Source organism: Thermovenabulum gondwanense (genome assembly GCF_001601575.1).
Taxonomy (GTDB): domain Bacteria; phylum Bacillota; class Thermosediminibacteria; order Thermosediminibacterales; family Thermosediminibacteraceae; genus Thermovenabulum; species Thermovenabulum gondwanense.
Genome location: NZ_LOHZ01000028.1, coordinates 1 through 57671, shown reverse-complemented (window position 1 = coordinate 57671; position 57671 = coordinate 1). Strand labels below are relative to the sequence as shown.

The 57671-nt window shown below is 37.9% G+C and carries 57 protein-coding genes and 1 riboswitch (1 of these 58 running past the window's edge); of the genes, 16 read left to right on the top strand and 41 right to left on the bottom strand.

Translation table 11 applies throughout. The features are described from left to right. The 3 genes from ATZ99_RS06305 to ATZ99_RS06295 form a co-directional block, all read right to left on the bottom strand. A protein-coding gene (locus ATZ99_RS06305) for an aspartate-alanine antiporter-like transporter (protein ID WP_068748393.1) crosses the window boundary here: on the bottom strand, positions 1-55 show its 5' portion. 1115 nt of this gene lie to the left of the window's left edge; 55 of the gene's 1170 nt are visible here — the first part of the coding sequence; its start codon is at positions 53-55; the stop codon falls past the left edge of the window. A 64-nt stretch (positions 56-119) separates the two neighbouring features. Next, on the bottom strand, positions 120-1619 hold the full coding sequence (scpC, locus tag ATZ99_RS06300) for a succinyl-CoA:acetate CoA-transferase ScpC (protein ID WP_068748392.1): 1500 nt from the start codon (positions 1617-1619) through the stop codon (positions 120-122). A 152-nt stretch (positions 1620-1771) separates the two neighbouring features. After that, entirely contained in the window at positions 1772-2113 is a 342-nt protein-coding gene (locus ATZ99_RS06295; RefSeq protein WP_068748391.1) for a DUF3870 domain-containing protein, read from the bottom strand. 233 nt (positions 2114-2346) lie between these two features. On the opposite strand from ATZ99_RS06295, the gene ATZ99_RS06290 reads away from it, so the two are divergent. Then, the gene (locus ATZ99_RS06290; protein WP_245641326.1) at positions 2347-3132 is read left to right on the top strand and encodes an NAD-dependent protein deacylase; all 786 of its coding nucleotides are present in this window, start codon (positions 2347-2349) and stop codon (positions 3130-3132) included. A 64-nt stretch (positions 3133-3196) separates the two neighbouring features. Here ATZ99_RS06290 and sfsA read toward each other — a convergent pair whose 3' ends face one another. The 8 genes from sfsA to ATZ99_RS06250 form a co-directional block, all read right to left on the bottom strand. Beyond that, complete coding sequence (gene sfsA / locus ATZ99_RS06285) at positions 3197-3892, bottom strand: DNA/RNA nuclease SfsA (protein WP_068748389.1); 696 nt, start codon at positions 3890-3892, stop codon at positions 3197-3199. 10 nt (positions 3893-3902) lie between these two features. After that, complete coding sequence (locus ATZ99_RS06280; RefSeq protein WP_068748388.1) at positions 3903-4598, bottom strand: DUF6391 domain-containing protein; 696 nt, start codon at positions 4596-4598, stop codon at positions 3903-3905. A 128-nt stretch (positions 4599-4726) separates the two neighbouring features. Further along, positions 4727-5602 carry a CoA-transferase subunit beta gene (locus ATZ99_RS06275; protein ID WP_068748387.1) on the bottom strand — a complete coding sequence of 292 codons (876 nt, stop codon included), beginning with the start codon at positions 5600-5602 and terminating at the stop codon, positions 4727-4729. 15 nt (positions 5603-5617) lie between these two features. Then, positions 5618-6739 (bottom strand): CoA transferase subunit A, encoded by a 1122-nt coding sequence (locus tag ATZ99_RS06270; RefSeq protein ID WP_068748386.1) that lies wholly within the window; start codon positions 6737-6739, stop codon positions 5618-5620. 4 nt (positions 6740-6743) lie between these two features. Continuing rightward, on the bottom strand, positions 6744-7001 hold the full coding sequence (locus ATZ99_RS06265) for a hypothetical protein (protein WP_068748385.1): 258 nt from the start codon (positions 6999-7001) through the stop codon (positions 6744-6746). Between the two features lie 25 nt (positions 7002-7026). Then, positions 7027-8433: a sodium:solute symporter family protein gene (locus tag ATZ99_RS06260; protein ID WP_068748384.1), complete on the bottom strand. Its 1407-nt coding sequence runs from the start codon at positions 8431-8433 to the stop codon at positions 7027-7029. A gap of 170 nt (positions 8434-8603) precedes the next feature. After that, on the bottom strand, positions 8604-8987 hold the full coding sequence (locus ATZ99_RS06255) for a DUF1284 domain-containing protein (protein ID WP_068748383.1): 384 nt from the start codon (positions 8985-8987) through the stop codon (positions 8604-8606). A gap of 9 nt (positions 8988-8996) precedes the next feature. After that, positions 8997-9509, bottom strand: coding sequence for a thioredoxin family protein (locus ATZ99_RS06250; RefSeq protein WP_245641325.1), 513 nt, complete (start codon positions 9507-9509; stop codon positions 8997-8999). Between the two features lie 254 nt (positions 9510-9763). Here ATZ99_RS06250 and ATZ99_RS06245 point away from each other — a divergent pair, with 254 nt between their 5' ends. After that, entirely contained in the window at positions 9764-11125 is a 1362-nt protein-coding gene (locus ATZ99_RS06245; protein ID WP_068748382.1) for a CCA tRNA nucleotidyltransferase, read from the top strand. After that, entirely contained in the window at positions 11103-11651 is a 549-nt protein-coding gene (yfcE, locus tag ATZ99_RS06240) for a phosphodiesterase (protein WP_068748381.1), read from the top strand. Before ATZ99_RS06245 ends, yfcE begins: the two co-directional genes overlap by 23 nt. On the opposite strand, the gene purD is transcribed toward yfcE, so the two are convergent. From purD to purS, 8 genes are read right to left on the bottom strand one after another with little or no spacing between them, the layout of a single operon-like run. Beyond that, positions 11643-12899: a phosphoribosylamine--glycine ligase gene (gene purD / locus ATZ99_RS06235; protein WP_068748380.1), complete on the bottom strand. Its 1257-nt coding sequence runs from the start codon at positions 12897-12899 to the stop codon at positions 11643-11645. The genes yfcE and purD overlap by 9 nt on opposite strands. Positions 12900-12922: 23 nt before the next feature. Next, the gene (purH, locus tag ATZ99_RS06230; protein WP_068748379.1) at positions 12923-14488 is read right to left on the bottom strand and encodes a bifunctional phosphoribosylaminoimidazolecarboxamide formyltransferase/IMP cyclohydrolase; all 1566 of its coding nucleotides are present in this window, start codon (positions 14486-14488) and stop codon (positions 12923-12925) included. Further along, positions 14454-15125: a phosphoribosylglycinamide formyltransferase gene (gene purN / locus ATZ99_RS06225; RefSeq protein ID WP_157074725.1), complete on the bottom strand. Its 672-nt coding sequence runs from the start codon at positions 15123-15125 to the stop codon at positions 14454-14456. The genes purH and purN overlap by 35 nt, the downstream gene beginning before the upstream one ends. Continuing rightward, positions 15113-16138: a phosphoribosylformylglycinamidine cyclo-ligase gene (gene purM / locus ATZ99_RS06220; RefSeq protein WP_068748401.1), complete on the bottom strand. Its 1026-nt coding sequence runs from the start codon at positions 16136-16138 to the stop codon at positions 15113-15115. The genes purN and purM overlap by 13 nt, the downstream gene beginning before the upstream one ends. A 24-nt stretch (positions 16139-16162) precedes the next feature. Then, entirely contained in the window at positions 16163-17563 is a 1401-nt protein-coding gene (purF, locus tag ATZ99_RS06215; RefSeq protein ID WP_068748399.1) for an amidophosphoribosyltransferase, read from the bottom strand. After that, positions 17563-19758, bottom strand: a complete 2196-nt coding sequence (purL, locus tag ATZ99_RS06210; protein WP_068748400.1) for a phosphoribosylformylglycinamidine synthase subunit PurL — start codon at positions 19756-19758, stop codon at positions 17563-17565. The genes purF and purL overlap by 1 nt, the downstream gene beginning before the upstream one ends. A 2-nt stretch (positions 19759-19760) precedes the next feature. Further along, positions 19761-20465 (bottom strand): phosphoribosylformylglycinamidine synthase subunit PurQ, encoded by a 705-nt coding sequence (gene purQ, locus ATZ99_RS06205; RefSeq protein WP_068748377.1) that lies wholly within the window; start codon positions 20463-20465, stop codon positions 19761-19763. Continuing rightward, positions 20462-20716, bottom strand: a complete 255-nt coding sequence (gene purS / locus ATZ99_RS06200) for a phosphoribosylformylglycinamidine synthase subunit PurS (RefSeq protein ID WP_068748376.1) — start codon at positions 20714-20716, stop codon at positions 20462-20464. The genes purQ and purS overlap by 4 nt, the downstream gene beginning before the upstream one ends. A gap of 348 nt (positions 20717-21064) precedes the next feature. On the opposite strand from purS, the gene ATZ99_RS06195 reads away from it, so the two are divergent. After that, on the top strand, positions 21065-22300 hold the full coding sequence (locus ATZ99_RS06195) for an IS110 family RNA-guided transposase (RefSeq protein ID WP_068748375.1): 1236 nt from the start codon (positions 21065-21067) through the stop codon (positions 22298-22300). 135 nt (positions 22301-22435) lie between these two features. On the opposite strand, the gene purC is transcribed toward ATZ99_RS06195, so the two are convergent. The 8 genes from purC to ATZ99_RS06155 form a co-directional block, all read right to left on the bottom strand. Further along, positions 22436-23140, bottom strand: coding sequence for a phosphoribosylaminoimidazolesuccinocarboxamide synthase (gene purC / locus ATZ99_RS06190; protein WP_068748398.1), 705 nt, complete (start codon positions 23138-23140; stop codon positions 22436-22438). A gap of 33 nt (positions 23141-23173) precedes the next feature. Then, positions 23174-23689 carry a 5-(carboxyamino)imidazole ribonucleotide mutase gene (gene purE, locus ATZ99_RS06185; RefSeq protein WP_068748374.1) on the bottom strand — a complete coding sequence of 172 codons (516 nt, stop codon included), beginning with the start codon at positions 23687-23689 and terminating at the stop codon, positions 23174-23176. Next, positions 23686-24843: a 5-(carboxyamino)imidazole ribonucleotide synthase gene (locus ATZ99_RS06180; protein WP_068748373.1), complete on the bottom strand. Its 1158-nt coding sequence runs from the start codon at positions 24841-24843 to the stop codon at positions 23686-23688. The genes purE and ATZ99_RS06180 overlap by 4 nt, the downstream gene beginning before the upstream one ends. Before the next feature lie 227 nt (positions 24844-25070). Next, positions 25071-25703 (bottom strand): HAD family hydrolase, encoded by a 633-nt coding sequence (locus tag ATZ99_RS06175; protein ID WP_068748372.1) that lies wholly within the window; start codon positions 25701-25703, stop codon positions 25071-25073. A gap of 9 nt (positions 25704-25712) precedes the next feature. Further along, positions 25713-26879 carry a pyridoxal phosphate-dependent aminotransferase gene (locus ATZ99_RS06170; protein ID WP_068748371.1) on the bottom strand — a complete coding sequence of 389 codons (1167 nt, stop codon included), beginning with the start codon at positions 26877-26879 and terminating at the stop codon, positions 25713-25715. A gap of 16 nt (positions 26880-26895) precedes the next feature. Next, positions 26896-27525, bottom strand: coding sequence for an endonuclease III (nth, locus tag ATZ99_RS06165; RefSeq protein WP_068748370.1), 630 nt, complete (start codon positions 27523-27525; stop codon positions 26896-26898). Positions 27526-27535: 10 nt separating this feature from the next. Beyond that, positions 27536-28384: a deoxyribonuclease IV gene (locus ATZ99_RS06160; protein ID WP_245641323.1), complete on the bottom strand. Its 849-nt coding sequence runs from the start codon at positions 28382-28384 to the stop codon at positions 27536-27538. Then, positions 28381-29361 carry a dipeptidase gene (locus ATZ99_RS06155; RefSeq protein ID WP_068748369.1) on the bottom strand — a complete coding sequence of 327 codons (981 nt, stop codon included), beginning with the start codon at positions 29359-29361 and terminating at the stop codon, positions 28381-28383. The genes ATZ99_RS06160 and ATZ99_RS06155 overlap by 4 nt, the downstream gene beginning before the upstream one ends. A gap of 148 nt (positions 29362-29509) precedes the next feature. Here ATZ99_RS06155 and ATZ99_RS06150 point away from each other — a divergent pair, with 148 nt between their 5' ends. Then, the gene (locus ATZ99_RS06150) at positions 29510-29878 is read left to right on the top strand and encodes a hypothetical protein (RefSeq protein ID WP_068748368.1); all 369 of its coding nucleotides are present in this window, start codon (positions 29510-29512) and stop codon (positions 29876-29878) included. Positions 29879-29883: 5 nt separating this feature from the next. On the opposite strand, the gene ATZ99_RS06145 is transcribed toward ATZ99_RS06150, so the two are convergent. Continuing rightward, positions 29884-30618 carry a ZIP family metal transporter gene (locus tag ATZ99_RS06145; protein WP_068748367.1) on the bottom strand — a complete coding sequence of 245 codons (735 nt, stop codon included), beginning with the start codon at positions 30616-30618 and terminating at the stop codon, positions 29884-29886. A gap of 132 nt (positions 30619-30750) precedes the next feature. On the opposite strand from ATZ99_RS06145, the gene ATZ99_RS06140 reads away from it, so the two are divergent. Further along, positions 30751-32949, top strand: coding sequence for a hypothetical protein (locus ATZ99_RS06140; RefSeq protein ID WP_068748366.1), 2199 nt, complete (start codon positions 30751-30753; stop codon positions 32947-32949). 4 nt (positions 32950-32953) lie between these two features. Then, positions 32954-34039: a glycosyltransferase family 4 protein gene (locus tag ATZ99_RS06135; protein ID WP_068748365.1), complete on the top strand. Its 1086-nt coding sequence runs from the start codon at positions 32954-32956 to the stop codon at positions 34037-34039. Here the strand turns inward: ATZ99_RS06135 and ATZ99_RS06130 are convergent. The 5 genes from ATZ99_RS06130 to ATZ99_RS06110 all read right to left on the bottom strand — a co-directional run bounded on the left by ATZ99_RS06130 (position 34036) and on the right by ATZ99_RS06110 (position 41225). Then, the gene (locus ATZ99_RS06130) at positions 34036-35445 is read right to left on the bottom strand and encodes a S41 family peptidase (protein WP_068748364.1); all 1410 of its coding nucleotides are present in this window, start codon (positions 35443-35445) and stop codon (positions 34036-34038) included. The two genes, ATZ99_RS06135 and ATZ99_RS06130, sit on opposite strands and share 4 nt — an antisense overlap. A gap of 75 nt (positions 35446-35520) precedes the next feature. After that, positions 35521-37173: a 2-polyprenylphenol 6-hydroxylase gene (gene ubiB, locus ATZ99_RS06125; RefSeq protein ID WP_083947388.1), complete on the bottom strand. Its 1653-nt coding sequence runs from the start codon at positions 37171-37173 to the stop codon at positions 35521-35523. A gap of 63 nt (positions 37174-37236) precedes the next feature. Continuing rightward, the gene (locus tag ATZ99_RS06120) at positions 37237-38628 is read right to left on the bottom strand and encodes a flagellar assembly protein A (RefSeq protein ID WP_068748363.1); all 1392 of its coding nucleotides are present in this window, start codon (positions 38626-38628) and stop codon (positions 37237-37239) included. Between the two features lie 96 nt (positions 38629-38724). Next, positions 38725-40836: a heavy metal translocating P-type ATPase gene (locus ATZ99_RS06115; protein WP_068748395.1), complete on the bottom strand. Its 2112-nt coding sequence runs from the start codon at positions 40834-40836 to the stop codon at positions 38725-38727. Between the two features lie 14 nt (positions 40837-40850). After that, a complete protein-coding gene (locus ATZ99_RS06110) occupies positions 40851-41225 on the bottom strand; it encodes an ArsR/SmtB family transcription factor (RefSeq protein ID WP_068748362.1) in 375 nt (124 codons plus the stop codon). 163 nt (positions 41226-41388) lie between these two features. Then, a riboswitch (SAM riboswitch) is annotated at positions 41389-41502 on the top strand. 90 nt (positions 41503-41592) lie between these two features. On the opposite strand from ATZ99_RS06110, the gene ATZ99_RS06105 reads away from it, so the two are divergent. The 4 genes from ATZ99_RS06105 to ATZ99_RS06090 are packed head-to-tail and all read left to right on the top strand — an operon-like array spanning position 41593 to position 46382. After that, positions 41593-42786, top strand: a complete 1194-nt coding sequence (locus ATZ99_RS06105) for a homocysteine biosynthesis protein (protein WP_068748361.1) — start codon at positions 41593-41595, stop codon at positions 42784-42786. 11 nt (positions 42787-42797) lie between these two features. Next, entirely contained in the window at positions 42798-43199 is a 402-nt protein-coding gene (locus ATZ99_RS06100) for an NIL domain-containing protein (protein ID WP_068748360.1), read from the top strand. After that, positions 43200-43940, top strand: coding sequence for a UPF0280 family protein (locus ATZ99_RS06095; protein ID WP_068748359.1), 741 nt, complete (start codon positions 43200-43202; stop codon positions 43938-43940). Between the two features lie 24 nt (positions 43941-43964). After that, positions 43965-46382, top strand: coding sequence for a homocysteine S-methyltransferase family protein (locus ATZ99_RS06090; RefSeq protein WP_068748358.1), 2418 nt, complete (start codon positions 43965-43967; stop codon positions 46380-46382). Here ATZ99_RS06090 and ATZ99_RS06085 read toward each other — a convergent pair whose 3' ends face one another. From ATZ99_RS06085 to ATZ99_RS06070, 4 genes are all read right to left on the bottom strand, one after another. Next, positions 46383-46868 carry a hypothetical protein gene (locus tag ATZ99_RS06085; RefSeq protein WP_068748357.1) on the bottom strand — a complete coding sequence of 162 codons (486 nt, stop codon included), beginning with the start codon at positions 46866-46868 and terminating at the stop codon, positions 46383-46385. Between the two features lie 22 nt (positions 46869-46890). After that, a complete protein-coding gene (locus ATZ99_RS06080) occupies positions 46891-48165 on the bottom strand; it encodes an ArsB/NhaD family transporter (protein ID WP_068748356.1) in 1275 nt (424 codons plus the stop codon). A 150-nt stretch (positions 48166-48315) separates the two neighbouring features. After that, positions 48316-49935 (bottom strand): glycoside hydrolase family 26 protein, encoded by a 1620-nt coding sequence (locus ATZ99_RS06075; protein ID WP_068748355.1) that lies wholly within the window; start codon positions 49933-49935, stop codon positions 48316-48318. 30 nt (positions 49936-49965) lie between these two features. Continuing rightward, positions 49966-50307: a LapA family protein gene (locus ATZ99_RS06070; RefSeq protein ID WP_068748354.1), complete on the bottom strand. Its 342-nt coding sequence runs from the start codon at positions 50305-50307 to the stop codon at positions 49966-49968. A gap of 214 nt (positions 50308-50521) precedes the next feature. Between ATZ99_RS06070 and glpX the strand changes: the two genes are divergently transcribed. The 3 genes from glpX (at position 50522) to ATZ99_RS06055 (ending at position 52700) form a co-directional block, all read left to right on the top strand. Then, the gene (gene glpX / locus ATZ99_RS06065) at positions 50522-51499 is read left to right on the top strand and encodes a class II fructose-bisphosphatase (protein ID WP_068748394.1); all 978 of its coding nucleotides are present in this window, start codon (positions 50522-50524) and stop codon (positions 51497-51499) included. A gap of 150 nt (positions 51500-51649) precedes the next feature. Next, positions 51650-52015, top strand: a complete 366-nt coding sequence (locus ATZ99_RS06060; protein ID WP_068748353.1) for a CidA/LrgA family protein — start codon at positions 51650-51652, stop codon at positions 52013-52015. Then, complete coding sequence (locus tag ATZ99_RS06055; RefSeq protein ID WP_068748352.1) at positions 52008-52700, top strand: LrgB family protein; 693 nt, start codon at positions 52008-52010, stop codon at positions 52698-52700. Before ATZ99_RS06060 ends, ATZ99_RS06055 begins: the two co-directional genes overlap by 8 nt. Here the strand turns inward: ATZ99_RS06055 and ATZ99_RS06050 are convergent. Beyond that, positions 52681-53901 (bottom strand): EAL and HDOD domain-containing protein, encoded by a 1221-nt coding sequence (locus ATZ99_RS06050; protein ID WP_068748351.1) that lies wholly within the window; start codon positions 53899-53901, stop codon positions 52681-52683. The genes ATZ99_RS06055 and ATZ99_RS06050 overlap by 20 nt on opposite strands. A gap of 168 nt (positions 53902-54069) precedes the next feature. Here ATZ99_RS06050 and ATZ99_RS06045 point away from each other — a divergent pair, with 168 nt between their 5' ends. Further along, positions 54070-54573, top strand: coding sequence for a flavin reductase family protein (locus tag ATZ99_RS06045; RefSeq protein WP_068748350.1), 504 nt, complete (start codon positions 54070-54072; stop codon positions 54571-54573). Between the two features lie 56 nt (positions 54574-54629). Here the strand turns inward: ATZ99_RS06045 and ATZ99_RS06040 are convergent, their stop codons facing one another. Both ATZ99_RS06040 and ATZ99_RS06035 read right to left on the bottom strand, forming a co-directional pair. Next, the gene (locus tag ATZ99_RS06040) at positions 54630-54929 is read right to left on the bottom strand and encodes a carboxymuconolactone decarboxylase family protein (RefSeq protein ID WP_068748349.1); all 300 of its coding nucleotides are present in this window, start codon (positions 54927-54929) and stop codon (positions 54630-54632) included. 33 nt (positions 54930-54962) lie between these two features. After that, a complete protein-coding gene (locus ATZ99_RS06035; RefSeq protein WP_281178167.1) occupies positions 54963-55265 on the bottom strand; it encodes a GNAT family N-acetyltransferase in 303 nt (100 codons plus the stop codon). Positions 55266-55343: 78 nt separating this feature from the next. Between ATZ99_RS06035 and ATZ99_RS06030 the strand changes: the two genes are divergently transcribed. Further along, complete coding sequence (locus ATZ99_RS06030; protein WP_068748347.1) at positions 55344-56009, top strand: YczE/YyaS/YitT family protein; 666 nt, start codon at positions 55344-55346, stop codon at positions 56007-56009. Positions 56010-56293: 284 nt separating this feature from the next. Here ATZ99_RS06030 and ATZ99_RS06025 read toward each other — a convergent pair whose 3' ends face one another. Beyond that, positions 56294-57577: a dicarboxylate/amino acid:cation symporter gene (locus tag ATZ99_RS06025; RefSeq protein ID WP_068748346.1), complete on the bottom strand. Its 1284-nt coding sequence runs from the start codon at positions 57575-57577 to the stop codon at positions 56294-56296. Positions 57578-57671 lie beyond the last annotated feature (94 nt).

Here is a 57671-nt window from a genome sequence, read left to right as displayed (position 1 = left end):
CAACAAATAGGATGAAAAATTTATTGCCAATTACACTCTTAATAAACGCATCCACAGTTTTCCCTCCTTTAAAATTTTTGAGTAAAAGAATTACTTAGAATATTAGCCTTACAATGTTTTTAAATCATCCTCCCTTCTTTTAAAAATTTTGTATGCCAAGAAAAAGCTTCTTCAAGAATATGCGGAGTATGGGTTAAGCCTGCTTTTTCTATTGCTTTATTGAAGTATTCCATTAAGGCATCTTTAAAATCGGGATGTGCACATTTTTTAATAATCTCCTTAGCCCTTTCCTTAGGACTTAATCCCCTTAAATCAGCAAGGCCTTGTTCTGTAACGACAACCATTACATCGTGCTCAGTGTGGTCTACATGAGAAACCATCGGCACTATGCATGAAATCAATCCGTTTTTTGCAGTAGAAGGAGTAGCAAATATGGATATATAAGCATTTCTCGTAAAATCTCCTGAACCTCCGATGCCATTCATCATCTTTGTCCCCATGATATGAGTTGAATTGACATGTCCGTAAATATCTACCTCAATAGCTGTATTCATTGCTATAACACCAAGACGCCTTATTATTTCAGGATTATTACTTATTTCCTGCGGCCGGAGTATTATTCTTTCTCTGTAAAAATCAATATTTTGGTAAAATCTTTCAAGTCCCTCTTCCGAAGGGGTAACAGAGGTACCGGAGGCAATTACCATTTTCCCGCTGTCCAAAAGGTCAAAAACTGCGTCCTGAATTACTTCAGAATAGAATTCAAGTCCTTCAAAAGGTGAATCCAATAGACCTTTCAAAACCGCATTAGCTATATTTCCTACGCCTGACTGGAGAGGAAGTAGGTTTTTCGGGAGCCTTCCCTTTTTAACCTCATTTTCTAAAAACTCTATAAGATGTTCGGATATTTTTTTAGACGTCTCGTCAACAGGTGCAAGAGGTCTTACACTGTCCTTTCTATTGGTAAGAACAATAGCTGCAATTTTATCAGGATTGCACGGTATATAATTTCCCCCAATTCTTTGATCTACCTTGGTTAAAGGAATAGGTTTTCTATTAGGAGGATTCTTCGGTGTATAAATATCGTGCATACCTTCAAGTTCTAAAGGATGACTTTCATTTAATTCAATTATCACCTTTTCCGCCATTTCTACAAAAACAGGACTATTACCCACAGAAGTAGCTGGAACTACCCCCCCATCCTCCCTAATGGCAACGGCTTCTATAATTGCTACATCAATCTTTCCAAGAAAACCATATCTTATCATCTGCGGCATATGGCTAAGATGAAGATCAACAAATTCTATTTTTCCTGAATTAATGGCATTTCTTATACTTTCATTGGTCTGATAGGGTATTCTCTTTATCAGTGCATTGGCTCTTGAAAGGGTACCATCCAGCTCGTCGCCTACAGAAGCCCCAGTATAAAGGGTAATCTTTAGATTTTCCTTTTCCGCTCTTTTTGAAATCGCTATTGGTACTTCTTTCGGATAGCCAGAAGGTGTAAAACCGCTGGTAGCAACAATCATACCGTCTTTAATTAAATTGGCTGCTTCTTCAGCTGTCATAATTTTGTCTTTTAAGCTCTGTAGGCGTAATCTTTCCTTAGATATATTCATAAATAATCACCTCTCAAAATTTTTTATAAAATAAAAGCGGCCTAAGACAGCATAATAAAGCTATCTTAGGCCGCACATTATCTGCTTTTATGACAAAAGGTCTTTTTGTCACTGCAGATAAATGGCCTTACAAAAATTTTAATTATTTTTTACTATTCATCATCGCTCTCAATATTTCTTAAATAATCTCTATATTTCATGTGGCATATTTTTAAAGCAGTAATTATAGATTTTTTAGCGGTACCTAAATATTGTCTTTCAAATATGTTAATTATTTCATCTATCTTTTTCATACTTTTACCTACAACAACGTCTTTAAAAAATTGTTTAGCTACAGAAGTTGCAAGAGTTATATCTGCATCAATAATTTCTGAAGTTTCAATATTAACACGTAAACTAATCCCTACAACACTGTAAAGTTTATATGCTGTTGTTTCTTCAGGTAATTTTGCATAACCCGTTATTAAAATTTCGTTTTTATTAATGTTTTGCATTAGCAACACCTTATTATATATTATTTGTGATAATAATTACTTTTTCTTATTCTATTTCTACAAAATTTAATAAATTCCTTCTATAACACTATATGTATACAGTATTTTTTGTTCCATATCACTGAAAAGCGTAATATCCTTAACGGATGGGTCTCTGATACTATAAGTTTTTGAAGTATTTATAAGAACGTTTTTTTATATATAATATATCTTAAATAAAGATGATAATATTTATGAAAGGAAGGAGAGTCATGATACAAAACCTTCAATGTTTTAATGAAAAAATAGAGGCCTTAAAAGAGCTCTTAACAGAGAACAAAAAAAATAATGTATTGACGGGGGCAGGAATTAGCACCGAAAGTGGTATCCCCGATTACCGGAGCAAGGGCACGGGGCTATGGGAAAGATTTGACCCTATGAAATACGTCAGTGTAACAGCGCTTATGACGGATCCAAAAAAGTTCTTTGATTTTAATATACCCACCTGGACAAAATACGTTAATGCACAACCAAATATTGCTCATAAGGTAATAGCAAAGCTTGAAGAAATGGGATACATACAAACAGTAATCACTCAAAATATCGATGGTTTGCATATTAAAGCTGGGTCGAAAAGGGTAAGAGAGGTGCACGGGCATTTAAGGACCTGTCATTGTATTGAATGCAAGAAAACCTTTCCCTTTGAAGAGATGTCTGGCCAGTACTTTTCCGGCATAAATCCTCCCAAATGCAGCAACTGTGGCGGCATGCTCAGGCCTGACGTGGTTTTGTTTGAAGACCCCATGGGAAAGGATTATTTAAAAGCCCTTGAAGATATGGAGGGATGTGAGCTCTTAGTGGTGGTGGGAAGCAGCCTTCAGGTTTACCCCGTAGCGGATCTCCCTTCCTTTTCCAAAAAATTGGTCATCATCAACAAAGAAGAAACCCCCTGGGACAGGTATGCAGACCTTGTAATTCACGAATCCATAGGAGAGGTGTTTAGACATCTTGCAGAAATCATGTACATAAATGTAAATTAGTTTTTAAAAATGTACATAACAATAAAAATTTTGTTGCTAAGCATCTTTCAAATTTTTTGTAGCTCTATAACAAAACCTTAATTTTTCCCTTTATCTTTATATCATCCACTCCTACTTCACAGTTAAAAGCAAATATATCAACACCGGCATTCCGAGCTCTGGTTAGTTCTTCAGAAAAAGCCTTATCCGTTTCCCAGTTAGGACAAAAAATTACTGCGTCTTCCCTTTGCACAATAAAAAGGACACCGGCAGCGTAACCTTCTTTTTTGGCTTCAATCAAATGTTTTAAATGTTTTGTTCCCCTTACTGTCGGTGCATCCGGGAAAAAAGCTACCGCATTCTTTACAAGGGTTACCCCTTTAACTTCCAAATAATAATCTATGCGTTCGGAATTACCCAGCCCTATATCAAAACGGCTATCTTTAAATTTGACTTCTGTTTTTAAATTTTTATATTCTTTAAAAAAGGGAGCAAGAGCTCCCCGTTTTATTTCTTCAACGGCAAGTTTTGATGGAATTGAGGAATCAACGGAAATTAAATATAAATCCTTTTTGACAAATACTAAATCATATTTATGCTTCCTATTTTTATTTTTTGATTCAAGCAGTATTACTTCCGCTCCGGGTATTAACAGCTCTTTTAGCCTCCCGCTATTTGGAACGTGAGCGGTAATCTCTTTTTGGTTTAATAAAACTTGCGCCTCAAATCGATTCAGCCTTTTTACAAAAATAGCTTCAATTTTTTCGCCCTCTATTTTCATATTCTTCTCCTTATAAAAATAATCTAAAGCCCCTTTTTACATCGGCGGTTTTTATAAAATAAGTCCTGTTAGGGTTTAAAAAGAATTCAAAAGGATAGCCAAGCCCTTGTCCGTATATATCAAGAATTTCCACATCCTCTACATCGGGATGAGTGGTGAAAAACTTTTGGAGCATGATTCCAAAAGGTTTTGCCAGAATATTTGCTAAAAGAAAAGCTACTAATATATTTAATAAATTAAAGTGTTTATAAAAGATTAATACAATAACAAAAGCAAGAGAAAATAAAAAATTGGCTGCAGCAATGGAAGTTCCGCATCGCGGGTGTAGAGCTAAATTTATTTCTCCCCGTCTCATCCTTAAAAGCCCTTCCCGGGCTGCATCTAAAATTTCGTAAGGAGGAGGAAGGTCAGGCCCCGATAGGGTAAAACCATTAGAATAAGCAAGTCCGCCTATTCTTAAATTTCGTCCATATCTTTCCTCCAGCACATTTACGGTGGCATGCTCTAAGCTGTGATTTTTTCTTACCCTTTTATCCGCGGCAATTTTTATTATCTGCCAGGGGATTGTTATAACATTATAAAAAGAGTTGAAAATTAAGACATAAGGCAGTAAAAATAATGAACCTATTATAAAAAATATTAGAAAGGGGAGTATCAAATACGGGAAGAAAAAAAATATTAATAAAAGCATTAATATAAAGGGCATGTTATTACCTTCCTTTTGCTAAATTTAAATTTAATTTTTATACCTTATAATCATTTTATAAAATTTGCTTTGTTTTTGCTATACCTGTAAATTAAACTTAAAAAAAAATGGGTGCGTTTTTTGCACCCTTATTCTTTTCTTTTTGGCTTTCTTCCCAGATAAATCCTTTCCGGATCAACCTTCATCCTTAAAATCATCAACTCTTCTTCCGTAGGTGGCTCCATAACTCTGCACCTCGAAATATCAAGCTTAAATCCCGTATTCTCTTTTACAAATTCCGGATCGATCCCCGGATAAATTTCGTCAAGGAAAAGTATACCCGTTTCGGGATCGGGCTTCATTTTGCAAAGGTCGGTAACCACCACCAGTTCTCCACCTCTGTAAAGGCCGTAATCGAATCTCGTCTCTCCTTTGGGCCCCCTCATTCCCGCCGGTGTGGTTAAATATTGGACCTTATCGGGGAGGCGCCTTTTCTCGTGGACCATCATGGCGATTATCTTATCCGCTAAGCTGGCTATACTGTTTGCCCCTCCACTCCCTGTAAACCTAACATCCGGTCCTCTTCCCGTTTCGGAAACCCCTTTCGGCCAGTAGCTACCTATTGCTGTTGAATTAAGGTTGCCGTATTTATCGCATTCTGCTGCTCCGAGAACTCCGAGGGTACAGTACCCCCTGGCCGCTAAGGTTCCAAATGCATCTACAAGAGTAGAAAGGGTAGATGCCTGATAGCACGCTCTGGGGTCCGCAACGGAAACGGGTATATGTTCAATTTTAGGACCTACCGTGCCCGCTTCCAGGATTATCGTCATGTTGGGAGCATGGGTATGCTGGGCAAGCATAGCGGCAAGAAGGGGTAATCCCGTCCCTACAAACGCAAAGGCCTCGTCGGGCATCTCCCTTGCCGTTGCCACAGCCAAAAGTTCCATATAAGTGTATTTATCTTTTTCCAGACCCATTTTTATTAAGTATTCTTCATATTCCTTAACATTTATATCTAAAGGCATTTTTTCACCCTTCCCTCAATTGAATCTGTCCAGGTTCGGATTATAGTGGTATTTAGGATCGGTTCTCAATGAAAAAAGTTTCTTTATTCCTACCCTATTGTACAAATAATCCCAATCATCCCTGGTTTCCTTTACATGCTTTTCCCAGAATTCCTTTACTTTTTCTTTGGGCTGATGATTTACCTCTTTTACGTAATTCTTAAACCATGAATAATCGTAATCGTAGTAATTTGGAACGGCACTGGGGTAAGCTCCGAAGGGTTGTTCCACAATAGCATGTACAAAATGAGCAGCTATCTGGTTATGTTCCGGAACGGCTCTTAACTCTTCCGGTGGACATATCCTTTCACATTCTACTATAAGTATCCTACCGCAAAGGGATTGATCCAGGTCCGGACCTATAAGGCCTTCTATTCTTACGGTGCCGTCGAGAGCAACTCTTTGAGCCCTCACTACACATACTTCGGGCATTAAAGGAGGTACAAGGGCAACCTTAACTCCTTCTTTTCCGGTATACTTTTTCGAATTTATCTTACCCTCTCTGTATGCATTAGTTTTATTTACGCAGGAATCTTCCCCGCTTAAAAATCTTCTGGGTCTTAACCCAAATCCCTCAAAGGGGTCATCTATAATTTCATATTTTTTGGGAGGTATTCCGGGGTGAATAAAATCTCCGTTTTCCTTCTTGCCTCTTAGCCCGGCCTTTTTGAATGTATCGTATTCAATAAGATCGCTGCCAATATCGCCAAGACAGGGCATAAAAGGAAGACCCAATCTTCCTGCCAAAGTCCTCTGAGCAAAGCTCCAGTTACTGTAATCTTCTATAAGTTCGATTTCTCCCGATTCAATGGCCTGCCTTATAGCATAAGCAACGGGCATGCCACCTTCCAGGCCTAAGTAAGTAGTTTCGAGCCACTTGATTAATCCCGCTCCAGCAAGCATTTCTTCAACCAGTGTTCCACCGTTCATGGTAACAAAAAGGTCTTTTATCCCTTGCCTTACAATCTCCCTGGCAATTGTCATCGGTCTCCTTAATATCGTAAATCCGCCAAAGGCTATGTGGGTTCCCGGTTTAATAAACCTTTCAACGGCCTCTTTTGCGGTCATAACCTTGTTTTTAAGTTCGGAGCTAATCATAATCTTACTCCTCCTTTAGTAAAGGAATAACTTCCTTTAGTTTCTCCGATAAAAGTTGTAAGAATTTTACTTTTTCATCAATGTATAAAATAGAATTTTCCAGTTCTTTTTTCAAACAATCTCTTTCTTCTCCTTTTATACCTTCGATTTCTTTAAAAAATTCATCATACCTTTCAAGAGCCTGTTTTGAAAGGATTTCCGCTTCCAGCAGGCTGTTATTGCAGGCATTTAAAAGCCATATATAGTTCATTAGATTTTTCATTATAATTCCCCCTGACAAGTTTAATTTAAGCCATCTGAGTTTTGTTTTTGGGAGTTCTTTTATTAAAAAGGGCTCCTGCAAAAATTAATAGCATACCTATTAATATCCCCGGAATAAGAGGGTCTATATTCTCGGGTAGAATAAATTTACCGACTAGCACCGTTAACGGGCTTATGACCATTGACAGGATTGCAAATCTCCTGTCAACCCTTCCTCTCATAAATATTGCCGCACATAAGGGAGCGAAAACCGTAGCCCCCCTAAGTCCCATAGACATAAAGCTCCACTTTAAAATCAGGGATTTCAGGTTTCCGGTGATGAATAAGAGCGTGATGCTCAAAACCGCTATTATACTTAATCTCGTTACCCTCAGCAAAACACCGTCATTTGCCTTTGGATTAATGAATTTTGCATAAATATCTTTGGCAAAGATGGTGCTGATCCCCAGCGTAAGCCCGGAACCCGTTCCTGCAACGGCTATGAGTAAGGTGGCGAGTATCACTCCGCCCAGCCAGGGGTTTAAATGGTTTATAACGAACAAAGGTAGAGCCGAGGCTGGATTTATGTTGGGGAAATTTGCTTTCATATAAAGTCCTATTAAAATCCCCGCTATACCGATTGGAGGAATGATTATCGCACTAATTAATGCACCTTTTTTGGCTTCTTTTACACTTTTCCCTGACACCACCGCCTGAAAATAGGTCTGGGTGGAAATAACGCCTATAACCAGCGAAAAACCTGCAGCAAAATCTACCCAGAATCCTCTCCCGAATAAGTTAAAGTATGGGTTTGCCGGAAAGGTACTAAATATTCCCGATAATCCTCCCAGGCCTTTATACGAAATAATACCTCCTACCAGCATTGCAAGATATAAGAGCAAAAGTTTTGCCACGCCGACAATTCCCGCACCCCAAACCCCACCGAAAATAACGTAGGTAGCCATAATTAATATCGCAATTACTGCAGCCGAAAAAGGCAGCATTTTAAACATTGATGTAATCAGGGCTACGGCAGAAAGAACCTGAGCTACAATATTTAAAAACATGCCAATAGAAACAAAAATACTGGAAATAGGCCCTGCAATTTGACCGTATTCGTCGCAGAGAATTTGAGGTATTGTTCCTTTATTCATTTTATAGAATGGTTCGGCAAAAAAAAGCGCCAGAACCAGACATCCTATACCGGCTCCTAAGGTGAACCACCAGGCAGAAAGCCCGGAAACAAAAGCGAGCTGAGCCGTTCCGATGGTAGACGCGCCTCCTACCAGCGTTCCCGTTATTGCTCCGACAATTACGGATGAATCCGCTCTTCTTCCTCCCGTAGAAAAATCGGAAGAACTTTTAATATTCCTACCCGAAAAATATCCGAGAAAGGTGATAAAAAGCAGTGTAATCACTAATCCGAAAGTGTGTTCAAAGGAAAGGTTGTACAATTTAGAATCCTCCTTATAATCAATTTTTTGTCTATTTTTATTATTTTTTGTAAATTGCTAAACTTTTAACTAACTTGTCTGATTAAATGATACAATATATTAAAAAAATAATCAATAATTATAAATTATAAAAAAATACCACCCCGGAGGGTGGATATAATAAAACTTTTTCAGTTTTTTAAAGGATTTTTACAATATCCTTCAAAATTACATCCGCTGCAGAACTCTTTATAAAACTCTAATGGTATAAAAGAAAGGATTTTTTTCAAATCAGAAAAACGAATCGAATCCCCTGCAGCAAATTTCAAGTGCTTTAAAGCCAAATTATCCAAGCTTTTTACCTCATCTTCTGAGCTCAAAGAATAATGACAAGTAAAATCTTTTAGATATTTACATCCTTCACATACATCATCAGGACCCTCTACAACCTTTACCGCATCTCCCTCGGCCATTTTTTTCTTTATAAGTTGCACATTTTCTTTAAACCTTTCATCAATACCATCCCCATCGTAATAATTCAAGCAAATTAAATGATGCCCTCTAAGTTTAATCATAGGCTGTTCTCATCTTCCCTCAATAATATTTAAAAATTCTTCCGCAATCATATCCGAATATAGACCATTTCTGTAATTTCTGCGGGCTACAATGTAATCCGCCTGCATACCCTTTTCGTAAATTTCTTTTATTTTAGCAGGTATTTCTACGTAATTTCCTAACTCTCTGTAATTTTCATCAAGGAAAATAAAAGTGGGAATTCGGGGTTTTCCATCGTATTTATAATTTTCCAGTAATTCCTCATTTCCTTCTTTTGGCAGTATTGCATAATCTATAACACCCGAGGTTTTTGCCATTTTTATGAGGACGGGAACGGCAGCAATGCAATCGGGACACCAGCTTTCAGCAAAAACCAGGACCTTTACTTTTTTATTAATCTCATTAATTCTTTCTACCAATTTATCGTTAAAGTTTATTTTGCCGTAAATATCCTCAATCTTTTTCCTCGAGTTTTCGTCAGCTTGTTCTAAAAAATCTTCAAAATCTATCCCCTTTAAAAAAAGCTTTTTAAAATCCATCATCCTCCTTTTGCTCAAGCTGAAAATGTCTTGCTTGAGGCTGGGCTATTTATATTCCGCCCTTTTTAATGCATCCGGTCCCAGCAGGCGGTTCTTCGGATACATTATACTCATCTAAATATAAAGTATAGCATAAAAATTTTTTTTAAACATCTCTTCAAAAACTTATAATCTTTTATTAAACGTAAAATTATGATATATTTTGATTTAACAACATAAATCTTCAAATTTATTCTTTTATTATACCGGAGGTAAATATGTTACCCCAAATAAAAATACCCCAGGATGTTATGGAAGTTATAAAACGTTTTAAAAATAACGGTTATCAAGCCTATATAGTAGGAGGGACAGTAAGGGATGCACTTTTGGGAAAAGAAAATTTTGACTATGACGTATCTACCAGCGCCCGACCCTATGAAATTCAAAAAGTAATACCAAAAGCAATTCCTTACGGGGATTTTGGAACTTTTTTGTACGTTCTAAAGGACAAAAGAATAGAGATAACCCCCTTTAGAAATGACGCTCCGGGAAGAAAGCCCCATTATAGTATTGTTGACTCTATTGAAAATGACCTTTCAAGAAGGGATTTTACAATAAATTCCATTGCTTACGATCCGATAGAAAATAAAATTATTGACCCCTTTGGAGGAATAGAAGATATTAAAAACAAAATAATAAGATGCACCGGTTCTTCAAAAAGAATTTGGGAAGACCCTCTCAGGGCATTAAGAGCGGTAAGGTTTATGGCACAGCTCAATTTTACCATCGAACCTTCCACATTATACGCCATAAAAGCAAAATCCCCGCTATTAGAAACTATTTCCAGGGAAAGGATCAGGGATGAGTTTTCAAAAATACTCCTGTCCGATTATTCTTACGAGGGCCTTAACATGCTTTTTTTGACAAATCTTTTGAATTTTATTATACCCGAACTTTTAGAAGGAATGGGAGTTGAACATTACAATAAACCCTATGATGTATTGGAACATAATCTTATAATGAGTAAATACCTTTCAAAGAAGTTACACCTTAAGCTTGTCGGAGTCCTGCATGATGTAGGGAAGCCCTTTTGTGCGGAAAAAAAGGAATATGGTTTAGAATTTCCCAACCACCATGAGATATCTGCCAAAATAGCTGAAGAAGTTTTAAGAAGGTTAAAATACGACTCAAAAACCATTAAAAAGGTGATCCATTTAATAAAACATCATATGTTCATTTTTTACCCTGAGGATGACCTTTATAAAGCAAGAAAGCTTGTTTTTACCGTGGGGTGGGAGAATATTTACGACCTCATTGAAATTAGAAAAGCCGATAGGCTTGCCAGCGGTTTTCCCCAGGCAATAGGCCCGGGATTATCAAATCTCATAAACAAATTAGAAATTCTACAGAAAGAAAATTTACATTACAACCTGAAGGACTTAGCCGTAAAAGGCGATGATTTAATTAAAGCCTTTAATTTAAAGCCGGGTCCTCTAATAGGTCAAATATTAAGCTATCTTTTGGATGAAATTTTAAAAGATCCATCTTTAAATGAAAAAAATATTCTTCTTGAAATGGCAAAAAATAAATTTTTACCCCAAGAAGGAGGAAATTTAAATGAAAATCGGTTTAATAAGTGATACCCATGGAAGTGCAGAAGCCTTTTTGAAAGCCTTCGATATTATTAAAGACTGCGACCTCATAGTGCACACGGGGGATGTTTTATACCATGGCCCGAGAAACCCGCTGCCTGCAGGTTATGACCCGCAAAGATTAGCCCGTTTATTAAACGAATGTAAACAACCTATTGTTGCAGCCTGCGGTAATTGCGATGCCGCTATAGACCAGATGCTGTTGAGGTTTCCCATTCAAAACAGCTATGCTTTAATATATACTTATGCAAAAAAAATAGTGGCCATTCACGGCCACGATAAACCCCTTGAGGAATGGTTGAACTTATGTAATGATTGGGGTGTGGATTTTTTAATTGCAGGACATACACATGTTAAAACTATTGAAAAAATAGGCAATGTAATACTTATAAATCCCGGCTCACCCTCTTTGCCGAAGGACGGTATTCCTTCCTGCGGAATAATCCTCGAGGATGTGGTAAAACTTTATAATATTGAGTCAAAAGAAGTGATATTAGAATATAAATTAGTATAGTCCAATATCTTTTCTAAAATGCATTCCCTCAAAATATATTTCCTTTAAAGCATCATACGCCTTTTCCCTTGCCTCGCTTAGTTTTGCTCCCATCGCTGTAACCGAAAGAACCCTGCCGCCGGATGTGTAATATTCATTACCGGATTTTAAGGTGCCTGAATGAAAGACAAAAACTCCTTTTTGCCTGGCCTTTTCAAGGCCTATTATTTTTTTGCCTTTTTCGTACTTGCCGGGATACCCGCCCGATGCGGCAACCACATTAACTGCAAATAGTCCTTCCCATTCGATGGTTTGTTTATCAAGATTTTCGTTAATTATACTTTCGAAAATTTCTACAACATCGCTTTTTAAAAGCGGCAATACCGCCTGAGCTTCAGGGTCACCAAAACGGCAGTTGAATTCAAGTACCTTGGGGCCTTCTTTTGTGAGCATTAAACCCGCGTAAAGAATACCTTTATAGATTATACCTTCTTTCTTTAAACCCTCCAAAGTTCTTATCAGTATTTTCTTATAGATATCCTCCATTAAATTACCATCCACATCCGGGCAGGGACAAATCGCCCCCATTCCACCCGTGTTTGGCCCTTCATTATTATCAAAAAGTCTTTTATGGTCTCTGCTTGGAAGCATTGGGATTATAGAATTACCATCACAAAAAGCAAGTACCGTGACTTCCCGTCCTTCCAGGAATTCTTCAATAACTACCCTTTCTCCCGAACTACCGAAAACTTTTTTCACCATTATATCTTCTAAAGCTTCCCGGGCTTCCCTTTTATCCCGGGCAATAACCACTCCCTTTCCCTGGGCTAAACCTTCCGCCTTTATAACAACCGGAAATTTTTGCACCTCAATAAATTCTAAAGCTTTCCTGTAATCGTCAAACACTTCGTAAAATGCGGTGGGAACGGAATATTTTCTCATAAGATTTTTTGCGAAAACTTTGCTGCTTTCAAGCAGCGCACCTTCTTTTACAGGTCCAATAACATTCAATCCCCTTTTATTAAATTCATCGGAAATACCCAGGGCTAAAGGTGTTTCAGGTCCTACCACCGTAATATCTATATTTTTATTCAAAGCGAAATCTGCAAGGCCTGCAATATTTTCCGCATTTATATCGACTCTCCGGGCTATTTCATCCATCCCCGGATTGCCCGGTGACACGAAAATTTCCTTTACCTTTTTGCTTTTAGCAATGGCATAACAAAGAGCATGCTCCCTTCCACCCTGGCCAACCACCAATATCCTCATTATTTCCCCTCCAAGGTTTTAATTTAATGCTTAAAATGCCTTATCCCGGTAAAAACCATCGCAATGCCTTTTTCATCACATGCTTTTATTGATTCCTCATCCCTTATTGATCCTCCCGGCTGGATGATGGCTTTAATTCCAGCCTTAGCCGCCTCTTCTACCACATCCGGGAAAGGGAAAAATGCATCCGAAGCAAGAACGGCATTTTGAGCCTTTTCCTTTGCCCAGGAAATTGCCTGCTGGGTAGGCCAGAGCCTGTTTACCTGACCCATGCCTATACCCACCGTACATAGATCCTTTGCAATAACTATGGCGTTGGATTTAACATGTTTTACTACCTTCCAGGCAAAGATCAAATCCTTTAATTCTCTTTCAGCAGGTTTTAACTTTGTGACGTATTTTAGTTCATTTAAATCAAAATCCATTGAATCAAAATCCTGGACAAGAATTCCCCCGCCAATTTTTTTAATATCAAAACCATCCTCATGTATGTTTTTATATTCGCTTATTTCCATTTTTAATATTCTTAAATTCTTTTTTTGCTTAAGCAAATTTAAAGCTTCTTCGTCATAATCGGGAGCAATTACTATTTCTAAAAATATGCTATTCAAGGCTTTTGCCGTTTCAATATCTACTTTGCGGTTTAGTGCAACTATACCACCGAAAATAGACACAGGATCGGCATTGTAGGCCCGGGTGAACGCATCGTAAATACTTTCTCCCAGAGCAACCCCGCAGGGGTTAGTGTGTTTAATAGCAACAGCACAGGGTTCTTTAAACTCCGCAGCAATGGTAACGGCTGCTTCTATATCGTTAATATTATTAAATGAAAGCTCTTTACCGTTTAAAATTTCGGCTGAAAAAAGGGTCCCTTTTTTTGTTTTTACTTCTTTATAAAGAGCCGCCTCTTGATGAGGATTTTCTCCATAGCGAAGCTTCTCTACCTTTTCAAAGGTCAAGGTAAGGGTTTCGGGGAATTTTTCAATTTGTACTCCCTTTTTCTTCAAGGTTTTTCTGAAATAATCCGCAATAACCGCATCGTAATGGGAGGTATGTTCAAAAACTTTTAAAGCGAGTTCAAACCTTTTATCAAAACTTAAGTCTCCCTTTACCCTTAATTCATCAATAATGTCAAAATAATCTTCCGGATCGCAAATAACAATTACATCTTCAAAATTTTTTGCTGCTGCTCTGAGAAGGGTAGGCCCACCTATGTCTATATTTTCTATTACTTCCTCAAAATCCACCTTTTCTTTTAAAACGGTGTTTTTAAAAGGGTATAAATTGACTACTACCATATCTATGGTAGAAATACCCTGTTGTTTTAACTCCCACATATGTTCTTCATTTTTTCTCCTGGCAAGAATCCCTCCGTGCACCTTTGGGTGCAGGGTTTTAACCCTGCCTTCGAGCATTTCCGGAAACCCGGTATAATCGGAAATGTTAATCGTGATAATACCTTCCTTGCTCAGTATATCCGCAGTTTTACCCGTGGAAATTATTTCATATCCCATCTCCACAAGTCTTTTTGCAAATTCCACCACATTTTTCTTGTCATATACCGATATTATTGCTCTCTTTTTCTCCATCACCGCCAAGCCCTCCCATAATTTTCACCCTTCTATTTTCTATTACGAGCCTTTTCTCCGCAAAAAGCTTAACTGCAAGGGGAAGTATTTCATGTTCCACCTTTTTTACCCTTTCCGCAAGGGATTCGGGTGTATCTTCGTCCAGTACCGGTACCGCCTTTTGCAAAATAATAGGTCCCGTATCGGTACCTTCATCAACAAAATGCACCGTAGCACCCGTCACCTTTACTCCGTATTTTATTACCTCTTCATGCACTCTCCTGCCGTAAAAACCCTTACCGCAAAAGGAAGGTATCAAAGATGGATGAACATTTATAATTTTATTATGAAATTCTCTTACAAAATACGGGGATAATACCTTTAAATAACCTGCAAGCACCACCAGCTTAACTCTATATTCCTTTAAAATTTCTACTATCTTTTTTTCGTAATCCGTTTTTTCCCTAAAATCCTTTTCATCTATGAAATAACCCGGAATTCCTTCTTTCTCAGCTCTTTTTAGGGCAAAGGCTTCTTTTTTATTGGATATTACTACCGAGATCTCACAGGGTAAAAACCCCCGCTTCACTCCATCGATTAAAGCCTGCAGGTTTGTCCCTGTGCCCGAAACGAGAACTCCCACCTTTACTTTTTGCAAAATGTGACGCCCCTTTCTCCCCTTACTACATCTCCTATGACAAAAGCTTTTTCTCCTTTTTCTTTTAGTACACTTAAAATTTTATCCACTTCTTCTTCAGAAACCACCAGGATTAGTCCTATACCCATATTAAATACTCTGAACATCTCGGCTTCTTCGATTTCCCCTGAGTTTTTAATAATGTTAAATATAGGAGGAACTTCCCAGCTATTGGTAAAAATCCGAAAACCGAAATCCTCTTTTAAAACCCTGGGCGGGTTTTCGACCAGGCCACCCCCTGTAATATGAGCAATCCCCTTTATTCTGAAATCCTTTAAAACTTCTAAATCCTCTTTATAAATCTTTGTGGGAGTTAAAAGTTCTTCTCCAAGGGTTTTACCCAGTTCGTCCATATAAGTATTGTAGGAAAGCTTTGCTTTTTCAAAAAGCACTTTTCTTACTAAGGAAAATCCGTTGCTGTGAAGTCCGGAAGATGAAATGCCGATTACCATATCCTTCTCGGAAATACCCGATCCATCAATTATTCCATCTTCATCCACCGCTCCCACCGCAAATCCTGCCAGGTCGTACTCTTCTTCCGCATAAAAGCCCGGCATTTCCGCCGTCTCTCCACCTATGAGAGAACAACCAGCTTTTTTGCATCCTTCAGAAATCCCTTTGACAATTTTTTCTATCTTCTCGGGAATGAGTTTTCCGCAGGCAATGTAATCCAGGAAAAAAAGAGGCTCAGCACCCGTTACCAGAATATCATTTACGCACATGGCCACCAGGTCAATCCCAATAGTATCGTGTACGTCAATTTCCTGTGCAATCTTTATTTTTGTTCCTACCCCATCGGTGCCGGAAACGAGAACCGGATTTTTATATTTTTTAAGGTCCAGTTTAAAAAATCCTGCAAATCCTCCCAGATCGCCAATAACCTCGTTCCTGTAAGTAGAACGCACATGTTTTTTTATTAACTCTACTGCCTTATTGCCCGCATCTATATCCACACCCGAAGATTTATAGGTCATTTTTTCCATAGCCTTCTCTCCCGTTCAGCATTTTTCAAAAAGGTACTTTCTTCCCTCTCTCGGTACTTCCACGGGGTATTCTCCTGTAAAACACCCAAGGCAAAATCCCTTTTCCTTTCCCGTAGATTTTATTAGCCCTTCGGTGCTTAAATATCCTAAGCTATCCGCCCCTATGCTTTTCATAATTTCCTCTATGCTTAAACTTGAGGCAATTAATTCTTTCTTTGTAGGTGTATCTATGCCAAAATAGCAGGAATATTTGACGGGTGGGGAGGTAATTCTAACGTGTACCTCTTTGGCTCCCGCTTCTTTCAGCATTTTTACTATCTGCCCGCTGGTTGTGCCGCGAACTATGGAATCGTCTATCATGACAAGCCTCTTCCCCTTTATTTCTTCTTTTAAAGGATTCAGTTTTAACCTAACTCCGAGGCTTCTCAACTTCTGCCCCGGTTGGATAAAGGTCCTGCCTATATACCTGTTTTTAATAAGGCCAACCCCATAGGGAATTCCCGATTCGTAAGCAAAACCCATTGCGGCAGCCGTCCCCGAATCGGGAACACCTATAACCAGATCTGCATCGCACGGGCATTCACTGGCGAGTATCCTTCCCGCATTGAACCTGGCCCGGTGTACATTTATACCGTCTATCGTGCTGTCGGGGCGGGCAAAGTAAACAAATTCAAATATGCACAGGGATTTTTTTGCATTAAAAGGCTTAATGCTGTTTACTCCCTTTTCATTAATTACTAATATCTCACCGGGTTCCACGTCTCTTATAAATTCCGCTCCAAGAGTATTAAAAGCACAGCTTTCGGAAGAAATTAAATAGCCTCCATTTAATTTTCCGAGGCAAAGAGGCCTCAAGCCATAGGGGTCCCTTATGGCTATTAAAGAATCCAGTGTCATCAGCGCAAGGGCATAAGAACCTTTAATGTATTCCATTGTTTTTATAATTGCATCGATAAGGTCGCTTTTAGTTTCTCTTGCAATAAGATGGGCAATTACCTCGCTGTCAACGGTTGTCTGAAAAAAGGCTCCCTTCTCCTCCAGGTCCCTTCTTAAAATATCTGCATTTACCAGATTTCCATTGTGTGCTACCGCTAAAAAGCCATTTTTATATTTTACTACGAAGGGCTGAGCATTCACTGCAGTATTAGATCCCGTAGTAGAATACCTGACATGCCCAATGGAAATTTTACCCTGAAGGGAATCCAAAACTTTTTCATCAAAAACCTCGTTAACAAGCCCAAGGTTTTTATGGTATAGAATCTCCTCTCCATTGCTTACAGCAATTCCCGCACTTTCCTGACCCCGGTGCTGCAGGGCAATTAGAGCATAAAACACCGTTCTCGCTATGGTGGGATCGGTTTCCTTCAAATAAACTCCGAAAACCCCGCATTCTTCTTTTAATTTGTCATTTCCCATTATTTCTCCAAAGCCCATTTTAAGGAATTCCTCCAAATATATGAAATTTCATCTAATCCCAGTGAAATTTTCCTCATCCTGTTATTTTTTACCGTAATCTCAAAGCTATCCTTATCTACGAAGCCAAGGACCTGATAAATAATCCCTTCTTCTTCGGCCAGTCTTTTAAATGTAGAAAACTCTTTTTCATCTATGCTTACTATTATCCTTGACTGAGCTTCACCGAAAAGCACGGCATCCTCGCGCAGGGAGGTATAAATATCTCCTTTAAATCCAAAACCTCCGGTTATGGCACATTCAGCCAGAGCTACAGCGAGCCCTCCTTCGGATACATCATGAGCTGACCGTAGTAGCCCAAGCTCTATTGCTTTCAAGCAAAAATCCTGTACCAATTTTTCTTTTTTTAGGTCTACCTTTGGAGGCTTTCCATATCTGATTTTATGAACATTCTTTAAATACTCACTACCGCCCAGTTCTTCGGTATTTTCGCCAATTAAAATAACCAGGTCTCCCTGTTTTTTGAAAGATTGAGTGGTATGTTTTAATATATCCTCCATCAACCCTACCATTCCTACCACCGGGGTTGGAAGAACCGCCTTATTCTTCGATTCATTGTAGAAGCTTACATTTCCGCTTACCACCGGTATTTTAAAATATTCTGCAGCTTCGGCCATGCCCTCGATGCACTTTGCAAACTGGTAAATAACCTCATTTTTTTCGGGATTCCCAAAATTAAGGCAATCGGTTATGGCTAAAGGAGCTGCTCCGCTCACAACTATGTTTCTTGCTGCTTCAGCAACCGCCTGTTTCCCGCCTTCATAGGGGTCCAAATAACAATAAAAAGCATTGCAGTCACAGGTCAAAGCAAGCCCTTTTTTGGTGCCTTTTACCCTCAAAACTGCCGCATCCGAACCCGGAGCTACCACCGTATCCGTCCTTACCATGTAGTCATACTGATGATAAACGAGAGATTTATCGGCAATATTCGGCAAAGATAAAAGAATTTTAAAAACCTCATTTAATTCTTCAGGGACTTTTACATTTACAATATCCTTTTCTTCCTGCACTATAGGTTCCCTTATCTCGTGAATTACTTGAGGCGCCCCTTCTGCCAGGGATTTTGCCGGTACTTCAGCAATTTTTTGACCTTTTTCCAGGACCCTTAGCATCCCGTCATCGGTAACTTTTCCGATCTTGACGGCATTCAGATCCCATTTTTTAAAAGCCTTGATGACTTCCTCTTCGTACCCTTCTTTTACTATCAATAGCATTCTTTCCTGGGATTCCGATAGCATCACTTCATAGGGGGTCATCCCCTCTTCCCTTTTGGGCACCAGATCCACATCTATTTCTATTCCCGTTCCCGCTCTTGCGGCAGTTTCCGAACAGGCTGAAGTTAAACCGGCAGCACCTAAATCCTGTATTCCCACCACAAAATCGAATTTCAGCACTTCCAGGCATGCCTCAATCAAAAGTTTTTCCATAAAGGGGTCTCCCACCTGAACGGAAGGCCTTTTTTCCTTGGAATCTTCCGAAAGTTCTTCCGAAGCAAAACTGGCACCATGTATGCCATCCCTTCCCGTCAAAGCCCCAACCAGCATTACGGAGTTGCCCACACCCCTTGCGGTTCCCCTTTTTATTTCGTCCTTTTTAATAATTCCAACGCACATAGCATTAACCAGGGGATTTTCATCATATTCATCGCTGAAATAAGTTTCACCACCCACAGTAGGGATGCCTACCGAATTACCGTAATCACCTATGCCCGCTACAACATTGCTGAAAAGATATTTGACCCTGGGGTTTTTCAGATTTCCAAATCTCAGAGAATCGAGCAAAGCAATTGGTCTTGCTCCCATTGCCACAATATCGCGAATTATGCCACCCACTCCCGTTGCTGCTCCTTGGTAAGGCTCAACCGCAGAAGGGTGATTATGACTTTCGATTTTCAAAACTACCGCTAAGCCATCCCCGATATCCACTATTCCGGCATTTTCACCAGGGCCTACCAGAACCCTTTCTCCCTTCGTAGGAAATCTTTTCAGGTATTTTTTTGAATTTTTATAGCTGCAGTGTTCCGACCACATTACCGAATACATTCCAAGTTCCACATGATTGGGCTCTCTTTTCAGGGTATTTACAATTTCGCTGTATTCGTTTTCATTTAAACCTAATTTTAGTGCTTCTTTCAGCATGGTCATAGAGCCCTCCCTTTTATAAATTCCAGTACAGATTCAAAGAGCCTTTTCCCATCGGTATTTTTTAGAATTTCCTCCGCACACCTTTCCGGATGGGGCATTAGCCCGAGAACGTTTTTATTCTCATTGCAAATGCCGGCAATATTCATGATGGAACCGTTTGGGTTGGATTCCTCCGTAACATTTCCATTCTTATCACAATAGGTAAAAATTATTTGCCCGTTATTTTTTAATTTTTCTAAGGTATTTTCAGGGGCATAAAAATTACCGAATCCGTGTGCTACCGGCATTTTTATAATTTCACCCTTTTTATAAAGATGAGTAAAAGGCGTTTCGTTGTTTTCCACCCTTAAATAGACCTCATGGCAGTGAAACTTCAGATCCCTGTTTTTCATCATTGCTCCTTCTAAAAGGCCTGCTTCAAGTAAAATCTGAAACCCATTACAAATCCCAAGAATTAGCTTTCCTTTTTCAGAAGCCTTGACAACACTTTCCATAGCCTTTGAAAAACGGGCAATAGCTCCCGCCCTTAAGTAATCGCCGTAGGAAAATCCCCCCGGGAGAACTATTAAATCAAAATCCCCGGGAGAAAATTTCTCCTTGTGAAAAACATATTCCGTATTTTGCCCCATAACATCTTTTAAAACATGATAACAATCAAGATCGCAATTGGAACCGGGAAAAACAATAACCGCACACCTCATTTTTCTTCCTCCATAATTGTATAGGTAAAATCTTCAATTACGGGATTTGCAAGAAGGCTTTCGCACATTTCCCTTACAGTCTTTTGGGCTTCTTCCTTGGATTGGGCTTCCAATTTCAGAAAAATTACCCTCCCTATGCTCACATCATTAACCTTAGAAAATCCTAAGTGATGCAAGGCTCCCTTAACGGCTTGTCCCTGAGGGTCTAAAACGCCCTTTTTGTACATGACCCTTATTTCCGCATAGTACATAATATTTCCCCCTCGTATAATATGTCTTAGAAATTATCAAGAAGTTTTTATAGCTTCTTGATAATAAGGTGTGCCTTTGCGAAAATTAATTTGGGTTGGTCTGGGGTCACTCTTAATCCCCCCTGTAGCCCGGTAAACCTGGACTACTCAGTAAAGAGTGAGACCTCTGCGGTGCAGTACTAGTTTCTTACTCGTGAGCCGAGCCAGCAGGCCTTCCGGCCCCTGGGGACAGCAGGCCAGGGGTGCACCCCCGGTTGTCCTGTCAAGCTCTTATCGCCCGCGAGGCTGTCAGGTACTGCACCCGCAGGGCACGCCCCTACTCCTGGCCAACTCAAGGAGGGATATCCGTTGGCTCAGGTCATCTTTGCAGGCATCGATGTCAGCGCCTCTAAGCTGGATATCGTTTGCATCGATGAAAATGGCAACCAGCTTTCTCCCGCTAGGTCTTTCCCTAATAACGCCGAGGGCGCAAATGAGTTGATAAATGCTTTAGTTTCATTAGCAGCTAAGTCCAATGTCTCCCGGCTTAACCTTGGATTAGAAGCTACTTCTATCTTCAGTATCCCACTCCGAGATTTCCTTATGGATGCCCCTCAGTTAAAGCCTTTTTCGGTCCAGGTGTATGAAATTAACCCTTCTCTTGTGGCTGGCTTTAAAAAGGCTTTCGGCTCCAGACTTCCTAAAACCGATGCTATTGACGCTTATATAATCGCTGAAAGGCTGCGCTTTGGACATCTTACTCCATACAGCCATGAAGCTTCTGTTACAGCACCTTTGCGCCAGCTTACAAGGCTCAGATTACACCTTGTCGACCTCCTCGTGGAGGAGAAAAATCGGGCTTTGAATCTCCTCTTTTTGAGGTTTTCTAATTACAAACAGGACAACCCTTTCAGCAATGCCTTCGGCAAGGCTTCTGTTGAGGTCCTAAAAGAATTTACTCCTGATGAGATAGCTCAAATATCCGTAGAAGAACTGGCGGAGTTTATTCAGTCCCACGGAAAAAATAGGTTCGCTAATTCCGAGGAAATCGCCAGTGCCTTAAAGCAAGCCGCAAGGCGTGCTTACCGCCTAAACTCTAAAATGCAGCAGGCCTGCGAGATAGCTCTTTCTTTAACTCTTCAAAACATTGAGCATCTCAAAAGGCAGATTAAAAGCCTTGATAAGGTGATTTCTAGAGAGCTTAAGGCTATTCCTCAAACTCTCACTACGGTCAAGGGTTTAGGCGAGGTGTCGGCTGCAGGAATAATCGCTGAAATAGGCGATATCAAGCGTTTCAAGAACGAAGCCTCTCTTGCTCAGTATGCTGGCCTCACCTGGACCCGGTATCAGTCGGGCGATTTTGACGCTGAAGAGCGTCGTTTGACAAAGAGCGGGAACAAATACCTCCGCTATTACTTGGTCATGGCCGCAAACTCGTTGCGGGTGCACAACGAGGAATACAAGGCTTATTACAAGACCAAGTATCAGGAGGTGCAAAAGCACCAGCATAAGAGGGCGCTGGTATTGACTGCCCGCAAACTGGTTAGGCTGGTCTTTGCGCTGCTGAGCAAAGGCCAAATCTACAAGGGGACGGTGAGGAGTTAATTTTGTTTTTAAAACTTATTTGACCTCTTCTGTGCCAATTTTTTCCATACTAATTGGCTAGGGATATTATTGTCTTTTTTTGCCCTGATAATTTTATTTTCCAGTTTTAGGGTATTGACATATTACCGTGAGTCTTTAATTTTTTAACCTGCTGTAAACTTCCCTGTAGGCTTCTATAATATTACCCAGGTCCCTTCTGAACCTATCTTTATCCAATTTTTCTTTTGTATTAATGTCCCAGAAACGGCAGGTATCGGGAGAAATTTCGTCAGCCAGAAGTATATTCCCGTCCTTTTCCCCGAATTCGAGTTTAAAGTCCACCAGGAGGATACCTTTAGCCATTAAATATTCTTTTAAAATATTGTTTACATTGAAGGCCATCTCTTCTATCTTTTTTAATTGTTCTTCTCTGGCTATCCCCAGGGCTATAAGGTGGTAATTGTTAATCATGGGGTCACCCAATCTGTCATCCTTTAAACAGAATTCAAGAACCGGCCTTTTCAATTCAAATCCTTCCTCAATACCGTATCTTTTGGCCATACTTCCTGCGGCTATGTTTCTCACTATCACTTCTATGGGGAGGATTTTAACTGATTTTACAAGCATCTCCCTGTCATTTAGCCTTTTTACAAAATGAGTATCAATTCCTTTTTCCCCCAGAAGCTCAAAAAATATGGTAGAAATTCTGCAGTTTAAAATTCCTTTGTCTTCTATTACCCCTTTTTTCTTTCCATCAAAAGCTGTGGCATCATCTTTAAATTCCATTATCAATAAGGATGGATCGGAAGTTTTATAAACCTTTTTGGCTTTACCTTCGTAAAGGAGCTCTAATTTTTCCATTTTTATTTCACCTTCCCCCATTTTTTTTACAATTTACACATTTAAATACTCCCTGTACCCTTTTTCTTCCAAATTCCTTGCTTTTTCTTCCACTTCCCGCCTCATCTTTTCCTTATATTCTTTTATTTTATTTCTAACTTCGGGGATTTTTATTCCTATTATCTCCGCTGCCAGCAAACCAGCATTTTTTGCATTGTTAATGGCAACGGTAGCCACCGGTACCCCTGCCGGCATTTGAACAATCGAAAGAAGGGAATCCAAACCCTGTAATGCAGAAGTTTTTACGGGAACTCCGATTACCGGAAGGCATGTTATTGAAGCCACCATACCCGGCAGGTGAGCCGCTCCACCGGCTCCAGCTATTATAACCTCCAATCCCCTATCGGCACAGCTTCTCGCGTAATCAAACATTCTTTCCGGCGTTCTATGAGCTGATACAATGGTCATTTCGTATTCAATTTCGAAGTATTCAAGGACCTCCGCCGCTTCTTTCATTACAGGCAAATCGGAATCACTGCCCATTATGATACCTACTAAAGGCTTTTTCATTTTCTTACCTCCGATGTTATTTTTAGTAATTTTTTTGCCTTTACAGCCTTTTCTATAGCTTTTTCTATATTTTCATCGAGAATTGTAATATGCCCCATCTTTCTAAAGGGTTTGGTCATGCTTTTCCCGTAAAAATGAAAGGATAAACCTTCTATCGAAAGGGCTTCTTTTAGACCCTCAATTAATGGAGGACCTTCATATCCCTTTTCTCCCAGTAAATTTGCCATCACAGCCGGCATAAGTAATTTTGTGCTTCCAAGGGGCAAACCCGTTATTGCTCTAATATGTTGTTCAAACTGGCTTGTAATACATGCTTCAATGGTATAATGTCCGGAATTGTGAGGTCTCGGCGCCACCTCATTTACCAGTATTTTTTTATCCTTAGTCAGAAACAATTCTATGCCAAAAACGCCTATTCCATTTAATATTTCCACCGTTTTTACCGCAACTGCTTTAGCCTCTTCCTTTACATCCTCAGAAATTCTCGCGGGTGCAATAACCATATCGCATATATTCGCTTGTTCATCAAAAATCATCTCCACCACCGGGTAACATTTTACTTCTCCCTTACTGCTTCTTGCCACAATTACTGCAAGTTCTTTTTCAATATCCACATACTCTTCTAAATATGATTCCACTTTTAAAATGTTTTTAAGGTCCTCATAACCTCTAATTACCTGGACTCCCCTGCCGTCGTATCCACCTTTTCTTGCTTTTTGAACACAGGGAAAGCCAAAACTTTTAAAACTGCCTGGTTCCAAAGATTCAAGCAATTTAAACTTTGGGACCGGAATTCCCGCAGCATATAAGACCTGTTTTTGTAAAAATTTATCCTGGATTATTTCCAGCAACGCCGGCGAAGGAAAAATTTTATATCCTTCATCCATAAGTATTTTTAAGATGCGAGTAGCTATATGTTCAATATCATAAGTGATTACTTCACTTGCCTCCGCAATTTCTCTTATTTTGTTGTCATCGTAGAAATCCCCCACCAAAACCCTGTCACAAACTGAAGATGCCGGGCAATCAGGTGCCGGATCCAGTACCAAAACAAAAAAGCCCATCCTTTTTGCGCTCTGCGCCATCATTTTAGCTAATTGTCCCCCACCTATGATTCCTATCTTTGTTAAAGGAAATCCATATTTATCTTTCATATAATTACCTCCGCCTTGTTAACCGGTGTAAATTATTTTGCGGCTGATTTATCTATATTAGAACTATGTAAAAATTCAATTGTTCGTTTATATACGAATATTATTATGATGAATTTATGTTTTGTTTGTTTATATAAATATATCATATGTCGTCCTTATTATCAATAATTAACTGAAAATTTATTAACAAAAAATATATAAAAAAGCGAAGCTTTGAGCTTCGCTTTTTACTTTAAATAATTCCATAATTCCTGTGGCTTCCTGCATATTTTAACAGGTTTTTCTTCAAAATATTTTAACTTATCCCTTTCCCCCCAATTGGCAAGGATAAAATCCACCCCGGCATTTTTAGCACATTCATAATCCACCATGGTATCCCCCACATATACCGCTTCGCTTTTTAATGCCTTTAACTTTCTTAAGGCAATTTCCAATTGATCGGTATGGGGTTTAGGTTTTAAATGGCTGCTGTAAGGTACAATAACATCAAAGTATTCCAATACTTCTTTTAATTTATCATCTTCAAAGATTTCGTAATCGTATCTGGCCGAAACTATTCCCAGTTTGAAGCCCTGTAATTTTAATTTTTGTAAAAGTTCCTTTACCCCGGGGTATAAATAAGCTTTATGGGCAAATCTTTTTATGTTTTCAAACCAAATCCTTAAAGTTTCCTCAACTCTTTCAATTTTTAATTTTTCTAAGGAATACTGTCCCGGAAGCCAGATGGCGAATTCAATTTCTTCATCCTCTAAATCTCTCTCATAGAGGTCTTTCATTGTTACCTTGAGACTTTCTAAGGTTACATGTTCGCTGGCTATCAGCGTTCCATCCACGTCGAAGATTACGTATTTTTTTTGCATTTTTACCACCTATTTTAAACCATTAATAAATTTTTCTATTCTGATAACTGCCTCTTTCAGGTTTTCCATTGAAGTGGAATAAGCTATCCTGATAAACCCCTCTCCGCCATCTCCAAAAGCACTTCCCGGCACCACCGCCAACTTCTCCTCTTTCAGCAATCTTTCAGCAAATTCCGTATCGGAAATTCCAAATTTCTTTATCGAAGGAAATATATAAAACGCTCCTTTGGGTTCAATGCAGTCAAAGCCTAAATTAATCAAACTATTAAAAAGAAACTTTCTCCTTCTATCGTATTCACCGCGCATTTCTTCCACGTCTTTTTTGCCGTGTTTTAATGCCTCTATACCCGCAAACTGGGAAATGGTGGATGCACAGGTCACGCTGTACTGATGCACCTTTAAAATTTCCCGGGCAAGCCCTCCGGGAGCAGCTATAAATCCAAGTCTCCAGCCGGTCATTGAGAAGGACTTAGAAAATCCGTTAATGGTAATGGTTCTTTCCCTCATTCCCATAATAGCTGCAAAGGGGATATGATCCTGTTCATAGGTTAACTCTGCGTAAACCTCGTCGGAAATCACCAGCAAGTCGTATTTTTCAACCACCTCTGCGATTTCCTCTAAGTCTTTTTTCGTCAGTACTGCACCCGTGGGATTGTTGGGGTAAGGCAATATCAGGGCTTTAGTATTTTTTGTAATGTATTTTTCCAGAACATCTTTTTTGAGCTTGAATTCATCCTCGAAATATGTAGGGACAAATACAGGTACCCCCTCTGCCAGCTGGGTGCAGGGTTTATATGCGATAAAAGAAGGTACGGGTATTAAAACTTCATCACCGGGATTTATTATGGTCCTGAGGGCAATGTCAATTGCTTCACTGGCACCTATTGTTACAATTATTTCGGTGTCCGGCCTGTATTTTAATCCAAACCTCACCTCTAAATATTCGGATATAGCTTTTCTAAGCTCCGGCAAACCCGGATTGGGCGTATATCCTAAATTATAACTATCCAGCGCTACCTTAGCAGATTCCCTGATATGAAGAGGGGTAGAAAAATCGGGCTCTCCAATACAAAGGGAAATAGCATCGGGCATCTGATAAACCAGGTTAAAAAAATGACGGATTGTAGAAAATTCCACTTGTTTTACTTTTGTCGATACATATTTTTCGTAATCCATAAAATCCCTCCACTACCTAATTATTGTTAAAATGATTGCACCACTTAGATACGGCACACTGCTGGCATAAAGGTTTTCTTGCCCTGCAGCACTGCCTGCCATGCCTTATTAAAAGGTGGTGAACGGTATTCCATAACTCTTCGGGAAATAATCTCACGAGGTCCTTTTCCACCTTTTCCGGGGTTTCTCCGGAAGATAAACCCAATCTTCGCGAAACCCTGAAAACATGTGTATCAACCGCTAATGCCGGTTTATTAAACGCATTAGCCAGAACCACATTTGCAGTTTTTCTTCCAACACCGGGAAGTTTTACAAGTTCTTCAAAACAATCCGGAACATTGCCATCATATTTTTCACAAATCATTTTTGAAGCCTCTTTAATATTTTTTGCCTTTGATTTAAAAAGCCCGAGTTCCTTTATATCCTCTTCCAGTTCTTTTAGATTTGAAATCGCAAGGTCTTGGGGAGTTTTATATTTTTTGAAGAGCCTTTCCGTCACCCGGTTTACCCTGTTATCTGTACACTGAGCAGATAATATTGTTGCTATCAATAGTTGAAAAGGATTTTTAAAATTTAAAGCAGTTTTAGCAGGGTAGAAAGGAATAAGTTCTTCTATTATTTTCATTGCTCTCTCCTTTTGTTCCATTTTGCCCTCCTTAATCTTTCGGGTCTTGGGCCATTTGCTTCAATAACTCTATTTCCTTTTTATAATTTTCGAGCCCTCCCGGGGTTTCCAGTAAAAAAGGTTTGTCTTTCAAAAAGGGATGGGTAATTATTTTTTTTATAGTATTTAAACCAAGAACTCCTTCTCCTAAATTTGCATGCCTGTCCTTTCTTTGTCCAAGACCATATTTGCTGTCATTTAAATGAACAGCCTTTAATTTCCCCAATCCCAAGATTTTATCGAATTCACTCAACACCTCATCCAATTTATCCACCACATCGTAGCCGGCGCCGTATAAGTGGCAGCTATCGATGCAAACCCCAAAAATTTCGGGTTTCCCCGTTTTATCCATTATATCGTAAAGCTGTTCAAAGGTATATCCCACTTCACTCCCCGCTCCCGCCATGGTTTCAAGTAAAACGGTAACTCCCGAATGAGCTTTCACCACTTCCTTTAAAATTCCTGCAATCCGTTCCATTCCCTTTTCTATTCCTTGCCCTGTATGGCTACCCGGATGTAAAACGAGAAACTCCGCCCCGGCTTTTGCTAACCGTATTATGTCGTCTTCTAATACCCTTTTTGTAAATTCCATGCCTTCCTGTTTATCCGTTGCCAGATTCAAAGTATAGGGTGCGTGGGCAACAAGCGGTCCGAAACTTTCCTGCTCCCTCAAAATTTTCATTTTCCTTATGTCTTCCTCATCCAGTGCCTTTACCGCTCCCCCTCTCGGATTTCGGGTGAAAAATTGCATTGTATTAGCTCCGATGGATAGGGCTTCTTTAACGGCATGAAAATAACCTTTTGAAATTGAAATATGTGCCCCTACTCGCAAAGGTTTCACACTCCTCCCTGTTCCTGTACCTCTTTAAAAACCCTCAGAAAATTTTCACCAAGTATCTTTAATATTTCGCTTTCTTTAAACCCCCTTTTTATCAAACCCTTAGTAATTTCCGGCATTTTGCTCGCATCCTCCAGGCCTATTATCGGCACATCAATGCCATCAAAATCCGAACCAATTCCCACATGGTCTACCCCACCGATTTTTACAAAATACTCTATTTCATCAAGAACATCTTCTAATCTTGCCTGCACCCCTTTGTAGCTGGAAAAATAAAAACCTGCCCCAATTACCCCATCTTTTTCCGCAATTGCTTTTATTTGTTCATCATCTAAATTTCTGGGGATATCCCTCATTCTTCTGGGAATTGAGTGAGAAACAATCACGGGTTTTTCTACTATAGAAATTACATCCCAGAAACCCTCCGGAGAAATATGGGAAAGGTCCACTACCATTCCCAGCCTCTCCATTTGTTTTACCACTTCATAGCCGAAATCCGAAAGACCTCCTTTTGATCTTCTTTCTCCGGCTCCATCGGCTATTTGATTCCTGTTATTCCAGGTAAGAATCATCGAAGTTACCCCAAGTTCCCTGTATATTCCAAGCAGATCAATTTCACCGGCTATGGCCTCTCCACCTTCTATGCTTAACAGAGCAGAAATTTTCCCCTCTCTATTTATCCTTAAAATGTCCTTATAGGAATTAGCAAGCTCAATCTCATCCCTGTTTTCTTCAAATTCTTTTTTCAATACCGAAATTGCTTTTAAAGTATGTAAAACCGGATTAGCGTACCACTCCGGCCGGACAAAAACCGAAAAAACCTGAGCTTTTATCCCACCTGTTTTTAATTTTTCTATATCTATATGGCCATTTTTAATCCCGTTTTTCAAACTTCCCCTGCCATCTAATATTGATAGCACCGTATCGCAGTGAGCGTCAAATACAAAGGCCCTTTTATGAATTTGTAAATACTCCTCCATTATTTATCCCTCTTTCGATTTCTGATTATTTTAATATAAATTATCAGTTTTTCAAAAATTTATCAATATATATTTCAGAGAAAAAGTATTTAAGGAATTTATAAATAAAGGTATAATTATCTTAACAATGGGAATAAGGGTGAGATATATGGAAAATGAAAAAAGATCGGGTATTTTAAGAAATTTTAAAAGTATTTATTTTTATCTTGTATGTTTTGTTACATTAATGATCATCATTTATAATGCCGCCCAATTAGTTTACGATGCAACCGAAATAATATTCCCCACCACCTATACTCCTGCGAAAATTGACATGGTGAGAATGTACCAGGGAGATGAATTTATTAAAAAATCCGTTAGCTTAGAAGAATTCATTAAAATGCAGCAGGAGCAAATTCAGAACGAACAAAAACGGCAAAAAATCTACGCTATAAAACGAACGCTGAAAGAAATTGCCTTCTTATTGATCTGTATCCCATTATATTTATATCATTGGAGAAAAATAAAAGATGAATAATCCTTTTAAAAATTAATGCTATCCATCAACATCATAATAATGAACCCTATTACAACCGCAATCGAACCTATTTTTCTATCTTTTTCATCTCTAAAAAATTCGGGAATTAGCTCGCTGATTATCACATAGACCATTGAACCTGCCGCAAAAGCCATCATAAATGGTAAATATAGTGGTATATTTCTGAAAATTAATCCAATCATGGCTCCCACGGGTTCAGCAAGCCCGGTTAAGGTAGTTACCATAACTATTTTAACCCTGCTGTAATTTAACTTTATAAGGCTAAAAGCCACCGCCGAACCTTCAGGTATATTTTGTATCGCTATCCCCAAGGCAAGGGCAAGGGCTGCAGAAAACGTATCTTGATAAAACGCTATCCCCACTGCCAAGCCTTCCGGGAAATTGTGAATTACTATGGCGAGGATGAAAAGGGCAATTTTATTTATTTCCACATCTTCCTTGTTTTCCTTTTTAAAATAGTATTTAACTATTATTTTATCCAGAATGTACACGGCAAAGGCTCCCTTTAAAAAACCCAAAGAAGAAAGATATACATTGCTTTTTTCAATAGAAGGTAACAGTAAGCTGAAGATCGAAGCAGCAAGCATAATACCCGCTGCAAATCCTATGAATATTCTTTCAAGATTTTTGTTATATTCCTTTTTAAAAAATACAAAAAAAGCTCCCAGTGTAGTAATTAGTCCTGCTGCAGCTGATCCCAGGATTCCGTTGAGCAACATCTCCACCTCCAAAATATCAATAAACTCATCTAAATTCTATATTATGAAAGGAAATTCTATTTCGTTAATAAAAACTGAATGATATTGAAAGATACAAGGGATACTATTTAAAAAAAAAACAGGTGATGGACCTTGAGATATAAACTTTTGAAAAAAATTATAATAGTATCCCTTGTTTATTTTTTTATTTTTATCCCGACATTTTCCTCGGCTAATCCCCTCGCAAAAAATAAAATTTGCACTCTTATAATTCTGGACAGGATAAGTATAAACGATATAGAAAAACTACCCAATTTAAAAAAAATTGCCTTCAGCGGAGTAACAGGCTTGATGAACACAAGATGTGCCGGAAATTATGAACCCGCCGGGAGCTATCTTACCATTGGTGCCGGTACAAGAGCTTCGGCTTCGGGTAAAGGAAAAATCGCTTTAATGAATTATGAAATTTACAATTCATTTAATGCAGGTAAGATTTACAAAAGCTTTACCGGAAATGAGGTCTACGGTAAAATTCTGGTTCCCGAAATACCCTTAATAATCGAAGAAAATTTAAAACAGGATCACGAAATTATACCCGGTTTACTGGGAGAAACTTTAAAGAAACAAGGCGTTCCCGTTTCCCTCCTGGGGAATGCAGATAAAGCGGAAGAAATGAACCGGCTTGCCGCACTCATCGCTATGGATGAGAAGGGGCAAATTATGGAGGGAAAATTGGAAGGAATTAATATATTCGATGAAGAATCTCCCTTTTTTTTGACACTAAACTATGAAAAATTGTTCCAGGAATATTTAAGATATAGATCCCTCGGAGGGTTAATAGTAATATACATAGGTGATTCCGTAAGGGCAGACGAATGCTATAGATTTTCGGATAAAAATCAGGGAGAATCTACAAGGCTTAATGCACTCCTGAGGGCTGACAGCTTCATAGGTAAAGTTGCTGATACCGTAGACTTTTCCGAAGAACTTCTAATGATCGTAGCTCCTTTTCCTTCTTATAAAAGTTTAATTAACAGGGAGTATTTAACTCCTGTAATTTTAAAAGGGAATATTTTAAAAAGCGGTTTTGCAACTTCTGAAACAACAAAAAGAAAAGGAATTGTTGCCAATATAGATATTGCACCTACTATCCTTTCTTTTTTTGGCATAAATGCTCCCTATCCAATGTTGGGAAAGGCCATATACGGAATATACGGAATGGATTCGGAAAATGCCCTTTCTTTTTTACAGGACTCTAATAAAAAAATAACTGCAAACTACACAGCACGCCCTTATATTATAAAAACCTATGTTTTTTTACATATTTTATCTCTTATAATTTTTTTGTCCTATATTTTTAAGTTGCTGGATATAAGGCCCGGCTTCTTGATTTTTTTCTTTCTCTTTAACCTTTCATCCCCCGCTTCTATGCTTTTTCCTTTTATCTATGGCTTTCCTGCTCTTTTTATTAAATTTATCCTGTGGGCGATTACATCCTTAACTGTAATATTAATTCCGTATTTGTTATTTAAAAATTCTCAAAATCCCCTTTACTCAATAGCCTTTTTAAGTATTTTTACTGCTTCAATCATTTTTTTAGATTTATTACTGGGAGCTAACTGGATGAAAACTTCTATTCTGGGTTACGATGTTATAGCAGGTGCCAGGTATTACGGCATTGGAAACGAATATATGGGAGTATTTTTTTCTTCAATTATAACAGGGATTTCATCGCTATTTGAAATTTTGAAGCTAAAAGATGATTGCAAAAAAAATATTTCGATTATCCTCTTTTTGGTAACATTTATATTAATCTTTTCTCCCAATTTCGGAAGTAATTTCGGAGGGGGTGTTGCCGCTCTGGGTGGTTTTTTGTACACATATGTACTTTATTTTTATAAAAAAACCGATTTTAAGGTAATTATAAAATACATCCTGCTGGGAACGATCATTTTTAGTCTTTTTCTGTTAATTTTTATTCTGTATGGACCTCCATCCCATTTTACCTTGCTTTTTCTTTCAATGAAAGACCAGGGATTTGACCCCCTTTTTATTGTTATTTCAAGAAAACTTCTAATGAATTACAGACTATTTAAATATACTCCCTGGACTAAAGCATTAATTTTTTCCATTATAACCCTTCTAATTTTAGTAAAATGGCCAGTAGGCCTTTTTAAAAAATTAAGCCAGGATTATCCGTTCCTTTTTAAGGGAATAAAAGGTGCAAATTTTGGAACATTACTTGCTTTGGTATTTAACGACTCAGGTATTGTGGCAGCAGCTACCTCGATGATTTTTTCCTTTCTTCCTTTGCTGATTCTATCCATAAAAGAGTGTGAAGAAAGGAGATGAATTATTGGATAAGAAAGTACTCATAGTAGTAAGGCAGTGCACAGGAGGGATGAGGACCCATATAAATTTACTTGTTGAAGGCTTAATGAAAGAAAATTTCACTATTTTTTTAGCAGGACCAAAGGATATATTGCACCCTAATTTGGATGGCAATGTAGAAAAATTTTTTGAAATAAGCCTTAAGAATGTATATAACATAAAAGAATGTTTAAAAATCTTAATACTAATCCTTCATATTATAAAAAAAGAAAAAATCCATCTTATACATTCTCACGGCTTCTTGGCCACATTAATATGTATATTCGTTAAATATTTAAGCGGGGTAAGATTAGTCGCCACCATCCATAACATACCGAAAGGTCATCCGATCTGCTTATTTTTCCTCAAAAAATGTGATCTGGTTATAGCAGTTTCGGAAGCCGTAAAGAATGAGCTAATTTTCAGATACAGGTTGAGCAAAAACAAAATTTGTGTAATATACAATTCCCTTCCGGAATATAAAATCAGCAGTAATATATATGCTTTAAACCCTTTATTTTCCAGTAAGATAAAGGTTCTTTGTCCCTCAAGACTAACCCGTGAAAAAGGGGTGGATGTGCTGATAAAAGCCGCAAAAATTTTAAAAGATGAATTGAATCTTACCCCGAAAGATATTAAATTCTACATTGCCGGAAACGGCCCCGAAGAAAAAAAATTAAAAAAACTCTCCGTTAAGCTCGATTTAGGGGATTACATAGTATTTTTAGGTCAACTGGAAAATATATACGAGGTTATGAGTAGGTGTGATATTCTGGTTTTACCATCAAGAATGGAGGGCTTCGGAATTTCCCTGCTGGAGGCATTCAGTTTAAAAAAAGCTGTAATCGCATCCAATACCGGAGGAATTCCGGAGATAATAAAGGATATGGAAAACGGCCTTCTTTTTAAAAATCAGGATCCCCTCAGCCTTGCCCTTTGCTTAAAAAAAATAATTAAAAACCCCGGCCTGGCTTATAAATTGGCCGAAGCCGGGTATGATACGCTTCCTAAAAAATTTGATTATAACACAATGATAAAAAAAATTATATACTGTTACGAAACTCTGCTTTAAGCAGCCTTTTTTATTTTCGCTTTTATTATCTCTAAGGTTTTGTTTAATTGCACATCCTGTTTTTTATTTATCTTCTCTTCGATTGCGCTGTTTAATTTTTTAATAAAATTAACATCTACAATTCCGTTGACCTTTAATCCGCTCATCCGCTGGAAGGTCTCCACAGCTTTTTTAGTTTTTGGGCCGAATATTCCATCCGCTTTCAGAGGTAAAATATTCAAGTATGCAAGCCTTTCCTGAAGTCCCATTACATCAAGTCCGATACTTCCAATTTTTAAAGGCTTATCCCCTTTTAGCGGAGTGAATTCCACCTTTTTTTCTTCTTCCATTTTTATTTCCACATCGGGTTTTATTCCGGTTTTATTAATATCCGTTCCGTTAGGAGTAACGTATCTTGCTACCGTAAGTTTAATACCGCCCAGTTCCCCCAAATCTATAACTCTCTGTACGGTGGCTTTACCAAAAGTTTTCTCTCCTAAAACTATTCCTGCATTCCTGTCCTTTATAGCACCGGCAAGAATTTCTGCAGCACTGGCGGAGCCTCCATTTACAAGAACAGATAGATTAAACTGTTCCGGATCCCTATCCGATTGATAAACTTCTTCCGCACCGTTCTTGTAAATAACCTTCACGATAGGACCGCGGGGTACAAAGTATTTTGCCACTTCTACCGCTTCATCCAGAAGCCCTCCAGGATTATTTCTTAGATCAAGAATAAGATATTTAACATTGCTTTTTTTGAAAAAGTCTATAGCCTTTGCTACATTGTCCGAAGTATTTTCATTAAATTCGCTGATTTTAATATATCCTATCCCTTCTTCTAAGATTTTATATTCTATAGGATTAACCTTAATTATTTCCCGGGTGATATTTAACCTTATTACATCCTTTTGCCCTTCTCTCATTATGCCCAACCGAACGGTGGTACCTTCCTTTCCCCTTATTAACTTTGAAGCTTCGGAACTTGAAATACCCCTAATATCCTGCCCATCCACCTCTACTATTCTATCATTCGGCTTTATTCCCGCTCTCATCGCCGGAGAATTTTCAAGAACGGTGACAACTGTAATAAAATTATCCTTAGATGTAATTACAACTCCTATACCGCCAAACACGCCGGTAGTGGTATCCTCAAAATCCTTGAGGTCCTCTGGTGAAAAATACTCAGAATAGGGGTCATTCAGTGATTCCACCATGCCCTTTATAGCTCCTTTAATGATATCCAGCCTGTTTACATCATAAGGATAGCTGCTTTCGATAAAATCGGCAAGCTGTTTTAAAAAATCTATTTCCGGCGGAATAGAATTATCACTGTTTTCCTGAGCGGTTACCGGGCAGGAAAAAACAAATAAAAAGAAAACAATAATAACAGCCAAAACCGCTCTTTTGAAAAGTTTTAACTTCATCTCCGGTTAAGCCTCCCCCAAAAATATGTAATTTCCTTTCTATTCTATCACTAATAACCTTAACAGTCTATAAATTTATCCCGTTCGTAGAATTGAAATCAAAATCATAAAACCGAAAAACGCTGCTAACATATATCCCAGCATCCCAATTGCAGAAATACCGAAAATCATAGGACCTACGTTAGCACGAATAATTAAAGAAGAAGCTACAATTATTGCCGATACTATTATCCCTATTACCAGCCGGTTCACCATTTTACTCAGCTCAAAGGCAAATTTTTCTAACCCTCTGTATTCAAAATCGATCTTAATATTGTCCTCGGCCAATTTGTTATTCAGTTTATTTATAATTTCTGGAATCCCTTTAATTGCTTTTTGAAATTTTCTCAGTTCCTCACCGGCATTTTTAATTACCCTTTCAGGGCTGTAATTGGAAATTATTAGCTCGTATACATAGGGCTTGGCCACACTGACAATATCAAAATCGGGATAAAGCTCTTTCCCGAGACCTTCTGCGGTAATTACCGCTTTTATCAGCAAAATCAAATTTGAGGGCACCTTTACCCTGTGCTTTTGAGATAATTTCAGCATTTGTGGAAGCATTTCTGACATATTTATTTCTTTTAAAGTCTTCCCGTAGAATCTTTCAATAACATCTTCCACATCCCATCGTAACCGGGAGTAATCGATCTTCCCCTCAATAAATCCGATCTCCAAAAGCACATCACAAACCTTGTCTATATTTTTGCTGATGGCTCCCTGTATAAGTTCCAGCAATTTGTATTTATAAAAATTATCCAGTCTTCCCATTATCCCGAAATCTATGAAGGCAATCCGCCCATCTTTCGTTAGAATAATATTCCCGCCATGAGGGTCTGCATGGAAAAATCCATGTTTGAAAACCTGCTTTAGCACCGCTCTTATTCCTTTTTCCGCCAGTTCTTTTTTTGAAAAACCATGTTCTTCAATGCTCTTTATATCCTTTATTTTTATTCCATCAATATATTCCATTACAAGTATTTTTTTTGTGGTATATTCCCAGTAAACCTTTGGAACATATACCGAATCGTCTCCTTTAAAATTTTTTCTGAACCTTTCTACATTCCAGCCTTCCCTTAGAAAATCCAGTTCATTTTTTATTTCTTCCGAAAATTCTTCTACAATTCCAACGGGGTCGTATAACCGACTTTCAGGGACATACCTTTCTAAAAGTCGGGCAGCATGAAACATTATTTCCAGGTCGGAATTTATTATCTTCTCAATATCCGGTCTTTGAACCTTTACCACCACTTCTTCTTTACTTTTTAACCTTGCCCTGTGAACCTGGGCAATGGATGCTGCTGCTTTTGGCTGTTCTTCAAAATAATCAAAAATATCCTCTAATTTCTTCCCAAGCTCCGATTCGATTAAAGACTTAATGTATGGAAAATCAACACCGGGCACTTCATCCTGTAATTTTTTTAATTCCATTATATAATCTTCCGGCAATAAGTCCGGTCTCATGCTTAAAATTTGTCCTAATTTCACGAAGGTGGGACCAAGTTCTTCCAGCATTAATCTTACTCTAACGGGAGTACTTACTTTTTCATCCACGGTTTTGATCTTGGGTATAAATTTTACTACACCTATCCTTGTTAATATATACCCAAAACCGTATTTAAAAACTGTGTTTACAATTTGCTGAAGACGTTTTGCGTTTTGAAAGGAAAAACTCAGTGCCTTTTCCAAAAAAATACCTCCCCTCAATTAAAATATAGCACCGGAAGGGAGGAAAGTAAAATATTATCCCTTTTATATGTATTTTTCAATTAATATACTTCCCTCTTTATTATAAAAAACCACCCTTTCCATATTATCTTTGACCCGCAGAATTCCATTACCAATTTTTATACATACACCGGGGTATACCGTTTCCTTAGTCACTATCCTCGCCGATGATACTTTTTTTACCTCTTCCTCTAAAATCTTTTTCTCTTCATCTATATCGCTTAATCCTTGTTTCAAAGAATCCCTTGTTTTGTAAAGTTTTTCTAAAGCCGAGTAATTTTCCTGAGAAATTTTTCCGCTATCTTTCATAGCTTCAAAAAGAAGTATAGCCCTTTCCACCTTTGCCAGTTCGTATTCCGTATTCTTAATTTTATTAATCGCTTCCTGCAATCTAATATTCAAAAAAGGATTTACACCTACCTCAATTTCCGTTATTGTCGCGAAGGGAGAACCTATTATCCTGGCCACAATGCCCTCATAGGCCGAGATTCTTCCTCCCACGAGAAGACCTTTCTTCCCGGTAATTTCTATCCTTCCACCGGCAATCAGTACGCTGTGCATGGCAGAATCGGTAATATAAATATTTCCTTTTGTTTCTATGTAGCCGTTTTCGATAAATTTTATCGTAACATCGGAAAGAGCTTTAATTATCCCCTTTCCCCCTCCCTTTACCCCTCCCTTTATCAGCACCCTTCCTTCGGAATGGATTTGAGCACCTTCCACATAACCCTCTATTTCTATGTCGCCCTGGGCTTTTACTCTGTATCCTGTAAGTACATTGCCGTAAATCTTTAAACTTCCCAAAAAATCAATATTTCCGGTTTTAGGACCAATATCACCTTTTATTTCAAAAACCGGGTTAACGCTTAATTTTCCATCGTGGAAAACGGGAGAACCATCAATAAGGGAGAATAATTTATTCCTGTCTTCAGAAAAAATAACATTTTTACCGGGGAAAAGTTTTGGCTCCTTACCATCCTTTGCCGGAATAATTCTTCCTTTAACTGTATATCCGGGAATACCCCTGGTGGGTGGAATTTTTTCCGCCAGGAGTTGACCTTTTAAAACATTTGTAATATACCCTAAATCGTGAAAATCTACCCTGCCGTCTTCGCTAATTTTAGGCTTGAACTCCCTTTTTAAATCAAAGTAAAATTTGACATCACCGTTTTTACCTGGTACCGGCTCCTTTCCCTTCGCCACCTGTACTTCGGTATTAAAAATCCTCTCCTTTACTGCCCTTTCAACAGCCGAGATATCAATCCCGTAAATAACCCCTTTTTCCTTTAATGCATTCAACACATCCTCTACATTTAATGCAACCTCTTCTTCTTTAGAAATAATAATGATATAAGCCGACATTTCATCCTGGGTTATCCTTACATCGATCTTAAAATTTTTTTCATTATCCGCCACAGTAAAAACCTCCTATGGCCCCCCCTTTTTTAATTATATCATAATTGAAGCAAAATTCTCTAAAAAATATAAACCCCCGGAATTCCGGGGTAATTTTTAAATTCGTATTTTGAGCAATCTCAATGAATTTAAAACCGCAAAAAGAGCAACTCCCACATCTGCGAAAACCGCTTCCCACATGTTGGCATGTCCGAAAGCACCAAGAATCAGGATTATTAATTTAAAACCAAGGGAGAGGGCTATATTTTCAATCACTATCTTTCTTGTTATTCTTGCAATTTTTATTGCTTTTACTAAATTATAGGGTTTATCCTCCATCAAAACCACATCCGAAGCTTCAATAGCAGCATCCGATCCCAATCTCCCCATAGAAATTCCTATATCGGAACGCATAAGCACAGGGGCATCGTTTGTTCCATCACCCATAAATATTAATTTACCTTTTTTTGTTTTTTGCTTTATTAACTGCTCAACTTTCTCAACCTTCTGGTGGGGCAACAACTCCGGGTAATACTCTTCAATGCCGAGAATTCGCGATATATGCGCAGCGGCGCTCGGTTTATCTCCCGTTAACATTACGATATTTTTTATCCCCATTTCCTTCAAAGACTTAATAGTTAGAGCAGAATCCTCCCGGATTTCATCGGAAATTACTATTGAACCTGCATAAACTCCATTAACCGCTACGTGTACCTTGGTAATACCTTCTTCGTTTTCAGTCTCATAAAAATCAATATTATTCTTTTTCAAAAGTTTTTCATTTCCTACTAAAAGCTCTAACCCATTCACCAAAGCCTTAACCCCATATCCCGGAATTTCTTCAAATCTCTCTATTTTTTGCCCCTCAATCTCTTTTCCGTAAGCCTTCTTCAGGGATAAAGCTACGGGATGATTGGAAAAACCTTCTGCAAGTGCTGCAAATTCAAGCAATTTCTGCGGTGAAAAGCCATTTTTTGTTTTTACTTCTGTTACTTCATATACCCCTTTTGTAAGCGTGCCCGTTTTATCAAAGACCACTATTTCAGGAAAATTCAAAGCTTCTAAATAATTCCCACCTTTAATTAATATCCCCTCTCGCGCCGCCCTGCCAAGACCTGCGAAAAATCCCAGAGGTATCGATATCACAAGGGCACATGGGCACGATATTACAAGAAATATTAAAGCCCTGTAAAACCAGAAAGAAAAGGATGTATCCTTGAAAATTAGGGGCGGAAAAATTGCGATAAGAACGGCGAGTAATACTACAGCAGGCGTATAATAGCGGGCAAAGGTGGTTATGAAATTTTCTGTCTGAGCTTTTTTAAAAGATGCTTGCTCCACCAGATCCAATATCTTAGAAACCGCAGATTCTTCATAATTTCTTGTAACTTTAATGATTAAAAGACCGTTTTTATTTATACACCCCGACAAAACTTCATCTCCTGGATTTACCCGCTTTGGTATAGCTTCACCGGTTAAGGAAAAAGTGTCAATAAAGGAGCTACCTTCTACAACAATACCATCAAGGGGTATTTTTTCTCCTGCCCCTACCGCGATGATATCCCCTGCTTTTACCTTTTCAGGTGAAACCTTTATAAAGTTGCCGTTAATTTTTAAATTTGCGTAATTTGGCCTTATGTTCATCAATTCTTTAATAGATTTTCTTGAACTGTTTACGGCTCGTTCCTGTATTTTTTCACCGATCTGGTAAAAAAGCATTACAGCTACACCTTCCGGAAACTCTTTTATTGCAAAGGCCCCCAGGGTAGCAATTGTCATAAGGGAATTTTCATCAAAAATTTGTCCTCTCAAAATATTTTTAAAAAATCTTTTTATCACATCCTTACCGGCAAAAATATAAATCATTAAATATATAACAATTTTTATATTACCGGAAAGATTAATTATAAAAGTTAAAGCAAATAAAAGAATGCTTATTAGTAAAAGAAAAATTTCGCTTTTATAATACCTAATTTCTTCTAAATCCTCGCCTTTTTTGCCCTTTTCTTTAACAGTTACATGGGGCTCATAGTTTTTTACTATTTTTTCAATTTCTTCTTTTATTTTTGAATAACTGCCATTATCCTCAATTTCCAGGGTAAGGATTTGGCCTGACAGGTTGATAACGGCATTTTCCACAAAATCTATTTCTTTTATTCTTTTCTCTATTTTATCCGCACAAACGGGGCATGTCAGCCCTTCTAACAACAATTCCTTCCTATCTTTCAAAATAGCACCTTCCTTCAATATTTCTCTTTTATGTGCAAAAGACCCTGATCGAAAACCTGCTTTACATGTTCATCGTCAAGGGAGTAATAAACCACTTTCCCTTCCCTTCTGTACTTTACCAGCCTTGCCTGTTTCAAAACCCTCAGCTGATGGGATACAGCGGACTGGCTCATATTTAAAAGAGCTGCTATATCACATACGCACATTTCCGAAGAAAAAAGAGCACACAATATTTTAATCCTCGTAGTATCACCAAAAACTTTAAAAAACTCCGCTAAATCGTAAAGTTCTTCCTCGGGCGGCATTGCTTCCCCTACTTTTTTCACCACATCTTCATGAATAACCGTGCAATCGCATCTTTCAAGATTTTCATTTTTATCACTGACCAAAACTCAAACACCCCCTTTTTTAGTTGAACATATGAATATTTGTTCAATTATTATATTTACATTATAAAAATATTTTTTTAAAAAATCAATGTTAAATTTATTGACAGGAAATTTTCTTGCTGGTATAATTTCATCAATTAAATATGATAAAGGTTTTTAAAACCTCTTATCAAGAGTGGCGGAGGGACTGGCCCTGTGAAGCCCGGCAACCGTTAGAAGCTTTGCTTCTAAAATGGTGCCAATTCCTGCAGAAGCTTGGTCTTCTGAGAGATAAGAGGGGCGTACTTAGAATAATATCTAAGGCCTCTTATCTTGATGAAGAGGCCTTAAATTTTTATATCTATAATTTTAAGAAAGGAGATTGCTTATGGGTGTAGAACGCACAATCAAAGAAATCAATGAACGAATAAAAAGCGGAAAAGCAGTGGTGCTTACAGCGGAGGAGGTTATAGAAAAGGTCAAAGAAAAGGGCATAGAAGCTACTGCCAGGGAAGTAGATGTAGTAACAACCGGTACTTTTGGACCCATGTGTTCTTCCGGCGTTTTCTTAAATTTCGGACATAGCTCTCCCCGTATAAAAATGCAAAAAGTTTGGCTGAACAATGTACCCGCCTATACCGGCGTAGCAGCAGTAGATGCCTATATAGGGGCTACCGAACTCCCGGAAGACGACCCTTTAAACAGCGATTATCCGGGCGAATTCCGCTACGGAGGCGGTCATGTAATAGAAGACCTGGTGGCACGAAGACCGATAAGACTTAAAGCAACAGCTTACGGAACGGATTGCTATCCCAGAAAGGAAATTGAAACAACCATTACCCTTGATGACATAAACGAAGCCATACTTTTCAACCCGAGGAACTGCTATCAAAATTACAATTGTGCTGTAAATTTAAGTGATAGAACAATATATACTTACATGGGCACATTGAAACCCAATTTAGGAAATGCAAACTACTCCACTTCTGGACAGTTAAGCCCCCTTTTGAAGGATCCTTTTTTTAAAACCATAGGCGTTGGCACCAGGATATTTTTAGGAGGCGGTATAGGATATGTAGCCTGGAATGGAACTCAGCACTTTCCATCAATACTAAAAGATGAAAATGGAAATGAATTATGCGCAGCAGGTGGAACCCTTGCCGTAATAGGCGATTTGAAAAAAATGAGCCCTAAATGGCTGGTAGGAACGAGCTTTAGAGGTTACGGAGCCACATTGACGGTAGGAATCGGGATACCAATTCCAATTTTAAATGAAGAAATTCTTTATTATGCAGCTAAAACCGATGATGAACTTTTTGCTCCAATTGTGGATTACAGCGATGCTTATCCAAATCGAAAACCCGGAAATCTTGGATATGTAAGCTATGCCCGGCTAAAAAGCGGAAAAATTAACGTTTTAGGGAAAGATGTCCCAACAGCGCCTTTGAGCAGTTACCCAAAGGCCAGGGAAATAGCTTATATTTTAAAGGAATGGATAATAAAGAGAGATTTCTTATTGAGCGAACCCGTAGAAGCTCTGCCCAATCCCCACTCCGGTATAAAAGGAAAGGTATTAAATTAGGAGGGATTTTTATGACCGAGAAAAAAGTGGTATTAAAATTTTCAGCCCAGAATGCCGACAAGCCAATTATTTATCATTTGGTAAAGGATTACGATTTAATAATAAATATCCTAAAAGCTTCTATTAACCCTCATAAAGAAGGAACTATGGTTTTAGAAATTTCCGGTGACAGGTATGAGGAAGGAATATCCTTCCTGGAACAGCATGGAGTATCGGTTTTACCCATTGAAACTGAAGTCGTAAGGAATATTGAACGCTGCACTAACTGCGGGGCGTGTACAGTTCACTGCCCCACCCAGGCATTATATATAAAAAGACCTTCGATGGAGGTTGAATTTGACGGTGAAAAATGCATCCTTTGCCTCATGTGTCTGAAAATTTGTCCCGTTCGCGCCATGGAGGTGAAGGTATAGTTGCCCTACGAGCCAAAAATTTACCGGGAGCTTTATAAAGAAAAGGATTTATATCATTTTCAGGTTACCATTGAAGAAACCGACCTGGATATTGCCATAAGGCAAGAAAGGTTTAACCCCAAAATTAAAGATATGGTATATCTCTTGGTACAAAAAGAAAGGTTGCTTTTAAAAGATTACATAAAAAAAGACCCGGAATTTATAAAAGCTCTTGAGCCATATGCTCCCTTACCCGGTGCCCCTTTATCCGCCCTGTCTATGAGCAAAGCCGCCCAATTGGCGGGTGTAGGGCCAATGGCAGCAGTGGCGGGGTATTTTTCTGAGATTGTAGGAAAAATGCTTTCTAATTACTCCGGTGAAGTAATAGTAGAGAACGGAGGAGATATATGGCTGAAATTAAAAAAGACCCGAACGGTGGGAATATTTGCAGGAAATTCACCCTTTTCAAATCGTATAGGTTTGGAGATAAATCCCAATCGCACACCCCTGGGAATTTGTACCTCCTCGGGCACCGTGGGTCATAGTTTAAGCTTTGGTAAAGCCGATGCCATGGTAATAGTAGCTGAGTCCGCAATCTTAGCCGACGCAGTGGCAACGGCTGCCTGCAATATGGTCAAAAGTGAACGGGATCTGGAAAGGGCGGTTAATTTCGCTCTTGACATCCCCGGTGTGATCGGTGCTCTCAGTATACTGGGAGATAAAATGGCTGCAAAAGGATACATCCGATTGGTTACCCTTTAATTTTAACCCGGGAGGAAGTAGTATATGAATCACCCTTTTTTAAATATTATAAATGAAAAAGTCGTCATTTTTGACGGCGCCATGGGGACACAGCTTATAAAACGCGGTTTAAAGCCCGGCGAGTGTCCGGAGTTATGGAATATCGAAAAACCGGATATTATTGAAACAATTCACAAAAGCTACATTGAAGCTGGCGCTGAGGTCATAGAAACCAATACCTTTGGAGCAAATCGCATAAAGCTTTCCCACTTTGGGCTTTCGGATAAAGTTGGAGAAATCAACTTTAAAGCTGTACAAATTGCGAAAAAAGCAGCTGGTGGGAAAGCCTTTGTGGCTTTGTCCGTTGGGCCTACAGGTGTTCTGGTTGAACCTTATGGGCCTTTAAGCGTTGAATCCGCAGTCGAAGTTTTTAAAGACCAGATTTCTTCTGCTTTAGAAGCCAAGCCCGATATGATTCTTATTGAAACCATGAGTCAACTTTCTGAAGCCCGGGCAGCGGTTATTGCCGCAAAAGAAATATGTGACCTTCCCGTTATCGCTACCATGACCTTCGAAGAATCCGGCAAAACCCTGATGGGGACCGATCCGGCCACGGCCCTATTTGTTTTAAGTTCCGCAGGAGCTGATGTGGTTGGCATCAATTGTTCCTTAGGTCCGGATAAAATAGCCTTTCCCCTTCAGGAAATGTCAAAATATAAATGTATCCCTATTTTGGTGCAGCCAAATGCCGGTATGCCCGTTTTATCAGAAGGTGAAACTGTTTATCCCCTCTCTCCAGAAGAGTTTGCAAAAAGCTGTTTAAAATTATCTTCTATAGGGCTTAATGCTATAGGAGGATGCTGTGGCACAACACCCGAGCACATTAAATTTCTTAAGCACTCTTTTTTAAAAATTGAACCATTAAAAGTGATGCCTTTTTTAAATACCGTTATTTGTTCGGATAAAAAGACGATAATATTGACCGGAAAAGATCCCGTTAAAATAATTGGTGAACGTATAAATCCCACAGGTAAAAAGGCTCTATCGGAAGAATTAAAATCGGGAAAATTATCAGGAGTCATCCGGGAAGCAGCCCTACAAAAAAATGCCGGTGCAGATATTTTAGACGTGAACTTAGGAGTGCCTGAAATAGATGAAACTTCCCTGATGAAAAAGGTTATTCCCGCTCTTCAGGAGGCCGTAAACATCCCGCTTGCCATAGATAGCAGTAATCCCAATACCCTGGAAGCGGGACTCAGGGTCTATACCGGAAAGGCTCTGGTCAATTCGGTCAATGGAAGTAAAGAGAGCCTCGAAAAAGTTCTTCCCATTGTAAAAAAATACGGAGCGGTTGTAATTGGTTTAACAATGGATGAGAGCGGAATTCCAAAAACCGCCGGCGAACGGCTTCGAATTGCAAGAAAAATTATTAAGGCAGCAGAAAATTATGGCATTCCGAAACAAAATGTGATTATCGACTGTCTATGTCTGACAGCGGGAACCCAGCAGGAACAAGCCCTGGAAACTATCAATGCTATAAAATTAATCAAAGAAGAACTGGGTTGCCTTACTGCCCTTGGAGTAAGCAATATTTCTTATGGTCTACCAAGAAGAAATCTCCTGAATAGAGCATTTTTATCTATGGCCCTTTCGGCGGGGCTTGACCTGCCCATAATTAATCCTTTAGACAATGACCTGTTAGAAATAATTAAAGCGAGTGACGTACTAACAGGCAGGGATAGAAATGCAAGTCTGTTCATCACCTTTGCAAAAGCCACAAAAGACCGGGATAGCGAAAAACAATTTTTTTTAGAAAATATAATACCGGAAAGCAGTCCGGAAAAAAAGCTTTATGAAGCAATTATAAACGGTAATGATGAAGAAGTTGAAGATCCTATAGAAAAATTACTTTTAAATTACAGCGAGCCATATAATATCATAAACCAAATAATTATCCCCGCATTAAAAGAGGTAGGGGAAAAATACGAAAAAGGTGACTACTTTATCCCCGAGCTTTTGCTATCTGCTGAAGCAGCAAAAAAAGCTTTTGAAATAATAAAAAGAAAATTCCCTTCCGGAGAAGAAAAAAAAGCAAGGATAATACTGGCTACTGTTAAAGGAGATATTCACGATTTAGGTAAAAATATAGTTAAAGCCATTATGGAAAATTACGGTTTTGACGTAATTGACCTGGGCGTGGATGTGGATGCGGAAATAATTTTAAATGAAGCCGAAAAATACAGCGATTTAAAATTAATAGGTTTAAGTGCTCTCATGACAACAAGCATACCTTCTATGGAAACAACGATTAAACTCATAAAAAATAAAATCCCCAACTGTAAGGTAATAGTTGGGGGCGCCATACTGAACAAAGATATTGCCGAAAAAATCGGAGCAGATTTTTACGCTAAGGATGCATTAGAAGGTGTAAGAATAGCCGAAAAAGTTTATGAGAAAAATTGATCATTCAACCTCCAAGGATTCCGGATCTTTTTTAAAGTACACCCTCTTTTCAGGTATTGCACTTTGATGGATTTTCTCTTTAATTTCTTCTATCCTTTTTAAAAGATCATCAAACAGCTCTTCATCCACCTTGTAATAGAAAAACAAATCCTCTAAATTTCGGGCCGTATCCAATATCCTCTTATTTAAATCTAAAAATTTTTCAAATTTGCCGCTTTTGATCACTCCTTTTAACTGCTCTAAATCTATTTCTATCATTTTTACCACATCTTTTAAATCTTCATATACCCCTGCTGCCATTGGATACGGCTTAACCCTCTGTAAAAAATACTTATTTTTTGCATTTATATTGTAAACGTAACTTATCTCGTAGCCTTCCACAGTAAATTTTACATGGCACTGCTTTCCCAGAAAAACGGTCACCTTTCCTCCCATCTGCCTCAGCATCATTTCATGGACCGTTTCCCTAATATCAATTTCTTTCATTATTTTTTACCCCTTTTCTTTTCTATTTCAATTCAAATATCAACAAATATACGGTTGATATGACAATTGAAATCAGCATTAAAGGAAATCCCAATTTAGTAAAATCTTTAAAAGTAATTTTATAGCCTTCCTTTTCCATAACACCGGCAGTTACCACGTTAGCCGAAGCACCCACCAAAGTTCCATTTCCACCGAGACAAGCACCGAGGGAAAGCACCCACCACAAGGGAGTAATATTTATCCCGGTAATGGCACCAAGTCCTTTAATTAATGGGATCATGGTAGCTACAAAGGGTATATTATCCAAAAAAGCAGATAATATCGCCGATGCCCATAGTATTACTATCCCCGTTAAGACCAGATTGCCTTTTGTTAAATTTACCACATAATTTGCAAGAATTGAAATAACCCCTACTTCATTTAAGGTGCCCACTATAATAAAAAGCGATATGAAGAAAAAAATGGTGGTCCATTCTACTTCTACCAGCAATTCATCAATCTGTAAACCGCTGATAAGTAACAATAAAGTAGCTCCTCCTAAGGCAATCGTTGAGGATTCATAGCCGAGGTGTTCGTGCAGGAAAAACCCTGCGATTATCAATGCTAAAACCGCCAAGCTTTTTACAAGAAGCGTCCTATCTACTATTGCATTGTTTTCATCCAATTTCATTATCTGCATTCTAAGATTTTCGTCTACTTTCAATTCGTTCTTATATATATATCGCAAAATAAATACCGTAACCAATAAGATTATCAATACCACAGGGGTCAGATTTGCAATAAAATCTAAAAAACCCAGCCCCGCTTCAGAGCCAATCATTATATTGGGCGGATCACCAATCAGGGTAGCGGTACCTCCGATATTAGATGAAAGAACCTCTGACATTATAAAAGGCACGGGATTCAATTTTAACATTTTTGCGATTACTATGGTAACAGGTATCATCAATAAAACGGTAGTAACATTATCCAGAAAGGCAGAAATTACACCCGTCATTATCCCAAACATGACTATAATTTTTAAAGGATCACCCTTTGCCATTTTAGCGGATTTAATTGCAAGATATTGAAATAGTCCTGTCCTTTTGATAATTGAAATTACTATCATCATCCCCACTAAAACTCCGATTGTCGTATAATCTATAAATTTAGTGGCAGTTGTTTGATCAATCAAGCGTATTATCATTAAAAACATTGCCCCTAACATGGCCGCTACGGTTCTGTTCAGTTTTTCGCTGATAATAAATATAAAAGTAATTATAAATACTGCTACAGAAATAACTTGAATGAAGTTCATTTATAACATCTCCTTCAACATATTTTTATTCCATATCCTTTATACCCCCTTATTAAAGTAAATTCAATAAACCGGACATATATATTTTTAGAATAAATATTATACTTTTTTTTTATAAATATTTTTTTTATCGTTAAAATAACTTTCTGTTTACTGACCGATAAAAAACTTATATACCTTGCTTTTTGCCAATCTATTTTTAGAGTCCACCACTCTGATTTCCAGCGAATGCCATCCTTTATTGTAATTCCCGGGCGATAGCGTAATTTCATAAGGTAATTCTTTTTGATAAGACACCATGTTCCCATCAATTAGAAATTTTACTGCAAACTGATTATCATAAGTTTTAATAAAAGCGGTTATATTCATATCTTTTTCCAATGTAAAAGTTTCGGGCAAAGTTTTGTAATATCCGGATGTGGCTTGACCGCTCTTAATGAAATAGCTTGATTCAACGGCTTTTTTATAAGCTTCTTTTACCTCCGGGTTTTCAGTTAATGAATAATTGTTTATCTTTCTTTCTGCAGGAACGAAAGGATTGTCGATATTGTTGCTGTCAAACCAGCACACCATTTTAATCCTTGGATACTTCCTGGGCAAGTAATAGTATAATTTGTTTATCCTGTCTATCGCAAATTCTGTTAAATCCTTATCGGTTAATACGGTTTTATGAGTGGCTGCCCATTCGGAAATCTGTATGGGTTTTTTTGTGGAATATTTTTGATAAATATAATCCAAATACATTGAAGGGTCTTCATCAAAAGCCGGCTCATTAATATTCATATTATGATAGGCAACCGCATAAAAATTTACTCCCACCCAGTCCACGTATTCATCTCCCGGATAAAATTCATCAATATTTTTTTCCGGCACCGCATTAGGAGTCCAGACCATCGCTACATTCGGCGCAATTTTTTCAAAAACATCATGTACAAGCCTGAACTTTTCCTTATATTTTTCCGGATCATTGTAATAGGGAGTCCAGTTACCATTCATTTCCGAAGCAAAGCGAATAAATATCGGCCCTCCGTAGTTTGCAGCATCCTTAGCAAATTCCCTCAAATATTCGTCATCCTTAACCTCATCCAGGCTCGATGGCTCTATAGCCAGCTGGGGAATGGCTCCAGCTTTTTTAACTTCATTTACCCAGTTTTTCGGAAAAGGCTGTCCATAATGGTGATAGGTAAAAAATACTGAATGATTGCCAAAAATAATGTTGAATTCTTCAAAAATAGATTTACCGCGGTTTTTCAAGTTTGGGTCCGCATCAATGTATGCTCCTATATAAGCTCCCGAAACCGGTTCGTATTTCGCACCTGAGTAATTCTCTTTTAGATTGCTTTCCTCATAATAACTATATAATTCCACTTCAGTTGTAAGTTTTTTTGCTTTTGTTTTATAAATTTCCGCATCATCTTTTAAGCCTTTATTCTTATAAATTTCCGAAGCCTTAAAATATAAATTTGCTGCATCTTCCATTTTCCCTAATTCCTCGTAAGATTTAGCGAGCATAATAAAATTGGCTGCCGAGGGATTTCCTTTTGCCGCAATATCAAAATAATATACAGCTTTAGAATAATCCTTTTTATTATATGCTTCTACTCCGAGTCTATAAGCTTTATCGGGATGTATGTAATTTGTTTTAGTAGAAGTGGTTTGTTTTGTTTTCGCAGAATTTTTTGTGGTTTTCGCTTCTGCAAAAGCAGAATTAGTAAAAATCATGACCAATAGGATAAAAATCAAAACAATTTTTTTAAATAGATCAGCCAAAATTACTACCTCCCTTTAAAAGATATGATTTTAATTATTTTCTATTTTATTATTGGAAAGCATATTAATATTTTCCTTCAATTTCTCTATCTCCCTCCTCGCCTCTTCCAGCTCATTTTCTAAATTTTTTATCTTATTTTTATACTCCCTCATCTTAAAAGCCGTTCTTATACGAGAAAATAACCCAAGAACCATTACTGCTACAGCACCAAAAACGGTACAACCGATAATTATTAGAGCCTGGGACATTGAATAGATATTTCCAAAAAACCTTATATTTACAATTTCCGAATTAGAAAGGGCAAATATAGCTACGAAAAGAGCAAATAAAAGGGCTATCACTATAAATATCTGCATCCTCTCCCCTGACATATTACCACTCCTTTTCATTTTTCTTCCTTATATTATACAATTTTTGAAATTTTTAAGCTACTTGTTTTTTCGCAATAAAATTGCACCATACATATTAAATATTTTAACTTAAAAAGTGCATCAGACTTTCTTTTTATGATAAAATTATTACAGCATTATTTTGTTATTCTACTATTATTAATATTATTAAGATGAGGGGGATTTCCAGATGGAAATGGAAAGAAAACTTTCTTTGGAATTTGCCCGGGTTACTGAAGCAGCAGCGGTTGCAGCAGCGCGCTGGATGGGGAGAGGAGATAAAAATAAGGCCGACGAAGCGGCTACCGAAGCCATGCGAGCTGTTTTCGACACCATTGATATAAGAGGAGAAGTAGTAATCGGTGAAGGTGAAATGGACGAAGCTCCAATGCTTTATATAGGTGAAAAATTAGGAACGGGTTACGGCCCTGCCTTAGATATTGCAGTGGATCCGTTAGAAGGAACAAACCTGGTAGCAAAAGGACTTAACGGGGCAATTGCAGTGGTAGCAGCAGCTCCAAAAGGATGCCTTTTAAATGCTCCGGACATGTACATGGAAAAAATTGCCGTAGGCCCTGCCGCAGCTGGAAAGATTCACTTAGATGTCCCTGTAAAAGAGAATCTGAGGATTGTGGCAGAAAGCTTGAAAAAATCGATTTCCGACCTCACGGTGGTTATTTTAGATAGACCCAGGCATGACCAATTAATAAAAGAAATTCGAGAAGCTGGAGCAAGAATTATGCTAATTTCCGACGGAGATGTTTCACCCGCCATAGCCTGCGCATTTGAAAATTCCGGTATCGATATGATGATTGGTATAGGGGGTGCCCCCGAAGGAGTTCTTGCAGCGGCCGCTTTAAAATGCCTCGGAGGAGAATTAATTGGACGGCTAAAGCCGGAAAATGAAGAGCAATTTGAAAGGTGCAAAAAAATGGGTCTTTCAGACCCCGAAAAAATTCTTACCTTAGATGATATGGTAAAAAGCGATGATATATTTTTTGCAGCGACAGGAATTACCAATAGCAATCTCTTAAAAGGTGTACACTTTACATCAAAAGGTGCATCCACACATACTCTGGTAGTGAGGGGAAAAACAGGAACAATACGTTTTATAGAAGCCGTTCACCGCTTTGACAAAAAGCCCCGTTATAATTTAGTAGGATTAAAGGTCTAAGTCTCTTTAAATCCTGCGAAACTTTATTTAAGTATCGGGTCAGAAAATCTGATCCTTATTTTTTTAATATACAAATAAGTAAAATTATGGACAATTAAATATTTTAAATGTTATAATCATCTATACCTGTCAGGTGAGGAGTAATTGATTATGGAAACAATTAGAGGATTTTCAATTATAATTTTTTGCCTTTTCTCGGGGGATTTACTTTCAAAAAGTCTTAATCTTTTAATTCCGGGAAACGTATTGGGTATGATTTTATTGTTTTTATCTTTGTACTTCAAAATCGTTAAATTAAGGGATATTGAGAATGTAGCAAACGGCCTTATAAAAATTTTATCTTTTTTATTCGTGCCTGTGGCTGTAGGAATAGTATTGTATTTAGATATAATTTATAAAAATGTCGTCCCCCTTCTTTTTTCAATTGTAATTAGCACATATGCAGTTCTCCTGACAACGGGTTTTACTGTGCAATTTTTAATAAGAGATAAAGGTGGGGCTAAAGAAAATGATTGAAGAAATTTTAAAAAGCCCTCTATTTGGAATAACCCTTACTTTTATTGCTTTTGAGATAGGTTTGTATGTACAAAATCGAACAAAATCTTTTGTAGCAAATCCCCTTGCAATTATTTTAATAATTATCTTTCTTGTCCACTTTAAAATACCTTACCAGGATTACAATGAAGGAGGAAAATATATAAGCTTTTTTTTGGGTCCCGCTACCGTTGCCCTCGCAGTTCCGCTCTATAAAAATTTCGCTACAATATTAAAGTACAAATTGGCCATTTTTATAGGTATAACGGTGGGCTCCATTACCGGTATTATTACTTCTTTGCTGATTGCCCTTTTATTAGGAGCTGATAAAACAATTGCCTTATCTCTTTCACCCAAATCCGTAACAACACCTATTGCAGTGGAAATTTCCAATATGCTTCACGGTTATCCTTCTATTACTTCCACTGCAGTGGTAATCACCGGAATTATCGGTGCTTTAACCGGCCCGGAGGTGTTGAATTTTTTTGGAATAAGAAATAAAATTGCAAAAGGAATTGCGATGGGTACGGCTGCCCATGGACTTGGGACCTCAAGAGCGGTTCAAGAAGGTGAAATAGAGGGTGCAATGAGCGGATTGGCTATCGGCGTGGCAGGAGTGATTACCTCCTTTATACTTCCCCATATTATTAAAGGGATAATAGATTGAGCCATTCCCACACTGAAAAATGAATTTTTGATAACAAATTAGTTTCGATATTCATTATTTTTGAGTATTTTTCTACCCTTTCCCAGTCACCTTTTTCATAGAATATAACTAAATTCAATATTTCCCATAACTTACCTTTTTTCTCCAATAATGATTCTTTTACTCTTTCAGGAAGCATTAAATTGTCTAAAATTTCTTTCATAGGTCTGTTTAAAATCACATCAATCATAGAAAATAATCCTACAAAATATGCTAAAATACTATTTTCTTTTTCTCCTATTTCCTTTGCTAAACTTTCGCAAAATCGTGCCCTTGCAAGTGAAGTCAAAGTTAATTCATCGGGCTTATCCTTTACTAAATCTTTTATCAGCATGATGCCTATCCATTTTTTTAATTCTTCGTAACCTAAAAAGACTAATGCTTGTTTTATAGAATATATATCATTTCTTTTGTAATATATTGAGGAATTTACAAGCCGAAGCAGTTCATAGGACAAAGAAACATCTTTTTCAATTATTTCTTCAATATTATCGAAATTTACTTCATCTTTATTCAATTCCTTTATAATTTCAAAATAATTTTTCTTAATTACAGGTATACTTTTCCCCGAGATTATTTCGGGCTTTTGGAAAAAATAACCCTGAAAAAGTTCATACCCGCTGTTAACAGCAAACTTAAAGTCATCCAGGGTTTCAATTTTTTCGGCTAAAATTGTAACATTTTTACCGTTAAATATTCGCGGTATTAAAGCCAGAGTTTTTTTGTCATTTTTTAAAAAATCCACCTTAATTATATCTACAAGCTCAAGTAGGCCAAAATATCTTTTATAATTTACTAACTCAAAATCATCAATAGCTATTCGATAGCCTTTATTTTTTAATAATTTAATAGATTCTATAAAACTAAAATCCGGTTCAATATTTTCCAGAATTTCTACCACAATAACATCCTTAGAAAATAACTCGGGCAATCTGTTTTTTATGATTTCCTCGGGAAAATTGATAAAAGCTTTTTTCCCTCTTGTAATTAAATCAATGCCCATCTGAATAAAAACATTATTCAGTACCTTAATAGTAGCCTCTTCAGGGGAAAGATTTTCATTATTAAAATTATTAATAGAACTACTTCTATAAAGGATTTCGTAACCGATAACTTTATAGTTTTTATTAAAAATTGGCTGCCTCGCAACGAAAATATCCATATCATCTACCTCTTTTATACCAAGAAAATTATAATTAAATTAAATATCTCTATAAAAAAATGTTACCCGAAATTTCACTATCTTGCAACAATTTTCAAACTTTTTTGTATGTATAATTTTTACTACAGGTAAAAAATTATTAAAAAATAAACTTTTAGGAGGGATTTTGTGGACAAGAATGTACTAAAAAAAATCTCTTATGGTCTTTACATTGTTAGTTCTCTTAAAAACGGAAAATTTAACGGGCAAATTGCAAATTCAGTATTTCAGGTTACGGCAGAACCGGTTCTTTTAATAGCCAGTATTAATAAATCAAACTTGACTCATGAATACATTTCCTCTTCAAAAATATTTACAATCTCAATTTTATCTCAAAAAGCAGACTTTAAATTTATTGGGAATTTCGGTTTTAAATCCGGCAGAGATGTAGATAAATTTTCAGAAGTAAACTTCAAAATTTTAAATTCCGGCGCACCCGTGGTTATCGAAAAATGTTCCGCATGGTTAGAATGTGAGGTGATAAACTCTTTCGATACACCTACTCATACTCTGTTCCTTGGTAAACTGGTAGACAGCGAGATTATAGATGATTCCGAACCATTAACCTACGATTATTATCAAAAGGTTATTAAGGGGAAAACCCCTCCCTCAGCGACGACTTATATAAAGTGACCTATATAAAAAAGCCTCCGTAAAGGAGGCTTTTTTAATAAGTCTGATACTTTATTTTACTTAAAGGCGTTGCTTAAAGTACTCAACGTTTTCATCCCCGACACCATATAAGCAATTCTCAAAGTTTCCGCTATTTCCCCTTCAGTTGCTCCCATTTGCCTTGCAGTCTTTGAAAGGCTTTCTACACCTTCAGGAGAATTTGCGAAAGCATCCAAGGCCAGGGCTATCAATACCTTAACTTTTGGTTCCAATTCTCCGGGTCCCATAGCCAGATCAAAATTTTTAGATACGATTTCAAATAGTTTGGGATCCTTTTGCTCCAGAACACTGACAAAAGGCGGATAATTTCTCGACATATTATGCACCCCCAATTTTTATATTTTTGTATTTCAATTTTCAAACCTTACCATCATATAATCGTCAAAATGGGAAAACCCAAGCTTTTCATAGGCTCTTACCGCAGGTGTATTATACTTTTTTACCATTAATACCGGCTTCTTCCCCCTTTTAACTATCCTTTTACAAAGTTCGGAAACCATTGTTTTACATATCCCTTTATTTCTGTATTCTTCCTTTGTATATACCCCGCCGATCTGGTTTACCAAATCCGTTGACACCTGAATATATGCCTGCCCTACGATTTCATCATTGTAGATCGCAAATATGTACATATATATTTTTCTTGACAAAATCTCATCCTGCAGCGAAAATATAATATATCCAGCATTGCCTTGTTATCTTACTAAAGCGACAAAGAAAGGAGCCAAAAAATGAAGCAATTTTTCTTTCGATTAACAAAACTATTTACAGGGCTTTTCTTTTGTGCCCTGGGAATAGCTTTTACAATAAATGCTCGCATAGGATTTTCTCCCTGGGATGTTTTTCATGCAGGACTGGCAAAGACTTTAGGGATAAGTATTGGCACCGCTTCTATAGCAACAGGCATATTAATTTTAATATTAGTAATCCTTTTAGGGGAAAAAGTGGGACTGGGTACCGTTTTAAACATGATTTTAATAGGGGCATTTTTAGATTTAATACTTAATCTTAATTTGATTCCAACCGCAAGAAATTACATATTAGGAGTAGCAATGTTAATAGCAGGTATGATTATTTTTTCTTTTGCTACGTACTTGTACATTCAGTCAGCCTTTGGCGCGGGTCCAAGGGACAGCTTAATGGTTGCCCTTTCCCGCAAAACAGGCTATCCAATTGGTTTTTGCCGTGGATTTATAGAGCTAATAGTAGCATTAACTGGTTGGAAACTCGGTGGAATGATTGGAATTGGAACGGTGTTATTTGCTTTTTTAATCGGGTTGTTTATCCAGATTACTTTCAAAATTTTTAAATTCGATGCTACAAAAGTCAAACATGAGACTTTTGAAAATACTATTAAGCAATGTTTTACTTCAATAAGTGAAATTAATAAATCATAAAAAAAAGATGGGTTTCTAAGGACCTGCGAATAAAATCTATATTAGAAATCATAGTATCTTCCTCCCTAAAACTTTACTTTACCATGTTACATATTATGTTGATATTACTTATCCCGTCACTCTTCCCACTTTGAATCTTTTAATCTTAGTGAAGCAGGTATTACCAATTTTGTCCCGGAAATATTTGATTTGGATTAATCAAATAATTATGGGTATTCACATAGAATACCCACCTTAACTGAAAAAGACTTTTTTTATACTTTGTTTTTATAACAAAATCCAGATTATTCAGAAGGAGCCTGGAATTTTTGCTTATCGAATTCTTTCAACACAAATTTAGAAACGGTCAAAACACCCAGAGGATCGCCGGTAACGTTAAGCATTGTGTTAAACATATCAATAACTACGTAAATGCCCGCTATCCAACCTACCGGGTCTAAAGGAAGTCCTAAGGTCTGTAAAGTCAAAGCCGCAATCATTATGCCTCCGCCCGGAACACCGGCACACGCTGCAGCACCGAATACTCCCATCAATAAAGCTACGACCACGTGAGCTACCGTTAAATTCGCTCCATGCATCTGGGCTACCCATACCGCATATATTGGCATTTCGGCAGCCACCGCCTGCATATTTATGGTAGCGGCAAGTGGTATAATTACATCCGCAGCATCTCCCGGAACACCCAGAGTCTTTGTAACCCTTAAAGTAATTGGTAATGTAGCCGAGCTGCTCTGTGTAACAAAGGCAGTGAGCATCGCGGGATATACTTTTTTCCAGAATATTAGAGGATTTACCCCTAAAACCAGCATCATAAACAGGGGATGAATAATTAACAACATTACAAAATACGCTACCCATTGGGTAAATACCATTTTACCCAGCGATGCTAACCCCATAGTTCCAACCGTTCCTACCAGATTCGCCATCAATGCAAAGATTCCTATCGGAGCGTACCATAAAATAAAGTCTACAATTTTATATATCAACGCCTGTAGAGATTCAAACAGTTTTTTAAGGAAATTGTGTTCTTCGGGAGCCACATTATTCAAAAATGCAATAGCAAACCCTGTTAACAGAGCACAGATAATAATCTGCATAGTATTAAGTTCTAAAAATGCTCTCACCGGATTATTGGGTATAAAGCTCATTAATACCTGAGCAGCGGAAACTTGAGCCAACTGTATTTCCTTTGCCCCCAATTGAACTCCTACACCGGGTTTCATGATATTAGCCATGGTGTAACCTATGATTGCTGCTATAAGTCCAAAAATAAACCAGTAAACCAAAAATCCACCGAATATTTTCCCGAGCCTTTTGAAACTCTGTACCGTAGTAACTGCCGTTGCGATAGAAATAAAAATCAGCGGTCCTACAATAAACTTCAAAAGCGCAATAAAAATATCACCCAGTGGTTTTATAACTGCAACCCCCGGCCCAATTATCCACCCTGCAATAGCACCTATAAAAACTGCTATCAGGGCGTATAAAGGCCTTTTGCCAAGTCTTAAAGTCTGCTCTACCCCATAATAATAATACCCCCTCGTATAATATGTTTTAGAAATTATCATAGAACCTTTTTAGGTTCTTGATAACCAGGTGTGCCTTTGCGAAAATTAATTTAGGTTGGTCTGGGGTCACTCTTAAATCCCCCTGTGGCCCGGT

Excerpts from the sequence above, each read along its gene's own strand:
- glpX (WP_068748394.1), top strand. The coding sequence starts at position 50,522 with ATGGAAAGAAAACTTTCTTTGGAATTTGCCCGGGTTACTGAAGCAGCA.
- ATZ99_RS06050 (WP_068748351.1), bottom strand. The coding sequence starts at position 53,901 with ATGGATATTTTCGTTGCGAGGCAGCCAATTTTTAATAAAAACTATAAA.
- purC (WP_068748398.1), bottom strand. The coding sequence starts at position 23,140 with ATGGAAAAATTAGAGCTCCTTTACGAAGGTAAAGCCAAAAAGGTTTAT.
- ATZ99_RS06175 (WP_068748372.1), bottom strand. The coding sequence starts at position 25,703 with ATGCAAAAAAAATACGTAATCTTCGACGTGGATGGAACGCTGATAGCC.
- ATZ99_RS06040 (WP_068748349.1), bottom strand. The coding sequence starts at position 54,929 with ATGTCGAGAAATTATCCGCCTTTTGTCAGTGTTCTGGAGCAAAAGGAT.
- purS (WP_068748376.1), bottom strand. The coding sequence starts at position 20,716 with ATGTACTATGCGGAAATAAGGGTCATGTACAAAAAGGGCGTTTTAGAC.
- sfsA (WP_068748389.1), bottom strand. The coding sequence starts at position 3,892 with ATGAAAATAGAGGGCGAAAAAATTGAAGCTATTTTTGTAAAAAGGCTG.
- ATZ99_RS06170 (WP_068748371.1), bottom strand. The coding sequence starts at position 26,879 with ATGGATTACGAAAAATATGTATCGACAAAAGTAAAACAAGTGGAATTT.
- ATZ99_RS06270 (WP_068748386.1), bottom strand. The coding sequence starts at position 6,739 with ATGATTAGCTCCGAACTTAAAAACAAGGTTATGACCGCAAAAGAGGCC.
- ATZ99_RS06060 (WP_068748353.1), top strand. The coding sequence starts at position 51,650 with ATGGAAACAATTAGAGGATTTTCAATTATAATTTTTTGCCTTTTCTCG.
- purE (WP_068748374.1), bottom strand. The coding sequence starts at position 23,689 with ATGAAAAAGCCTTTAGTAGGTATCATAATGGGCAGTGATTCCGATTTG.
- ATZ99_RS06070 (WP_068748354.1), bottom strand. The coding sequence starts at position 50,307 with ATGTCAGGGGAGAGGATGCAGATATTTATAGTGATAGCCCTTTTATTT.
- ATZ99_RS06275 (WP_068748387.1), bottom strand. The coding sequence starts at position 5,602 with ATGCCTTTAGATATAAATGTTAAGGAATATGAAGAATACTTAATAAAA.
- purD (WP_068748380.1), bottom strand. The coding sequence starts at position 12,899 with ATGAGGATATTGGTGGTTGGCCAGGGTGGAAGGGAGCATGCTCTTTGT.
- ATZ99_RS06085 (WP_068748357.1), bottom strand. The coding sequence starts at position 46,868 with ATGAAAGAAATTGATATTAGGGAAACGGTCCATGAAATGATGCTGAGG.
- purM (WP_068748401.1), bottom strand. The coding sequence starts at position 16,138 with ATGACCTATAAATCTTCGGGTGTGGATATAGATGCGGGCAATAAGGCA.
- purF (WP_068748399.1), bottom strand. The coding sequence starts at position 17,563 with ATGGGAAATGACAAATTAAAAGAAGAATGCGGGGTTTTCGGAGTTTAT.
- purH (WP_068748379.1), bottom strand. The coding sequence starts at position 14,488 with ATGGAGAAAAAGAGAGCAATAATATCGGTATATGACAAGAAAAATGTG.
- scpC (WP_068748392.1), bottom strand. The coding sequence starts at position 1,619 with ATGAATATATCTAAGGAAAGATTACGCCTACAGAGCTTAAAAGACAAA.
- ATZ99_RS06245 (WP_068748382.1), top strand. The coding sequence starts at position 9,764 with ATGTTACCCCAAATAAAAATACCCCAGGATGTTATGGAAGTTATAAAA.
- purQ (WP_068748377.1), bottom strand. The coding sequence starts at position 20,465 with ATGAGGTGTGCGGTTATTGTTTTTCCCGGTTCCAATTGCGATCTTGAT.
- ATZ99_RS06280 (WP_068748388.1), bottom strand. The coding sequence starts at position 4,598 with ATGCCCTTTATATTAATGCTTTTATTAATATTTTTTTTCTTCCCGTAT.
- ATZ99_RS06265 (WP_068748385.1), bottom strand. The coding sequence starts at position 7,001 with ATGAAAAATCTAATGAACTATATATGGCTTTTAAATGCCTGCAATAAC.
- ATZ99_RS06145 (WP_068748367.1), bottom strand. The coding sequence starts at position 30,618 with ATGTTGCTCAACGGAATCCTGGGATCAGCTGCAGCAGGACTAATTACT.
- purL (WP_068748400.1), bottom strand. The coding sequence starts at position 19,758 with ATGCTGAAAGAAGCACTAAAATTAGGTTTAAATGAAAACGAATACAGC.
- ATZ99_RS06150 (WP_068748368.1), top strand. The coding sequence starts at position 29,510 with ATGGAAAATGAAAAAAGATCGGGTATTTTAAGAAATTTTAAAAGTATT.
- ATZ99_RS06090 (WP_068748358.1), top strand. The coding sequence starts at position 43,965 with ATGAATCACCCTTTTTTAAATATTATAAATGAAAAAGTCGTCATTTTT.
- ATZ99_RS06100 (WP_068748360.1), top strand. The coding sequence starts at position 42,798 with ATGACCGAGAAAAAAGTGGTATTAAAATTTTCAGCCCAGAATGCCGAC.
- nth (WP_068748370.1), bottom strand. The coding sequence starts at position 27,525 with ATGGAACAAAAGGAGAGAGCAATGAAAATAATAGAAGAACTTATTCCT.
- ATZ99_RS06250 (WP_245641325.1), bottom strand. The coding sequence starts at position 9,509 with ATGATGGATTTTAAAAAGCTTTTTTTAAAGGGGATAGATTTTGAAGAT.
- ATZ99_RS06130 (WP_068748364.1), bottom strand. The coding sequence starts at position 35,445 with ATGAAGTTAAAACTTTTCAAAAGAGCGGTTTTGGCTGTTATTATTGTT.
- ATZ99_RS06155 (WP_068748369.1), bottom strand. The coding sequence starts at position 29,361 with ATGGAGGAGTATTTACAAATTCATAAAAGGGCCTTTGTATTTGACGCT.
- ATZ99_RS06025 (WP_068748346.1), bottom strand. The coding sequence starts at position 57,577 with ATGATAATTTCTAAAACATATTATACGAGGGGGTATTATTATTATGGG.
- ATZ99_RS06255 (WP_068748383.1), bottom strand. The coding sequence starts at position 8,987 with ATGATTAAACTTAGAGGGCATCATTTAATTTGCTTGAATTATTACGAT.
- ATZ99_RS06080 (WP_068748356.1), bottom strand. The coding sequence starts at position 48,165 with ATGAACTTCATTCAAGTTATTTCTGTAGCAGTATTTATAATTACTTTT.
- ATZ99_RS06295 (WP_068748391.1), bottom strand. The coding sequence starts at position 2,113 with ATGCAAAACATTAATAAAAACGAAATTTTAATAACGGGTTATGCAAAA.
- ATZ99_RS06105 (WP_068748361.1), top strand. The coding sequence starts at position 41,593 with ATGGGTGTAGAACGCACAATCAAAGAAATCAATGAACGAATAAAAAGC.
- yfcE (WP_068748381.1), top strand. The coding sequence starts at position 11,103 with ATGAAAATCGGTTTAATAAGTGATACCCATGGAAGTGCAGAAGCCTTT.
- ATZ99_RS06055 (WP_068748352.1), top strand. The coding sequence starts at position 52,008 with ATGATTGAAGAAATTTTAAAAAGCCCTCTATTTGGAATAACCCTTACT.
- ATZ99_RS06030 (WP_068748347.1), top strand. The coding sequence starts at position 55,344 with ATGAAGCAATTTTTCTTTCGATTAACAAAACTATTTACAGGGCTTTTC.
- ATZ99_RS06290 (WP_245641326.1), top strand. The coding sequence starts at position 2,347 with ATGAAAGGAAGGAGAGTCATGATACAAAACCTTCAATGTTTTAATGAA.
- ATZ99_RS06180 (WP_068748373.1), bottom strand. The coding sequence starts at position 24,843 with ATGAAAGATAAATATGGATTTCCTTTAACAAAGATAGGAATCATAGGT.